The sequence below is a fragment of the Trinickia mobilis genome (genome assembly GCF_017315705.1).
Lineage (GTDB): Bacteria > Pseudomonadota > Gammaproteobacteria > Burkholderiales > Burkholderiaceae > Trinickia_A > Trinickia_A mobilis.
Genome location: NZ_JAFLRF010000009.1, coordinates 226,046 through 273,449, shown reverse-complemented (window position 1 = coordinate 273,449; position 47,404 = coordinate 226,046). Strand labels below are relative to the sequence as shown.

Annotated in this window: 41 protein-coding genes, 1 tRNA gene and 1 pseudogene (1 of these 43 only partly in view); 29 read left to right on the top strand and 14 right to left on the bottom strand. The window is 64.2% G+C overall.

The window, feature by feature from the left end:
• Positions 1 to 194 precede the first annotated feature (194 nt).
• Positions 195 to 1,394, bottom strand: a complete 1,200-nt coding sequence (locus J3489_RS15505; RefSeq protein WP_206999412.1) for a M20 aminoacylase family protein — start codon at positions 1,392 to 1,394, stop codon at positions 195 to 197.
• A gap of 205 nt (positions 1,395 to 1,599) precedes the next feature.
• Here J3489_RS15505 and J3489_RS15500 point away from each other — a divergent pair, with 205 nt between their 5' ends.
• Together J3489_RS15500 and J3489_RS15495 are read left to right on the top strand one after the other, a co-directional pair.
• Positions 1,600 to 3,678 carry a molybdopterin-containing oxidoreductase family protein gene (locus tag J3489_RS15500; RefSeq protein ID WP_206999411.1) on the top strand — a complete coding sequence of 693 codons (2,079 nt, stop codon included), beginning with the start codon at positions 1,600 to 1,602 and terminating at the stop codon, positions 3,676 to 3,678.
• 180 nt (positions 3,679 to 3,858) lie between these two features.
• On the top strand, positions 3,859 to 5,532 hold the full coding sequence (locus tag J3489_RS15495; RefSeq protein ID WP_206999410.1) for a long-chain fatty acid--CoA ligase: 1,674 nt from the start codon (positions 3,859 to 3,861) through the stop codon (positions 5,530 to 5,532).
• A 179-nt stretch (positions 5,533 to 5,711) separates the two neighbouring features.
• Here J3489_RS15495 and J3489_RS15490 read toward each other — a convergent pair.
• A pseudogene (locus tag J3489_RS15490) lies at positions 5,712 to 6,589 on the bottom strand (porin).
• Between the two features lie 310 nt (positions 6,590 to 6,899).
• Between J3489_RS15490 and coq7 the strand changes: the two are divergent.
• From coq7 to lpxC, 18 genes are all read left to right on the top strand, one after another.
• A complete protein-coding gene (gene coq7 / locus J3489_RS15485) occupies positions 6,900 to 7,541 on the top strand; it encodes a 2-polyprenyl-3-methyl-6-methoxy-1,4-benzoquinone monooxygenase (RefSeq protein WP_206999408.1) in 642 nt (213 codons plus the stop codon).
• Positions 7,542 to 7,928: 387 nt separating this feature from the next.
• Positions 7,929 to 8,357, top strand: coding sequence for a division/cell wall cluster transcriptional repressor MraZ (mraZ, locus tag J3489_RS15480; protein WP_137333922.1), 429 nt, complete (start codon positions 7,929 to 7,931; stop codon positions 8,355 to 8,357).
• Positions 8,358 to 8,384: 27 nt separating this feature from the next.
• Positions 8,385 to 9,326, top strand: a complete 942-nt coding sequence (rsmH, locus tag J3489_RS15475; RefSeq protein WP_206999406.1) for a 16S rRNA (cytosine(1402)-N(4))-methyltransferase RsmH — start codon at positions 8,385 to 8,387, stop codon at positions 9,324 to 9,326.
• Entirely contained in the window at positions 9,323 to 9,673 is a 351-nt protein-coding gene (gene ftsL, locus J3489_RS15470; protein ID WP_206999404.1) for a cell division protein FtsL, read from the top strand. Before rsmH ends, ftsL begins: the two co-directional genes overlap by 4 nt.
• On the top strand, positions 9,670 to 11,571 hold the full coding sequence (locus J3489_RS15465; protein ID WP_206999402.1) for a peptidoglycan D,D-transpeptidase FtsI family protein: 1,902 nt from the start codon (positions 9,670 to 9,672) through the stop codon (positions 11,569 to 11,571). Before ftsL ends, J3489_RS15465 begins: the two co-directional genes overlap by 4 nt.
• Complete coding sequence (locus J3489_RS15460) at positions 11,568 to 13,112, top strand: UDP-N-acetylmuramoyl-L-alanyl-D-glutamate--2,6-diaminopimelate ligase (RefSeq protein WP_206999400.1); 1,545 nt, start codon at positions 11,568 to 11,570, stop codon at positions 13,110 to 13,112. The genes J3489_RS15465 and J3489_RS15460 overlap by 4 nt, the downstream gene beginning before the upstream one ends.
• Complete coding sequence (locus tag J3489_RS15455; protein WP_206999397.1) at positions 13,109 to 14,557, top strand: UDP-N-acetylmuramoyl-tripeptide--D-alanyl-D-alanine ligase; 1,449 nt, start codon at positions 13,109 to 13,111, stop codon at positions 14,555 to 14,557. Before J3489_RS15460 ends, J3489_RS15455 begins: the two co-directional genes overlap by 4 nt.
• 17 nt (positions 14,558 to 14,574) lie before the next feature.
• Positions 14,575 to 15,744 carry a phospho-N-acetylmuramoyl-pentapeptide-transferase gene (gene mraY, locus J3489_RS15450; protein ID WP_206999396.1) on the top strand — a complete coding sequence of 390 codons (1,170 nt, stop codon included), beginning with the start codon at positions 14,575 to 14,577 and terminating at the stop codon, positions 15,742 to 15,744.
• Between the two features lie 13 nt (positions 15,745 to 15,757).
• Positions 15,758 to 17,353 carry a UDP-N-acetylmuramoyl-L-alanine--D-glutamate ligase gene (gene murD, locus J3489_RS15445; protein WP_206999394.1) on the top strand — a complete coding sequence of 532 codons (1,596 nt, stop codon included), beginning with the start codon at positions 15,758 to 15,760 and terminating at the stop codon, positions 17,351 to 17,353.
• On the top strand, positions 17,350 to 18,690 hold the full coding sequence (gene ftsW / locus J3489_RS15440) for a putative lipid II flippase FtsW (protein WP_206999392.1): 1,341 nt from the start codon (positions 17,350 to 17,352) through the stop codon (positions 18,688 to 18,690). Before murD ends, ftsW begins: the two co-directional genes overlap by 4 nt.
• Entirely contained in the window at positions 18,687 to 19,793 is a 1,107-nt protein-coding gene (murG, locus tag J3489_RS15435) for an undecaprenyldiphospho-muramoylpentapeptide beta-N-acetylglucosaminyltransferase (RefSeq protein ID WP_206999390.1), read from the top strand. The genes ftsW and murG overlap by 4 nt, the downstream gene beginning before the upstream one ends.
• Positions 19,790 to 21,169, top strand: coding sequence for a UDP-N-acetylmuramate--L-alanine ligase (gene murC, locus J3489_RS15430; protein ID WP_206999388.1), 1,380 nt, complete (start codon positions 19,790 to 19,792; stop codon positions 21,167 to 21,169). The genes murG and murC overlap by 4 nt, the downstream gene beginning before the upstream one ends.
• A gap of 91 nt (positions 21,170 to 21,260) precedes the next feature.
• Complete coding sequence (locus tag J3489_RS15425) at positions 21,261 to 22,205, top strand: D-alanine--D-alanine ligase (RefSeq protein ID WP_206999432.1); 945 nt, start codon at positions 21,261 to 21,263, stop codon at positions 22,203 to 22,205.
• 35 nt (positions 22,206 to 22,240) lie between these two features.
• Positions 22,241 to 22,996 carry a cell division protein FtsQ/DivIB gene (locus J3489_RS15420; protein WP_206999387.1) on the top strand — a complete coding sequence of 252 codons (756 nt, stop codon included), beginning with the start codon at positions 22,241 to 22,243 and terminating at the stop codon, positions 22,994 to 22,996.
• Positions 22,997 to 23,024: 28 nt separating this feature from the next.
• On the top strand, positions 23,025 to 24,257 hold the full coding sequence (gene ftsA / locus J3489_RS15415) for a cell division protein FtsA (protein ID WP_206999386.1): 1,233 nt from the start codon (positions 23,025 to 23,027) through the stop codon (positions 24,255 to 24,257).
• Between the two features lie 111 nt (positions 24,258 to 24,368).
• Positions 24,369 to 25,562 (top strand): cell division protein FtsZ, encoded by a 1,194-nt coding sequence (gene ftsZ, locus J3489_RS15410; RefSeq protein WP_206999385.1) that lies wholly within the window; start codon positions 24,369 to 24,371, stop codon positions 25,560 to 25,562.
• Between the two features lie 289 nt (positions 25,563 to 25,851).
• Complete coding sequence (locus tag J3489_RS15405) at positions 25,852 to 26,361, top strand: peroxiredoxin (RefSeq protein ID WP_206999384.1); 510 nt, start codon at positions 25,852 to 25,854, stop codon at positions 26,359 to 26,361.
• 236 nt (positions 26,362 to 26,597) lie between these two features.
• On the top strand, positions 26,598 to 27,515 hold the full coding sequence (gene lpxC / locus J3489_RS15400; RefSeq protein WP_206999383.1) for a UDP-3-O-acyl-N-acetylglucosamine deacetylase: 918 nt from the start codon (positions 26,598 to 26,600) through the stop codon (positions 27,513 to 27,515).
• 80 nt (positions 27,516 to 27,595) lie between these two features.
• On the opposite strand, the gene J3489_RS15395 is transcribed toward lpxC, so the two are convergent.
• Positions 27,596 to 28,081 carry a DciA family protein gene (locus J3489_RS15395; protein WP_206999382.1) on the bottom strand — a complete coding sequence of 162 codons (486 nt, stop codon included), beginning with the start codon at positions 28,079 to 28,081 and terminating at the stop codon, positions 27,596 to 27,598.
• Positions 28,082 to 28,354: 273 nt separating this feature from the next.
• Between J3489_RS15395 and secA the strand changes: the two genes are divergently transcribed.
• The 4 genes from secA to J3489_RS15375 all read left to right on the top strand — a co-directional run bounded on the left by secA (position 28,355) and on the right by J3489_RS15375 (position 33,972).
• Positions 28,355 to 31,171 (top strand): preprotein translocase subunit SecA, encoded by a 2,817-nt coding sequence (gene secA, locus J3489_RS15390; RefSeq protein WP_206999381.1) that lies wholly within the window; start codon positions 28,355 to 28,357, stop codon positions 31,169 to 31,171.
• Between the two features lie 209 nt (positions 31,172 to 31,380).
• Positions 31,381 to 32,622: a bifunctional glutamate N-acetyltransferase/amino-acid acetyltransferase ArgJ gene (argJ, locus tag J3489_RS15385; RefSeq protein ID WP_206999379.1), complete on the top strand. Its 1,242-nt coding sequence runs from the start codon at positions 31,381 to 31,383 to the stop codon at positions 32,620 to 32,622.
• A gap of 52 nt (positions 32,623 to 32,674) precedes the next feature.
• Positions 32,675 to 33,544, top strand: a complete 870-nt coding sequence (locus J3489_RS15380; protein ID WP_206999377.1) for an ATP-binding protein — start codon at positions 32,675 to 32,677, stop codon at positions 33,542 to 33,544.
• Entirely contained in the window at positions 33,541 to 33,972 is a 432-nt protein-coding gene (locus J3489_RS15375; RefSeq protein WP_206999376.1) for an NUDIX domain-containing protein, read from the top strand. Before J3489_RS15380 ends, J3489_RS15375 begins: the two co-directional genes overlap by 4 nt.
• A gap of 80 nt (positions 33,973 to 34,052) precedes the next feature.
• On the opposite strand, the gene yacG is transcribed toward J3489_RS15375, so the two are convergent.
• The 9 genes from yacG to J3489_RS15330 form a co-directional block, all read right to left on the bottom strand.
• Positions 34,053 to 34,244: a DNA gyrase inhibitor YacG gene (gene yacG / locus J3489_RS15370; protein WP_137333902.1), complete on the bottom strand. Its 192-nt coding sequence runs from the start codon at positions 34,242 to 34,244 to the stop codon at positions 34,053 to 34,055.
• A gap of 22 nt (positions 34,245 to 34,266) precedes the next feature.
• Positions 34,267 to 35,022 carry a cell division protein ZapD gene (gene zapD, locus J3489_RS15365; protein WP_206999374.1) on the bottom strand — a complete coding sequence of 252 codons (756 nt, stop codon included), beginning with the start codon at positions 35,020 to 35,022 and terminating at the stop codon, positions 34,267 to 34,269.
• A 167-nt stretch (positions 35,023 to 35,189) separates the two neighbouring features.
• Positions 35,190 to 35,801, bottom strand: coding sequence for a dephospho-CoA kinase (coaE, locus tag J3489_RS15360; RefSeq protein WP_206999372.1), 612 nt, complete (start codon positions 35,799 to 35,801; stop codon positions 35,190 to 35,192).
• 3 nt (positions 35,802 to 35,804) lie between these two features.
• Positions 35,805 to 36,713 carry a prepilin peptidase gene (locus J3489_RS15355; protein ID WP_206999370.1) on the bottom strand — a complete coding sequence of 303 codons (909 nt, stop codon included), beginning with the start codon at positions 36,711 to 36,713 and terminating at the stop codon, positions 35,805 to 35,807.
• A 44-nt stretch (positions 36,714 to 36,757) separates the two neighbouring features.
• The gene (locus tag J3489_RS15350) at positions 36,758 to 37,975 is read right to left on the bottom strand and encodes a type II secretion system F family protein (RefSeq protein ID WP_206999368.1); all 1,218 of its coding nucleotides are present in this window, start codon (positions 37,973 to 37,975) and stop codon (positions 36,758 to 36,760) included.
• A gap of 106 nt (positions 37,976 to 38,081) precedes the next feature.
• Positions 38,082 to 39,449 carry a GspE/PulE family protein gene (locus tag J3489_RS15345; protein ID WP_206999366.1) on the bottom strand — a complete coding sequence of 456 codons (1,368 nt, stop codon included), beginning with the start codon at positions 39,447 to 39,449 and terminating at the stop codon, positions 38,082 to 38,084.
• Positions 39,450 to 39,532: 83 nt separating this feature from the next.
• Complete coding sequence (locus J3489_RS15340) at positions 39,533 to 40,837, bottom strand: HlyC/CorC family transporter (protein ID WP_206999364.1); 1,305 nt, start codon at positions 40,835 to 40,837, stop codon at positions 39,533 to 39,535.
• Between the two features lie 169 nt (positions 40,838 to 41,006).
• A tRNA-Pro gene (locus J3489_RS15335) sits at positions 41,007 to 41,083 on the bottom strand.
• 30 nt (positions 41,084 to 41,113) lie between these two features.
• Positions 41,114 to 42,106, bottom strand: a complete 993-nt coding sequence (locus tag J3489_RS15330; protein WP_206999363.1) for a polyprenyl synthetase family protein — start codon at positions 42,104 to 42,106, stop codon at positions 41,114 to 41,116.
• A 257-nt stretch (positions 42,107 to 42,363) separates the two neighbouring features.
• On the opposite strand from J3489_RS15330, the gene rplU reads away from it, so the two are divergent.
• From rplU to proB, 4 genes are all read left to right on the top strand, one after another.
• Positions 42,364 to 42,675, top strand: coding sequence for a 50S ribosomal protein L21 (gene rplU, locus J3489_RS15325; RefSeq protein WP_006025184.1), 312 nt, complete (start codon positions 42,364 to 42,366; stop codon positions 42,673 to 42,675).
• A 24-nt stretch (positions 42,676 to 42,699) separates the two neighbouring features.
• Positions 42,700 to 42,963: a 50S ribosomal protein L27 gene (rpmA, locus tag J3489_RS15320; RefSeq protein ID WP_206999360.1), complete on the top strand. Its 264-nt coding sequence runs from the start codon at positions 42,700 to 42,702 to the stop codon at positions 42,961 to 42,963.
• A gap of 167 nt (positions 42,964 to 43,130) precedes the next feature.
• Positions 43,131 to 44,243, top strand: coding sequence for an Obg family GTPase CgtA (cgtA, locus tag J3489_RS15315; protein WP_206999359.1), 1,113 nt, complete (start codon positions 43,131 to 43,133; stop codon positions 44,241 to 44,243).
• Between the two features lie 80 nt (positions 44,244 to 44,323).
• Positions 44,324 to 45,442 (top strand): glutamate 5-kinase, encoded by a 1,119-nt coding sequence (gene proB / locus J3489_RS15310; protein WP_206999357.1) that lies wholly within the window; start codon positions 44,324 to 44,326, stop codon positions 45,440 to 45,442.
• Positions 45,443 to 45,524: 82 nt separating this feature from the next.
• Here proB and J3489_RS15305 read toward each other — a convergent pair whose 3' ends face one another.
• Positions 45,525 to 46,076: a CNP1-like family protein gene (locus tag J3489_RS15305; RefSeq protein WP_206999355.1), complete on the bottom strand. Its 552-nt coding sequence runs from the start codon at positions 46,074 to 46,076 to the stop codon at positions 45,525 to 45,527.
• A gap of 90 nt (positions 46,077 to 46,166) precedes the next feature.
• Complete coding sequence (locus tag J3489_RS15300; protein WP_206999353.1) at positions 46,167 to 46,865, bottom strand: RNA pyrophosphohydrolase; 699 nt, start codon at positions 46,863 to 46,865, stop codon at positions 46,167 to 46,169.
• Positions 46,866 to 47,134: 269 nt separating this feature from the next.
• On the opposite strand from J3489_RS15300, the gene J3489_RS15295 reads away from it, so the two are divergent.
• Positions 47,135 to 47,404, top strand: partial view of a proline--tRNA ligase gene (locus J3489_RS15295; protein ID WP_206999351.1) — the beginning only. The gene runs 1,467 nt beyond the window's last position; only the first 270 of its 1,737 coding nucleotides appear in the window; it begins with the start codon at positions 47,135 to 47,137; the stop codon falls past the right edge of the window.

Genomic DNA, 47,404 nt, shown 5'->3' with positions numbered 1-47,404 from the left:
GACCGGCCAGCCCCTCACCCCCAACCCGCATGCTCGCACGCGCTGTGCGCGCCGCGTTTCGCGTCTTGGCGCAAGCGGACCGACATGGCCAGCCGCCTTACATCGATTCTCCATCGAAGGGTCGACGCACCGATCGGCCGTTGACCACCATCGCTTCTATCGGCGCGGATTGTCGCAACGCCCCTTAGCGCCCGCTACACTCGTTCCGCAGACAAAAAGCGCTGAGCGAGTCTCACCCAATACGTCGAACCAATCGGAAGTAATTCGTCGTTGAAATCGTAGCTCGCGTTGTGCAGCATGCATGGTCCGGCACCGTGACCAATTTCTCGGTGCGTCCCCTCGCCATTGCCGATAAAAGCGTAGCAGCCGGGCTTCGCCAACAACATGAAGGCAAAATCCTCCGCGCCCATCGTTGGTTCAACGGCGCCGTCGACGTGATCGGCGCTCGCAATTTCCCGCATGACTTCAGCGGCGAACTGCGTTTCCTTCGGGCTGTTGATTGTCGGCGGATAGTTCCGGTGGAACGTCACGTCGGCAGAACAATCGTAGGCCGATGCCGTGGCCTCGACGATCTTTCGCATACGCGACTCGATCAAATCGAGCGTCTCGGTCGTGAACGTGCGTACTGTTCCTGCGAGCCAAGCGTCGTCCGGAACGACATTCACCGCATCGCCAGCATGAATTTGCGTGACTGAAAGGACCGCCGTATCGAGCGGTTTCTTGTTCCTCGTGATAATGCTCTGCAGGGCGTTCGCGATCTGCACCGCGGTGAACACCGGGTCGCGGCCGTTGTGCGGCAATGCGGCATGCGCGCCCACGCCCTTGATCTCGATGCGAAACTCGTTGCTCGACGCCATGATCGGGCCTTCGGTCACGCCAAAATAACCGGCAGGCATGCCCGGCCAGTTGTGCATGCCAAATACCGCTTCGATGGGGAATTTCACAAACAGGCCGTCATCGATCATGGCCTTGGCGCCGGCGCCGCCTTCCTCGGCCGGTTGAAAGATGAAGACGATCGTTCCATCAAAATCGCCGTGCTTTGCAAGAAATTGCGCGGCGCCGAGGAGCATCGCCGTGTGTCCGTCGTGGCCGCAGGCGTGCATCCTCCCCGCGTGTTGCGAGCGATGTTCGAAGGTGTTGAGCTCTTGAATCGGCAGCGCATCCATGTCGGCGCGAAGACCGACCGAGCGCGTTCCAGTGCCGCGCTTCAGGACACCGACCACTCCCGTTTTGCCGAAGCCGCGGTGCACTTCGATGCCCCATTCAGTCAGGCGTTGAGCAACCAGGTCGGAGGTCTGAACTTCTTCGTAGCGCAGTTCGGGATGGGAGTGGATCTGTCGTCGAAGCGTTTGGATTTCGCCTCGCGCGGCTTGAATTTCGGGGATGAGTTTCATGATGCGTTCGGCTTTGTTGTGCGTTACGTCCTGAGGACGGAGGGGATGCTTGCCGTTTCATTCTACGCCGAAGTGCTTTTTGGGCGATTCGACGTCAATAACGGCTCGGGGGCGTGGCGCGCCCAGGCGTAATAAAATTGCAACGCCCTGTCGCGATAAAAGTAGCGACTAAATCAATTCGCTACGACCATTACGGACACCGACGATGAACGCCCCCACCGAATTCGCTCGCGCCGTTTGCCCGCACGATTGCCCGGACACTTGCGCGATGAGGGTCACGGTAGAAAACGGCCGGGCGATCAACGTGGTCGGCGACCCCGATCATCCACCGACGCAAGGGGTGCTGTGCACGAAAGTCAGTCGATATCCCGAGCGCGTTCACCATCCGAAGCGTCTGACGACGCCGCTCAAGCGTGTTGGCTGCAAGGGCGAGGGCAAGTTCGAACCGATCAGTTGGGATGAGGCGTTCACTCTCGCGGCTTCCCGGCTGTCCGAAATTACGAAACGCGAGCCGCAAGCGCTTTTGCCCTACAGCTACGCGGGCACGATGGGGCTCGTTCAGGGCGACAGCATCGCCCAGCGCTTTTTTCATAAGCTGGGAGCGTCGCGGCTGGATCGCACGATTTGCGCCGCGGCCGGAGCGGCTGGCCTCAAGTATACGTACGGCGCAAGCATCGGCATGCACAGCGAGTTCTTCGAAGAGAGCGAGCTGATTTTGATTTGGGGTGCCAACCCGATCGCGTCGAACCTGCATTTCTGGACGCGTGCGCAAGAGGCGAAGCGCCGGGGCGCGCGGCTTGTCGCGATCGATCCTTATCGCTCGCTCACCGCCGAGAAGTGCCACCAGCACATCGCGCTGCGCCCGGGCACGGACGGCGCGTTGGCATTGGGGATGATGCACGTGCTGATCGTCGAAGACTTATTGGATCACGCTTATATTGCCGCGCATACGCTGGGATTCGACGAACTCAAGGCGCGTGCGCTCGCGTATCCGCCGTCGCGGGCTGCGCAGATCTGCGGCGTCGAGGAGCACGAAATCGTCGATCTGGCGCGGCTCTATGGCAAGACGCGCAGGTCCGCCATTCGCCTGAACTACGGCATGCAGCGCGTGCGCGGCGGCGGCAATGCAACGCGCGCGATCGCCTGCCTGCCGTCTTTGACCGGCGCGTGGCGCGATCGGGCGGGCGGCCTGCTGATGTCCTCGTCGAGCTGGGCGCCGGTCGACGGGCACGCGCTTCAACGTCCCGATCTGATACCGGGATGGCCGGCCAACCAGCCGCGCATCGTCAACATGAACGTGATCGGAGACGCGCTGCTGCATCCCGGCGACGCCGCGTTCGGGCCGAAAATAGAAGCGATCATCGTCTATAACTCGAACCCGGTCGCGGTCGCGCCGGATTCGGAGCGGGTGGCGGCCGGATTTGCGCGGGAGGATCTATTCACGATCGTCCTCGAGCATTTCCAGACCGATACGGCCGACTACGCCGATCTGCTGCTGCCGGCCACGACTCAATTGGAGCATTTCGATCTTCACAAGTCTTACGGGCACACGTATGTAATGGTGAACGAGCCCGCGATTCCGCCGGTTGGCGATGCATTGCCGAACACGGAGATCTTCCGCGGCATTGCCCGCTCGATGGGCTTGCAGGAGCCGGCGCTGTACGAAACCGACGAGGCGGTCGCACGTACGGCGTTGCGCTGGACCGATCCGACCATCGACGGGACCGATTGGGACTCGCTCAAGAAGACTGGCTGGATCAAGCTGAAGCTGTCCGATGCGCCTTTCGCCAATGGCGGTTTTCGCACGCCGTCGGGGAAATGCGAATTCGTGAGCCCGAGGCTTGCCGCCGAAGGAGTCGATCCGGTGCCCGACTATCTGCCGCCGTACGAATCCGCCGACGGCGCGCCGGAGCTGGCCGCGCGCTATCCGCTCGCGATGATTTCGCCGCCCGCGCGCAATTTCCTGAACAGCAGCTTCGTCAACGTGGAGAGCCTGCGCTCGACGGAAGGCGAGCCGCATCTCGACATCCACCCGGCCGATGCGGCTCCCCGCAACATCGGAGAAAACGACCTCGTGCTCGTCTTTAACGATCGCGGCTCGATGCAAGTGCGGGCTCGGGTGACGGAGCGGGCGCGGCAGGGCGTCGTGGTCGGCTTGTCGATCTGGTGGAAGAAGCTCGCTCCTGACGGACGAAACGCCAATCAAGTCACGAGCCAGGCGCTTACCGACCTAGGCGGATCGGCGACTTTCTACGATTGTCTTGTCGAAGTCGAGCGCGCCTGACAATTCGGAAGCACCTCGCGGAAGCACCTCGCGCAAGCACCGCGGCACAGGCCGCCTGAGACCTCAGTCTAAATTCGAGGAGGTGTTCGAGAACAGTGTCTAACCCGGTTGTTTCCGCGCGGGTGAGCGGCTAGGATTCGTCGTTTAGCACGACCATTCTAAAATCAGAGGAGACGCCCGATGGAAAAAATTTGGCTGAAGTCATATCCGCCTGGCGTCCCCGCCGAGATCGATCCCGCTCAGTACGCTTCCGTCGGCGAACTGCTCGAAGAGAGCTTCGGCCGATACCGCGCAAAGCCCGCGTTCGTGTGCCTGGGCAAATCGATGACCTACGGCGAGCTCGACGAGCAATCGCGCAAGCTCGGCGCGTGGTTTCAGTCGAAAGGGCTCGCCCGCGGCGCGCGTATCGCGATCATGATGCCGAACGTGTTGCAGTATCCGGTGGCGATCGCCGCAATCCTGCGCGCGGGCTACACCGTCGTGAACGTGAACCCGCTCTACACGCCGCGCGAACTTGAACATCAGCTCAAGGACAGCGGCGCCGAAGCGATCATCCTGCTCGAGAATTTCGCGGTGACTCTGCAGGCTGTCGTGCGCAACACGTCGGTCAAGCATGTGATCGTGTCGTCGATGGGCGACTTGCTGGGGGCCAATGGGCTGCTCGTCAATTTCGTCGTGCGGCGCATCAAAAAGATGGTGCCCGCGTGGAGCCTGCCGGGCCACGTCAAATTCAACGACGCCGTCTCGGAAGGCGGCCGTCACCCGTTCAAGGCGGTCCAAGTGGGACCGGGCGACATCGCGTTCCTTCAGTACACCGGCGGGACAACCGGCGTCGCCAAAGGCGCGACGCTCACCCATCGGAACATTGTCGCGAACGTGCTGCAGTCCGCGGCGTGGCACGAGCCGGCGCACGCGTTGCGAACCGATGTCGACCAGGTGATCAACGTCATCGCGCTGCCGCTCTATCACGTATTTGCACTGACGGTCTGCGGGTTTCTCACGCTGCGCACGGGCGGCCTCGGCATCCTGATTCCGAATCCGCGCGATATCGCTGGAATGATCAAGCAGTTGAAAGGCTATGCGATCAACACGCTGCCAGCCGTCAACACGCTCTACAACGCGATGCTCAACCACCCCGATTTTTCGAAGTTGAACGTCTCGAAGCTCATGGTCGCGAACGGTGGGGGGATGGCGGTCCAGGAGGCGGTGGCGAAACGCTGGTATGCGGCCACGCATTCTCCGATTGTCGAAGGCTACGGTCTTTCTGAAACCTCGCCGTGCGTGACATGCAATCCCGTCACCGCGACGGAATACAGCGGCACGATCGGCGTGCCGCTGCCTTCGACGGAAGTCTCGATTCGCGACGACGACGGCAACGCGCTGCCATCGGGCGAAGCAGGCGAGATCTGCATTCGCGGACCGCAGGTGATGGCGGGCTACTGGAATCGTCCGGACGAAACGGCGAAGGTCATGACGGCCGACGGCTTCTTCAAGTCAGGCGACATCGGCGTCATGGACGAGCGCGGCTTCGTGAAGATCGTCGATCGGAAGAAGGACATGATTCTGGTATCGGGCTTCAATGTCTATCCGAACGAGATCGAGGATGTGGTCGCGAAGCACCCGGGCGTCTTCGAAGTCGCGGCGGTCGGCGTGCCGGACCAGCATTCGGGGGAGGCCGTGAAGCTTTTCATCGTCAAGAAGGACCCGGCGCTCACCGATACCGACGTCTTCGCCTTCTGCAAGGAGCAACTGACCGGATACAAGCGTCCGAAGCTCATTGAGTTTCGCAACGAGCTGCCGAAGACGAATGTCGGCAAGATCCTGCGTCGCGAGCTTCGCGACGGGAAAGCTTAGCGAGGCGTGCCGATGCTCTGGGTGCGCCGCGCGAACTGCGGCGTACTTGCAAAACCCGACGGTGTGCCCGAGGGCTTTTTACGTTTGCCGGGCCGCCCGTTTTCGCGGGACGCGGCATTGCGCAAAAGACAAGGCGCCCGAAGGCGCCTTGTCTGTCAAGCCGGTTGCGCTTTCGTCTATTAGAACTTGTGGCGAATTCCGACCGTCGTCACCACCTGGTTTTGCGTGTTCGACGGCGTCACGCCGTTGATCGCCGCCACGGCCTTCGTGTTGGTGGAGTCATAGCCGGAGGCGTGCTGCCATGCGCCGATCAAATAGACGTCGGTGCGCTTCGACAGGAAGTAGTCCGCGCCCACGTTGACCTGGTGACACCTCGCGCCGCTGCCGGCCGGCATCGACGGGCCGTGCGTGTACTGATAGGCGACCCCGGCGAGGAGCATCGGCGTCAACTGATACTTGAAGTTGACTTCGGCGTTGTTGAATGTCGCGGTGCCGGCAAAGCTGTTCGGATTGAGGTTAACAAACGCGGTCTCGTCGAACAACATGACGACGGGCGGGGGCAGGCCGCCGAAATTGGGGCTTGTGTACTTGACCGCGTTGTTCACCCGGTTCCGGTTGTTCATATTGCCCAGATCGCCCGGGTGTGCGCCGGTATAGCCCGCCCATTGGCTGCCGCTCTCCAGGGCACCGACCATGTCGACGACGGAGTCGTATTGGCGGCCCAGCGTGAGCTTGCCGTACGCGTCGCTCGACAGGCCGACGAACGCCTGGCGACCGAACTCGCTGCCGCCTTGGCCGAGCTTGCCGCTCTCGACGACGAAGCCGTTTTCCAGCACGAACAGCGCCTTCCATGCGCCGCTGAGGTCTTCGCTGCCTCTCAGGCCGAAACGGTTGCCTTGCATGCCGCCTCCCGATTGGCGGTACTCCTGGTGCCCACTGCTGTTGTTGTTGAGCATGATGCCTGCGTCGACAACGCCGTATAGCGTCACGCTGTTTTGGGGGTAGGCGGTGGCGGCGAACGCACTCAGGCAGCGAGCGCGAAAAGCGATTTCTTCATCCGATGTATCTCCGTAGATTTGCCTGTCTTTTTTGAGAATTGAGAAATCGATAATTTTGGATTACTAACCATCGAGTGGTTTTGGCTTCGCGAAAAGCCGAATGTAATGTAACAAAGTGAATAGGTATGACAAACAAAAGAAAGCCGTTTGGAAGCTTTCTGTTTCATTTGTGCGACATCGTCTAGACTTAAGGGTTTACCGCCCTTTTAATGTCGAGCGAAGGTGCTCGAGAGGCATCGCGGCACCGAGCGCCGACGATGCGAGTGGGATGCATGCACCGTGTGGACCATGCGAATCAGGGAGAAATGGATGACGCTAGACGAATTGATCACCGAATTTGACCGGGGTTTACGGTCGATGACAGGCGTTAGTCGCATGAGCCGTCCCGTTCCGACGCCTCCCGCTGCGGAAAGCGAACCCGCTGAGCCAGCCCAGTTGACTCCGGCGGAGCGCGCGCATTCGGCCGGGCTGATGCGCGTCAATCATGTCGGCGAGGTTTGTGCGCAGGCGCTTTATCAGGCGCAAAAACTGGCAACTAACTCGCCCGTGCTCAAGGCGGCCTTCGAACATGCGGCAAGCGAGGAGGAAGACCATCTGGCGTGGACCGCAAAGCGGCTCGCTGAACTCGATTCGCGTCCGAGTCTGCTGAATCCGTTCTGGTACACGGGTGCGCTGGCCATCGGATTTGCGGCGGGCAGCCTCGGCGATAAGGCGAGTCTCGGCTTCATGGCGGAGACGGAGCGCCAGGTCGAACGGCATCTGGAGAGCCATCTGAAGAAGCTGCCGGAGGCCGACCGAGAGTCGCGCGCGATCGTCGATCAAATGCGAATCGACGAGATATCGCACGGCAAGACCGCGACGGAATCGGGCGGCGTCGAGCTGCCCTTTCCGGTTCGCGCGCTGATGCGGGCCGCGTCGAAAGTCATGACCCGCACCGCCTACTACGTGTGAAAACGTAAGCACGGGACGATGCACGCCGCATCGTCCACTCTCGCCTTCGAAATTCGCCTAGCCTCCGCCCCTCCCACCCCGCAGAACGCTTTTCGCCCACGCCTTTGTCCCGAGCTTTTCACGTATCACCTTCACAACATGCAGTAGCTCATTCATTTATAACGTTTTTCGGTATTTTCGCGTGACATGAAAGACCGAACGTAAGTCCTTGTTCTAACTAACAAAATTCGTCAAAAAAACGGGTTTCTCCCTTGACCGGCCTTGGGCGCTACTCTAAAGTGGGAGGCAGTGTGAGAAAGTGTATTTTTGTGTGATTTATCGGGCTGTTTCGGCTAGATTTTCTAGATCGCGCGAGGGCAGCACGACGCGCTGAACGGGGAGAGGAAAGTGTTCCAAGGGGCGTCGGCGCTGACGCTCGATGCGAAAGGGCGGATGTCGGTTCCGTCTCGCTATCGGGAAGCGCTGCAAGGACAGGCAGAAGGACGGGTGACGCTGACCAAGCACCCGGACGGCTGCCTGTTGCTGTTTCCGCGCCCGGAGTGGGAGCTCTTCCGTCAAAAGATCGCCGCGCTGCCGATGGACGCGCACTGGTGGCGCCGGATTTTCCTCGGCAACGCGTCGGATATCGATCTCGACAGCGCCGGCAGGATTCTCGTTTCGCCGGAATTGCGTTTGGCCGCCGGGTTGGAGAAAGAAGTCATGTTGTTGGGCATGGGCAGCCATTTCGAGCTGTGGGATGCGCAGACTTACGCCGCCAAGGAGCAGGCGGCGATGGCGCAGGGCATGCCGGATGCGTTGAAGAATTTCACGTTCTGATCGCGGTTTAGATATAGGGCACCTGCGATGGGAAACGAATTGCAGCATCGCACGGTGCTGCTGGAAGAGGCGGTCAATGCGCTCATCACGCGGCCGGACGGCGTCTACGTCGACGGGACGTTCGGGCGCGGCGGGCACAGCCGGGCGGTGTTGGGCCGGTTGAGCGAAGCGGGCCGGCTGATTGCATTCGATAAGGACCCGCAAGCCATCGCCACGGCGCAGGCGATCGAAGACAAGCGCTTTGAGATAGTGCACGAGAGTTTTGCCGCGCTGTCCCGCGAGGTTGCGGCGCGCGGGGTAGGGCGGGTGTCGGGGGTGTTGCTGGATCTGGGCGTGTCGTCGCCGCAAGTCGACGATCCGGCGCGGGGCTTCAGTTTTCGCGCCGATGGCCCGCTCGACATGCGGATGGACCCGACGCGCGGCGAGTCTGCGGCCGACTGGCTCGCGCGGGCAACGCAGCAGGAACTGACGGAGGTGATACGAGATTATGGGGAAGAACGGTTTGCTGTTCAGATTGCAAAGGCGCTTGTTGCTCGCCGGGCAGAGTCCGACCGTCTTGGGCCTCTCGTCACCACGGGGGAGCTTGCCCAAATCGTGGCTCACGCCGTCAAAACACGTGAGAAGGGTAAGGACCCGGCAACCCGCACCTTTCAGGCTATACGGATTCACGTCAATCAAGAGCTTGCGGAGCTGCAAGTCGTACTAGAGGCTGCATTGTCGTTGTTGGAGCAAGGGGGGCGGCTGGTGGTCATCAGCTTTCATTCGCTCGAGGACCGGATCGTCAAGCGATTCATGCAGGCGCACGCGAGTGCGCCTGTGGTCGATCGCCGCCTGCCGATCCGCGCCGTCGATCTGCCCAGCCCGCCGCTCAAGCTGCTCGCCCGCGTGTTCGCGAGCGACGCCGAAGTCGAGGCCAATCCGCGCGCCCGCTCGGCGGTGATGCGCGTCGCGGAGCGCGTCGCGCCATGAGCCGCCTCAACATCTTCCTGCTGATCGTCGTCCTGGGTTGTGCGCTGTCGGTCGTCAATGCGACCAACCAGCAGCGCCAGATCTTCATCGAGTTGCAGCGTGCCCAAGCGCAGGAGCGCCAGCTCCAGCAGGACTACGCGCAGCTTCAATATCAGCAGAGCGCCTTGTCGAAGACGTCGCGCATCGAGCAAGTCGCCACCGATTCCCTCAAGATGCAGACCGTCACGACCGGCCGCACGCAGTATCTGACGCTCCCTTCGGGCGCCGCGACGGCCGAGGATGCCCCCGTGCCGACCTCCGCGCCTGCTGCGGCGCCGGTCGCATCGCGCAGCGGAGGCACGCGATGAAAAAATCTCAGAACCGCAAGAGCGTGTCGTATTCGGCGAGCCCGGTGCTCTCCGTGCGCCTGCCGATGTGGCGCTCGAAGCTGGTCGTGTTTCTGCTGTTCATGGCGTTTGTCGCCCTGGCCGGCCGTGCGTTCTGGATTCAGGGGCCGGGCAACTCGTTCTATTTGAAGCAGGGCGAGAGCCGCTATCAGCGCACGATCGAAATGCCGGCCACGCGCGGCAAGATTCTCGATCGCAACGGGCTCGTGCTCGCGACGAGTCTGCCGGTGCGCGCGATCTGGGCGATTCCCGAATCGGTGCCGGATGACCTCGGCGCCGACAAGCTCGCGCAGCTCTCGAAGCTGCTCGACATGACGCAAACTGAACTGCGCGCGAAGCTCTCCGGCGACAAAACTTTCGTCTACATCAAGCGGCAGGTGCCGGTCGATGTCGCCGACAAGGTCACGGCTCTCGACATCCCGGGCATCTACCAGCGCCCGGAATACAAGCGCTTTTACCCGGAAGGCGATATCACCGCCCACCTGATCGGCTTCACGAACGTCGAGGACGAGGGCCAGGAAGGCGTCGAGCTCGGCGATCAGAAAGTCCTGGAGGGCACGCCGGGCATTCGTCACGTGATCAAGGATCGCATGGGGCGCGTTATCGAGGACGTCGACGAGACCGTCGTGCCGCATAACGGCCAGGACGTCGAATTGTCGATCGACAGCAAGATCCAATACATTGCATACGCGAACCTGAAGGCAGCCGTCGAGAAGTTCAAGGCGAAGGCGGGGGCGGCGATGGTGATCGACGTGCGGACCGGGGAGGTGCTTGCGCTCGTCAACTATCCGACCTACAACCCGAACGACCGCTCGCGCCTGACCGGCGAGCAGCTGCGCAACCGGATGCTGACCGACGTGTTCGAGCCGGGCTCGATCATGAAGCCGTTTACCATCTCGCTCGCGCTCGATTTGCATCGCGTGTCGCCGAATACGCTCGTCGATACCGGCAACGGCCACTTCACGCTCGACGGCGCGACAATCACCGACGACAGCGCATTCGGCGTGCTGACGGTCGGCGGCGTGATTCAGAAGTCGAGCAACATCGGCGCGACGAAGATCGCGATGACGCTCAAGCCGGAAGAGATGTGGAATATGTATACGAGCATCGGCCTCGGCCAGGCGCCGAAGGTCGGTTTCCCTGGCGCGGCGCCCGGGCGCCTGCGTCCGTGGAAGAGCTGGCGGCGCATCGAGCAGGCGACGATGTCGTACGGCTATGGCTTGTCGGCATCGCTGTTCCAGCTCGCGCGCGCGTACACGGCGATTGCGCACGACGGTCAAATCCTGCCGGTCTCGATCTTCCGGACGCCGGGCGATCAGCCGGTCTCCGGCCCGCAGATCTTTGCGCCGACCACCGCCCGCGAGGTTCGCGCGATGCTTGAATCGGTGGTGTCGGCGCAAGGCACGTCGCCGGATGCGGCAGTGCCCGGCTACCGCGTCGGCGGCAAGAGCGGCACCGCATACAAGCACGGTGCGCACGGCTACGACAAGTCGAAGTACCGCGCGTCGTTCGTCGGCATGGCGCCGATGCCCAATCCGCGCATCGTGGTCGCCGTTTCGGTCGACGAGCCGACCGCCGGCAGCCACTTCGGCGGCCAGGTTTCGGGGCCGGTGTTTTCGGCGATCGTCGGCGATACGCTGCGCTCGCTGAACGTGCCGCCCGATATGCCCGTCAAGCAGCTTGTCGTGTCCGACGATCCGGCGCAAGCGGCGCCGGCCGCTGCGGCTTCGGCCGTCGCCGCACAAAAGACGGCTGCGGTTCGCGGCGGCGAGAAGCAAACGACGGCCGCCAACCACGGCGGCGTCAAGAAGCTCGACGTATCCGACAACGCAAAGATTCGCCCAGGAGTCGTCCGATGAGCGCTGCTCGCCGTCAACATCCGGCGCACCAGCAGATCGCCGATGTGCTCGACTGGCTGCGCGCGCACGTCGCGCCCGGTGCGAACCTGCACGCCGACACGCGCACGCTTGCCGCTGGCGACGTGTTTCTCGCCTACGCCGTCGACGGCGCCGACAGCCGGCCGTTCATCGACGGCGCCATCGAGCGCGGCGCCGCCGCCGTGCTGTTCCAGCCCGAAGGCTTCAACGGCAACGTAGACCCGACGCTGACGCTCGCCGTGCCGGCGCTGAACGAGCTGGCCGGGGCCATCGCGAGCGGCTGGTACGGACGCCCGAGCGAGGCGATGCTCGCGGTCGGCGTGACCGGCACGAACGGCAAGACCTCGTGCTCGCAATGGATCGCGGCGGCGCTGACGGCCGCCGGAAAACCGTGCGCGATCATCGGCACGCTGGGTAGCGGCATGCCGGGGCACCTCGTGCACACCGGCTTCACGACGCCCGACGCCCCCCAGTTGCAGCGCAGCCTCGCGCAGCTTCACGCCGCGGGCGCGCGGGCGGTGGCGATGGAAGTGTCGTCGCACGCACTGCATCAGGGGCGCGTGAACGGCACCGCGTTCGATATTGCCGTCTTCACGAATCTTACGCAGGACCATCTCGACTATCACGGCACCTTCGCCGCATACGAGACGGTGAAGGCGCGCTTGTTCGACTGGCCGGAATTGCGCTGCGCCGTCATTAATCGCGACGACGAAGCGGGCCGGCGCCTGATCGCGAAAACGCACGGCCAGGTGCGCACGATCGCCTACGGCATCGATGCGGCGATCGCCGATGCTCCGAAGGCCGACGCGCTGCTGCTCGCTTCGCGCGTTCACGCAACGCCGGTCGGCACCGCATTTCATCTGTCGTCCGACTGGGGCGAGGCCGATGTCGAAGTCGCGACGCTCGGCGCCTTCAACGTCAGCAATCTGCTCGGCGTGCTCGGCGCGCTGCTTGCCGCCGACGTGCCGTTTGCGGCGGCGCTTGCCGAGCTGTCGAAGCTCGAACCGGTGAACGGCCGCATGCAACGGCTCGGCGGCCGGCTGCAGAGCGACGAGCCGCTCGTCGTGATCGACTACGCACATACGCCCGACGCGCTCGAAAAAACGCTCGACGCGCTGCGCCCGATCGCGAGCGCGCGCGGGGGCGAACTCGTCTGCATGTTCGGCTGCGGCGGCGACCGCGATGCGACGAAGCGTCCGCTGATGGGCGCGATCGCGGAGCGGCTCGCGGATGCCGTCGTCGTGACGAGCGACAACCCGCGCAGCGAAGATCCGCAGTCGATCATCGATCAGATCGTCGCCGGCATGACGGATGCAGGCAAAGCGCGTCGCATCGAAGACCGCGCGAGCGCGATCCTGCAGGCCGTGCGCAGCGCGGCGCGCGAGGACGTCGTCGTGCTGGCCGGCAAAGGTCACGAAGCCACGCAGGAAATCATGGGTAAGAAGCGCGCCTTCTCCGATCAGGACCACGCTCGTCTCGCGCTCGCCGCGCGGGCGACGCACACTCGTGGAGGCGGCGAATGACCATGTTTTCGCTGAACGAAGCGGCTCGGGAAATTGCCGGCGCAACGGTGCTGGGCGACGGCGCGACCACGTTCGAGCGCATCGCCACCGACAGCCGCACCGCCGGCCCCGGCGATCTATTCGTCGCGCTGAAAGGCGACCGTTTCGACGCGCACGACTTCCTGCCGGAAGTTGCCGCGCGCGGCGTGAGCGCAGCGCTGGTGTCGCGCAGTCCCGGTGAATGGCGCGTGCCGGCGCTGCGTGTTCCCGACACGCGCGTGGCGCTCGGCGCCCTGGCGCGCGCGTGGCGCCGGCGCTTCGCGATTCCGCTCGTCGCGGTCACGGGCAGCAATGGCAAGACGACGGTCAAGGAAATGATCTCGTCGATTTTCGCGGCGGCGGTGGGCCAAGAAGCGCGGCTCGCGACGGCAGGCAATTTCAACAACGAGATCGGCCTGCCGCTTACGCTGTTTCGTCTGACCGAGGCCCACAAGCTTGCCGTCGTCGAACTCGGAATGAACCATCCCGGCGAAACCGATGTGCTCGGACAGATCGCCGAGCCCACCGTCGCGCTCGTGAACAACGCGCAGCGCGAGCATCAGGAATTCATGGCGACCGTCGAAGCGGTCGCGCTGGAGCATGCGAGCGTGATTCACGCGCTCGGCCCCACGGGTGTCGCGGTGTTCCCCGCCGAGGACGCCTACGCGGCCATCTGGCACATCGCGGCGACCGGCAACCGCATCGTCGATTTCGCGCTGAACGCGGCTGATCGCAAGACGGCTGCGGCGGTGACGGGCGAACTCGATGGCAACTGTTTGCGCGTCGCGACGCCTGCGGGAACGTTCGAAGCCGTGCTGCAAGTGCTCGGCGAGCACAACGCGCGCAACGCGCTGGCGGCGGCGTCGGCGGCGGTCGCGGCCGGCGTGTCGCTCGATGCGATCAAGCGCGGCCTCGAAGCGTTCGAGCCGGTGAAAGGACGCCTGCAAGTGAAGCGCGCCGCGCTCGGCTCGCTCGCGGGCGCGACCGTCATCGACGACACCTACAACGCGAACCCCGATTCGATGCGCGCAGCGATCGACGTGCTGGCCGCCCAGGCGGCGCCGCGCGTACTTGTGATGGGCGACATGGGCGAGGTGGGCGACCACGGCCCGGCGTTTCATCGCGAGGTCGGCGCCTACGCGTGCGAGCGCGGCATCGACGCGCTCTATGCGCTCGGCGACGCGTCGCGCGACGCTTGCAGCGCGTTCAACGCGAGCGGATCGAGCGGCGGGGGCGCGGTTCAAGGCGCACACCATTTCGACGATGTCCCGTCACTGGTCGCACACCTGCTGCAAGCCGGAGTCGGCGCTCACGCGACGTTGCTCGTCAAAGGCTCGCGCTTCATGAAAATGGAGCGCGTGGTGGAAGCGGTGAACGCTTCGCAACTGCAACCTGCCGCACCGGGCACAGCGCCCGGCGCACACTGAAAGAGAAGGACCCCGCAATGCTATTGGTACTGGCGCAATGGCTGCAGAATGACGCAAGCTTCTTGCGCGTGTTCAGTTACCTGACGTTTCGCGCGGTCGCGGCGAGCATCACCGCGCTCGTGATCGGGCTCGTCCTGGGCCCGTGGGTGATTCGCAAGCTGACCGCGATGAAGGTTGGCCAGGCCGTGCGCAAGGACGGCCCGCAGACGCACCTCGTCAAATCCGGCACGCCGACGATGGGCGGCGTGCTGATCCTGATCGGCATCGCCATCTCGACGCTCTTGTGGGCCGATCTCACGAACCGCTTCATCTGGATCGTGATGCTCGTCACGTTCGGTTTCGGCGTGATCGGCTGGGTCGACGATTACCGCAAGGTGGTCTACAAGGACCCGCGCGGGATGCCGTCGCGCGAAAAGTATTTCTGGCAGTCGGTGATCGGATTGTTCGCGGCGGTGTATCTCGCGTTTTCCGTGTCGGAGGCGAGCAACGTGCGCGTCGTCGACCTGTTCATGGATTGGGTGAGAAGCGGCCTCTCGATGGGACTGCCGCCGCACGCCGACCTGACGCTGCCGTTCCTGAAGTCGATCAGCTACCCGCTCGGCGTCTGGGGCTTCATCGCGCTCACCTATTTCGTGATCGTCGGCGCGAGCAACGCGGTCAACCTGACCGACGGTCTCGACGGCCTCGTCATCATGCCGGTCGTGCTCGTGGGCGGGTCGCTCGGCGTGTTCGCCTATGTGATGGGCAGCTCGATTTACTCGAAATACCTGTTGTTCCCGCACATCGCGGGCGCGGGCGAACTGCTGATCTTCTGCTCGGCGATGGGCGGCGCGGGTCTCGCATTCCTCTGGTACAACACGCACCCCGCCCAGGTGTTCATGGGCGACGTCGGCGCGCTGGCACTCGGCGGTGCGCTCGGCACCATCGCGGTGATCGTGCGCCAGGAAATCGTGCTCTTCATCATGGGCGGCATTTTCGTGGTGGAGACGCTGTCGGTGATGCTGCAGGTCACCTGGTTCAAGTACACCAAACGCCGCTATGGCGAAGGGCGCCGCATCTTCAAGATGGCGCCGCTGCATCACCATTTCGAATTGTCGGGTTGGAAGGAGACGCAGGTGGTCGTGCGTTTCTGGATCATCACGTTGATGCTGTGCCTGTTCGGTCTGTCCACCCTCAAGCTGCGGTAAAGGAAAGCAAGCGATGTTTGGCGAGATGTTTGTCGATCGGCAAAGTCCGATGGTGCTCGTGCTGGGGCTCGGTGAATCCGGCCTCGCGATGGCGCGCTGGTGCGCGCGGCACGGGTGCCGGCTGCGCATTGCCGATACGCGCGAGGCGCCGCCGAACCTGTCCGAGCTCGAGGCGCACCGGATCGATGCTCAGTTCATCGGTGGCGCGTTTTCGCCTGCGCTGCTCGACGGCGGTATCGAACTAGTGGCGATCAGCCCGGGGCTTTCGCCGCTGGCTGTTGACTTGCTGCCGCTCATCGCGAGCGCGCGCGAGCGTGGCATTCCGGTGTGGGGCGAGCTCGAATTTTTTGCGCAGGCGCTCAAGAAGCTCGGCGAAAGCGGCTACGCGCCGAAAGTGATCGCGATCACCGGCACGAACGGCAAGACCACCACGACGAGCCTCACCGGCCTCCTGTGCGAACGCGCGGGCAAGAAGGTGGCGGTGGCCGGCAACATCAGCCCGGCCGCGCTCGACAAGCTTACCGAAGCGATCGACAACACGGCGCTGCCCGACGTGTGGGTGCTCGAGCTGTCGAGCTTCCAGCTCGAAACCGCGCATACGTTCGCGCCGGATGCGGCGGTCGTGCTGAACATCACGCAGGATCACCTCGACTGGCACGGCGGGCTCGATGCTTACGCCGCCGCGAAGGGCCGCATCTTCGGTCCGCAGACGGTGCGCGTGCTGAATCGCGACGACGCGCGCGTGATGGCGCTTGCGCCTGCCGCCGCCCCGAAGGAAGTCCCCCGCCCCGAAGGAAGTCCCCTTGGGAGATTGGGGGACGCAGCGAAGCACGCCTCCTCGGGCGATAGCGCCGCGCAGGTGGTCACGTTCGGCCTGAACGAGCCGGTGCACGAAGGCGACTACGGGCTGCTGCGCGAAAACGGCATGAACTGGCTCGTCGAGGCGCACGATCGCGATCCCGCCGACGAGGCGACGCCGACCCGCCGCCGCAAGCATGAGCCCTCCGCGCCGCGCGACCTCGCGTTGAAGCGCCTAATGCCGGCCGACGCGCTGCGCATCCGCGGCCTGCACAACGCCGCGAACGCGCTCGCCGCGTTCGCGCTGGCGCGCGCGATCGGCCTGCCCGCCGCGCCGCTGCTGCACGGCTTGCGCGAATACCGCGGCGAGCCGCATCGCGTGGAGCTGATCGCGTCGATCGACGGCATCGATTATGTCGACGACAGCAAGGGCACGAACGTCGGCGCGACGGTCGCCGCGCTCGACGGCCTCGCGCAGCGCGTGATCCTGATCGCGGGCGGCGACGGCAAAGGCCAGGATTTCGCGCCGCTCGAAGCGCCGGTCGCGCGCTGGTGCCGCGCGGTGATGCTGATCGGCCGCGACGCCCCGCAGATTCGCGACTCGCTCGCCGGCGCCGGCGTGGCGCTCGGCGAGCACGCGACGCTCGAATCCGCGACGCGCGCAGCGGCCGCGCTCGCTCAGCCAGGCGACGCCGTACTGCTGTCGCCGGCCTGCGCGAGCTTCGACATGTTCAAAGGCTACGCACATCGCGCCGCGGTGTTCCGCAGCGCCGTGGAAGACATTGCCGCGGAACGGGGGACGATCCTATGAGCTGGTCCGAACGCTTCGGCTCGCGCTTGTCGGAAAAACGCCGGGCCGCCCGAAGTTTCGCCGACCCCGTCGGGAGGGCTGGCGCGCAGCGGCAGGTCTGGGGGCTCTCGAGACAACGCGGCTCGGTCGGCAAGGCCGAAGACAGCGCATCGGGAAGCGGTCTTGCGAGCGCGGTGAGCGGCATGCGCCCGATGCGCTCGCGCATGCTCGACTACGACCACTCGCTGCTGTGGGTCGCGATCGCACTGCTCGGGCTCGGCGTCGTGATGGTGTACTCGGCGTCGATCGCGATGCCGGATTCGCCGAAATACGCGGCGTACCACGACTACGCGTTCCTCGTGCGCCACATCGCGTCGCTCGGGGTCGCGACCGTCGCGGCCGTGATCGCGTTCAAGGTGCCGATCTCCGTCTGGGACAAGTACGCGCCGAAGCTCTTCCTGATCGCGCTGCTCGGGCTCGTGATCGTGCTGATCCCGCACATCGGCAAGGGCGTGAACGGCGCGCGCCGCTGGATTCCGCTCGGAATCACGAACATGCAGCCGTCGGAAATCATGAAGCTCGCCGTGACGATCTACGCGGCGAACTACACGGTGCGCAAGCAGGAGTACATGCACAGCTTCGCGAAAGGCTTCTTGCCGATGGCGTTCGCGGTCGGCGTGGTCGGCGCGCTCCTGCTGCTCGAGCCGGACATGGGCGCGTTCATGGTGATCGCGGCGATCGCGATGGGCGTGCTGTTCCTCGGCGGCGTGAACGGCAAGCTGTTCGGCGGTCTGGTGGCGACGGCGGTCGGCACGTTCACGATTCTCGTCTGGGCGTCGCCGTGGCGGCGCGAGCGGATCTTCGCTTACCTCGATCCGTGGGATGACCGCTACGCGCAAGGCAAGGCTTATCAATTGACGCACTCGCTGATCGCGTTCGGCCGCGGCGAGTGGTTCGGCGTGGGCCTGGGCGGCAGCGTCGAGAAGCTCAACTATCTGCCGGAAGCGCACACCGACTTCATTCTCGCCGTGATCGGCGAGGAACTCGGTTTCGTAGGCGTGCTGGTCGTGATCCTGCTGTTCTACTGGATCGTGCGCCGCTCGTTCGAAATCGGCCGCCAGGCGCTCGCGCTCGACCGCACGTTCGCCGGTCTCATGGCGAAGGGCATCGGCCTGTGGTTCGGCGCGCAGACCTTCATCAACATGGGCGTGAACCTCGGCCTTCTGCCGACGAAGGGCCTGACGCTGCCGCTCGTGAGCTACGGCGGTTCGGGCATCTTGCTGAACTGCGTCGCGCTGGCGGTGCTGATGCGCGTGGATTACGAAAACCGGGTGCTGATGCGCGGGGGGAAGGTATGAGCACCACCCCGCAGCGCACGCTGATGGTGATGGCCGGCGGCACCGGAGGACACGTGTTCCCCGGGCTCGCGGTCGCGCACCGGATGCGCGCGTGGGGCTGGCGCGTCGTGTGGCTCGGCAGTCCCGCGGGCATGGAAGCGTCGCTCGTGCCGAAGCATGGCATTCCGATGGAATTCGTCCGCTTTGGCGGACTGCGCGGCAAGGGCGTGCGCACGAAGCTCGCATTGCCGCTGAATCTGCTGCGCGCGTGCCTCGAAAGCCGCCGCGCGCTGCAGCGCGTGAAGCCCGACGTCGTGCTGGGCATGGGCGGCTACATCACGTTCCCGGCGGGCGTGATGGCCGCGCTGTCCGGCCGTCCGCTCGTGCTGCACGAACAGAATTCGATTGCGGGTCTCGCGAACAAAGTGCTCGCGAAGCTCGCGCGGCGCGTGCTCGTCGCGTTTCCGAACGCGCTGCCGCACGCCGAATGGACCGGCAATCCGATTCGCGAGGAACTTGCTCGCGCTTTGGCGCCCAAAGAGCGCTACGCAGCCCGCAGCGGTCCGCTCAATGTGCTGGTCGTCGGCGGCAGTCTCGGGGCGGCGGCGTTGAACGAAGTCGTGCCGCGCGCGGTCGCGCTGCTCGCGTCGAACGAGCGTCCGCGCATCGTGCATCAGGCGGGCGCGAAGCATATCGACGCGCTGCGCGCGAATTACGAAGCCGCTGGCTTGCAGCCGGGCGACGACTTGCAGCTCGTGCCGTTCATCGACGACATGGCGAAGGCTTATGAGACCGCCGACCTCGTGATTTGCCGCTCGGGCGCGATGACGGTCGCGGAGATCGCGGCGGTGGGCGTGGCGGCGCTCTTCGTGCCGTTCCCCTACGCGGTCGACGATCACCAGACGACGAACGCTCAATTCCTGTCGGAGCAGGGTGGGGCGGTGCTAGTGCAGCAGCGCGATCTGTCGGCGGAAAAGCTCGCCGACTGGCTGCGCAGCCAGTCGCGCGAAACGCTCGCGGAAATGGCGGAGCGCTCGCGCGCGCTGGCGAAACCGGATGCCACCGATCGTGTCGCGCAGGTCTGCGCGGCTGTGGCGCTTGCGCGCCAGGAAGGAACGAAATGAAACACATCGTCAAACACATCCATTTTGTCGGGATCGGCGGCGCGGGCATGAGCGGCATCGCCGAGGTGCTCGTCAATCTCGGGTACCACGTGAGCGGGTCCGATCTGACGAACAACGGCGTGACCGACCGCCTCGCCACGCTGGGCGCGCGCATCGCGATCGGCCACGACGCCGCGAATATCGAGGGCGCGGACGCGGTCGTCGTGTCTACGGCCGTGCGCAGCGACAACCCAGAAGTGCTCGCCGCGCGCCACCGCCGGATTCCGATCGTGCCGCGCGCCGTGATGCTCGCCGAGCTGATGCGCCTGAAGCAGGGCATCGCGATTGCCGGCACGCACGGCAAGACCACGACGACATCGCTCGTCGCGAGCGTGCTCGCCGCGGGCGGGCTCGACCCGACCTTCGTGATCGGCGGGCGCCTGATCAGCGCGGGCGCGAACGCGCGGCTCGGCACGGGCGACTTCATCGTCGCCGAAGCGGACGAATCGGACGCGTCGTTCCTGAATCTCTTCCCGGTGATCGAAGTCATCACGAACATCGACGCCGATCACATGGACACCTACGGCCACGACTTCGCACGGCTCAAGCAGGCGTTCATCGAGTTCACGCACCGGCTGCCGTTCTACGGCATCGCCGTGCTGTGCGTCGACGATCCGAGCGTGCGCGAGATCCTGCCGTTCGTGTCGAAGCCGATCATCCGCTACGGCTTTGCGTCCGATGCGCAAGTGCGCGCGGTCAACGTGTTCGCGCGCGACGGCCGGATGCATTTCACGGCGATGCGCGAAGACGCGGCGCCGCTCGACATCGTCCTGAACATGCCGGGCACGCACAACGTGCAGAACGCGCTCGCGGCCATTGCAATCGCGACTGAACTTGAAGTCTCAGATGCCGATATCCAGCGAGCGCTTGCTGAATTCAACGGGGTCGGCAGACGTTTTCAGCGCTACGGCGAAGTTGCCGTCGCGGGCGGCGGCAACTACACGCTGATCGACGACTACGGCCATCACCCGGTCGAAATGGCGGCAACGATCGCCGCCGCGCGTGGCGCGTTCCCCGACAAGCGCCTGGTGCTGGCGTTCCAGCCGCACCGCTTCACGCGCACGCGCGACTGCTTCGAGGATTTCGTCAAGGTGCTCTCGACGGTCGACGCGCTCGTGCTGACGGAAGTCTACGCAGCGGGCGAGGCGCCGATCGTCGCCGCCGACGGCCGTGCGCTCGCGCGCGCGATTCGCGTGGCGGGCAAGGTCGAGCCGGTGTTCGTCGAAACGGTGGACGAAGTGCCGGAGGCGCTGTCGACGGTGGTGCGCGACGGCGATGTGGTGATCACGATGGGTGCGGGCTCGATCGGCGGTGTGCCGGGCCGGCTCGCGCAATAGACATAGGTGTGACATGACGCAATCCCAACGCTCAATGCATTCGCTGCCCCCCGAGGGGGCTGTCAGTACGCTTGGGACGGCCGCGCGCGTACTGACGAGCCGTATCGATCCGAAACTCTTTGGCAAGGTGGCAGTGCTGCTCGGCGGGGTCTCCGCCGAGCGCGAGGTGTCGCTCAATTCCGGACGGCTCGTGCTGCAGGGCCTGCGCGACGCGGGCATCGACGCGCATCCGTTCGATCCGGCCGAGCGGCCGCTGTCGGCGTTGAAGGACGAAGGCTTCGTGCGCGCGTTCAACGCGCTGCACGGCGGCTATGGCGAGAACGGCCAGATCCAGGGCGCGCTCGATTTCTACGGCATCAAGTACACGGGCAGCGGCGTGCTCGGCTCGGCGCTCGGTCTCGACAAGTTCCGCACGAAGCTTGTGTGGCAGCAGACGGGCGTGCCGACGCCGCCGTTCGAAACGGTGCTGCGCGGCGACGACTTCGCGGCGCGCGCGGGCGCGATCGTCGCGAAGCTCGGCTTGCCGCTCTTCGTGAAGCCGGCATGCGAAGGCTCGAGCGTCGCGGTGGTCAAGGTGAAGAGCGCCGACGCGCTGCCGGCCGCGCTCGAGGAAGCCGCGAAGTTCGACAAGATCATCGTCGTCGAGAAGAGCATCGAGGGCGGCGGCGAGTACACGGCATGCATCGCGGGCCATCTGGATCTGCCGCTGATCCGCATCGTGCCGGCGGGCGAGTTCTACGACTACCACGCGAAGTACATCGCCAACGACACGCAATACCTGATTCCGTGCGGCGTGTCGCCGGACCAGGAAGCGCGCCTGAAGACGCTGTCGCGCCGCGCGTTCGACGTGCTCGGCTGCACCGACTGGGGCCGCGCCGATTTCATGCTCGACGCCGCCGGCAACCCCTACTTCCTTGAAGTCAACACGGCACCGGGCATGACGGACCACTCGCTGCCGCCGAAGGCGGCGCGCGCGGTCGGCATCAGCTATCAGGAACTGGTCGTCGCCGTTTTGGCGCTGACCTTGAACGACTAACGCAAGAACCGACGCGACCAGGATCGACGCAGCCCATGTGGAATAACGTTCGCCAGCTCAACTTCGCCGCCAACGCGCTGTACGCGTTGCTGGCGCTCGTGCTGCTGGCGGCGGGCGGTTACTGGCTGATCCAGCGCCCGAACTTTGCGCTGCGCGAGATCCAGATCGACGGCGATACCGAGCACATCAATTCGCCGACGGTGCGTGCGAGCGTCGTCGGCCGCCTGAAGGGCAATTTCTTCACCGTCGATCTCGACGCCGCCCGGCAGCAGTTCGAGCAGATGCCGTGGGTGCGCCGCGCGAGCGTGCGCCGGGTCTGGCCGAATGCACTGGCTGTCACGCTCGAGGAGTACAAACCGCTTGGCACATGGGGCGTCGATCAACTGGTGAGCGTCGACGGCGAGCTCTTCACGGCGAACCAGGGCGAGCTCGACGAGGAGCTGCCCGCGTTCGACGGCCCGGACGGCACGGCGAAAGAGGTCGTCGCGCGTTATCAGGACTTCAAGAAGTGGTACGCGCCGCTTGGCGCGACGCCGGAAGAGGTGACGCTGTCGCCGCGTTACGCGTGGACGGTGAAGCTGTCGAACGGCACGGAAATCGAATATGGCCGGGAGCGCAACCAGCAGACGCTCGCTGACCGAACCCAGCGCCTCCTCGAAGCCTGGGCGGCTGTGACGCAGCGCTGGGGGAAGGATATCGAATACGCCGACCTGCGTTATCCGAACGGGTTTGCAATTCGCGCGGCGGGCATGCGTTTCATCAGCGATACCGACAAGGCCAAGAAGCAATGACATCACACGCACACGCAATGAGCACGCTATGAGCAAAGACTATAAAGACCTGCTGGTTGCCCTCGACATCGGGACGGCGAAGGTGGTGGCCATCGTCGCCGAGTTGAAGGGCGAGGGCCATTACGAGGTGATCGGCCTCGGCCAGAGCGAGTCGAAGGGTCTCAAGAAAGGCGTGGTGGTCAACATCGAAGCCACCGTGCAATCGATCCAGCGCGCGCTCGAAGAGGCCGAGCTGATGGCCGACTGCAAGATCACGAACGTGTTCACGGGCATCGCCGGGAGCCACATCCGCAGCTTCAATTCGAGCGGGATGGTCGCGATCAAGGATAAGGAAGTGACGCAGACGGATGTCGCGCGCGTGATCGAAACCGCGAAGGCGATCAACATCCCGACCGATCAGCAAGTGCTGCACATCCTCACGCAGGAATTCATCATCGACGGCCAGGAAGACGTGCGCGAGCCGATCGGCATGAGCGGCATACGGCTTGAGGTGAAGGTGCATATCGTGACGGGTGCCGTTTCTGCGGCGCAGAACATCGTCAAGTGCGTGCGCCGCTGCGGGCTCGAAGTGAACGACCTCATTCTGCAGCCGCTCGCGTCGTCGCTTGCGGTGCTGACCGAGGACGAAAAGGAGCTGGGCGTCGTGCTCGTCGACATCGGCGGCGGTACGACCGATATCGCGATCTTCAGCGAAGGCGCGATCCGCCACACCGCGGTGATTCCGATCGCGGGCGACCAGATCACTAGCGACATCGCGATGGCGCTGCGCACGCCGACGCCGGACGCCGAGGACATCAAGGTGAGCTACGGCATCGCCAAGCAGGCGCTCGCCGATCCGGACGAGATGATCGAAGTGCCCGGCTTGGGCGAACGCGGTCCGCGCACGCTGTCGCGCCAGGCGCTCGCGGCGGTGGTCGAGCCGCGCGTCGAAGAGCTGTTCTCGCTCGTGCATCAGGTGGTGCGCGAGTCGGGCTACGAGGAGCTGCTGAGCTCGGGCGTCGTGCTGACGGGCGGCGCGTCGATGATGCCGGGCATGGTCGAGCTCGGCGAGGACATTTTCTTGAAGCCGGTGCGTATCGGCGTGCCGGAGTACGCGGGCGGTCTCGCGGACGTGGTGCGCAATCCGCGCTATTCGACGGCGATGGGTCTGCTCGTCGAAGGGCGCTCGCAACGGATGCGCGGCCGCAAGGTCGCGGTGCAGTCGGGTTCGATGGGCCAGGTCTTCGTGCGCATGAAGGACTGGTTCCTGGGCAATTTCTAAACGGTTTTCGAAATTCGCGCCGGTGCCGGCGGCTGGCGCGCGACAAGGGGTTGCCCGATCTCTTGTCGAATAACGGCCGAGCAGCAGGTCTTTTTTCTTGACGGAGGCAACATGGAATTCCAGATGCTGGAAACGGAAACCAACGGCACCATCATCAAAGTGGTGGGCGTCGGTGGCGCTGGCGGCAATGCCGTGCAGCACATGATCAATCGCGGCGTGCAAGGCGTCGATTTCATCGTGATGAACACGGACGCCCAGGCGCTGTCGCGCTCGCGCGCAACGAACGTGATTCAGCTCGGCAACACCGGTCTCGGCGCAGGCGCCAAGCCGGAAATGGGCCGCGCGGCAGCGGAAGAAGCGCGTGAACGCATCGCCGACGCCCTGAACGGCGCGCACATGGTGTTCATCACCGCAGGCATGGGCGGCGGCACTGGCACGGGTGCGGCTCCGGTCGTCGCGCAGATCGCGAAGGAGATGGGCATTCTGACCGTCGGCGTCGTCAGCAAGCCGTTCGAGTTCGAAGGCGGCAAGCGCATGCGCGTCGCAGAAGCAGGTTCGCAGCAACTGGAGGATCACGTCGACTCGCTGATCGTCGTTCTGAACGACAAGCTGTTCGAGGTGATGGGCGATGACGCCGAGATGGACAAGTGCTTCCAGTGCGCAGACGACGTCCTCAACAACGCCGTCGCAGGCATCGCCGAAATCATCAATGTCGACGGTCTCGTGAACGTCGACTTCGAAGACGTGAAGACGGTGATGGGCGAGCAAGGCAAGGCGATGATGGGCACGGCGACGGTCGCCGGCGTCGATCGCGCGCGCCTCGCGGCCGAACAGGCCGTGGCGAGCCCGCTGCTCGAAGGCGTCGATCTGTCGGGCGCGCGCGGCGTGCTCGTGAACATCACGTCGAGCCGTTCGCTGCGTCTGTCTGAGACGCGCGAAGTGATGAACACGATCAAGAGCTACGCGGCGGACGACGCCACGGTGATCTTCGGTGCCGTGTACGACGATGCGATGGGCGACGCGCTGCGCGTGACGGTGGTCGCAACGGGCCTTGGCCGCGCGGCGAAGAAGCAGCAGTCGGCACCGATGACGCTCCTGCGCACCGGCACCGACAACCAGCCGATCAGCACGATGCAGCACAGCTACGCGTCGACGCATGCGAACACCGCCGATTACGGTGCGCTCGATACGCCGGCCGTGTGGCGCAACTCGCGCGAAACCGCGGCATCGCACGTGCAGGCGCTGCAGGAAAAGGGCGTCGACACGTACGACATCCCGGCGTTCCTGCGCAAGCAGGCGGACTGACCGCGCAAGGTTCGGGCGTTCGCTGCGGCGCGCGGTGGTGATCCGGCGTGCCTGCGAACGAAGAGCGAGGTGCGGCGAACGGCAACGGCGAATCAGGCCGCGTCCTCTCGGACAGGCGGCCGGGACAGGTGCCCGCAGCGTAAAAGCATGGCGGGCGGCCGGTGTGCCGCCGCTACTTTGACGACGCACCGAGCGCAATGCGGGAAAACGCGCAATAATGCGCGCTTACGAGCGGCAAGTGCGGCAACGAGCAGGTCGATGAGCACAGCATCGATGTGAAGGATCGAGCATGATTCAAGTGGGCGACAAGCTGCCTGGCGCGACGCTCTTCGAGTTTGTCGAAGACGAGCGTGCGGGCTGTACCCTCGGGCCGAACGGCTTCGAGGTGCAGGCACTGACGGCGGGCAAGCGCGTGGTGATCTTCGGGTTGCCGGGCGCGTTCACGCCGACGTGTTCGGCCAAGCACGTGCCGGGTTATGTCGAGCATGCCGAGCGCTTTTTCGCGGCCGGCATCGACGAAATCTGGTGCGTGTCCGTCAACGATGCATTCGTGATGGGCGCTTGGGGACGCGATCAGCACACCGCGGGCAAGGTGCGCATGATGGCGGACGGAAGCGCAGCTTTCACTCGGGCGCTCGGTCTGGAGCAGGATTTGTCGGCGCGCGGCATGGGAATCCGTTCCCAGCGCTACGCGATGGTGGTCGACGACGGCGTGGTCAAGGCGCTCTTCGTCGAAGCACCTGGCAAGTTCGAAGTCAGCGATGCGGCCAGCATGCTTGCCACGCTGAGCCCGTCATGAAGCCGTCTGGCGTTGCTCTTGGGCAACGCTTGGTCTGACCTTTATGACAGGCCGTAATACGGGCCGACACCGGAAATGCCTCCATTCCGGGTGTCGGCCCGCTCCGCATTCTCGCGCGGGTAATTAGAAGAAACAGTTTGAAACGTCCATTCCGCACTGCAGCGGAGCGAATGGAGTATAATCCGATCTATGGCGTTAAAATCCCGATTGGGATTATCAATCGAATAGAAATCACCATGCTGAAGCAACGCACTATCAAATCGATCGTCAAGACGGTCGGCATCGGCCTACACTCCGGCCGCAAGGTCGACTTGACGCTTCGCCCCGCCGCGGAAAACACGGGCATCGTGTTTTCGCGCGTCGATCTGCCTACGCCCGTGGATATCCCGGCGTCGGCCATGTCGATCGGCGATACGCGCCTTGCTTCGGTGTTACAGAAGGACGGCGCGCGGGTCTCGACGGTCGAGCACCTGATGTCGGCTTGCGCGGGTCTCGGCATCGATAACCTCTATGTCGACGTGACGGCCGAGGAAATCCCGATCATGGACGGCAGCGCGGCATCGTTCGTGTTCCTGATCCAGTCGGCAGGCATCGAAGAGCAGAACGCGCTGAAGAAGTTCATCAAAGTCACGAAGCCGATCGAAATCCGCGACGGCGACAAGTTCGCGCGTCTCGATCCGTACTTCGGGTTCAAGCTCAAATTCACGATCGACTTCCGCCATCCTGCCGTCGACAAGACCGGTCAGGCGCTCGAAGTCGACTTCGCGAATACCTCGTATGTCCGCGACATTGCGCGGGCGCGCACGTTCGGCTTCGCTCATGAAGTCGAGATGATGCGCGAGTTGGGCCTCGCGCGCGGCGGCAGCATGGATAACGCGATCGTGCTCGACGAGTACCGTATTTTGAACAACGACGGTCTGCGCTACGACGACGAGTTCGTGAAGCACAAGATGCTGGACGCAATCGGCGATTTGTACGTGGTCGGTCATCCGCTGCTGGCGTCGTACACGGCGTACAAGTCGGGACATGGCCTGAACAACGCGCTGTTGCGCGAGCTGCTCGCGCACGAGGATGCATACGAACTCGTCACGTTCGAAGACGTGAAGCATGCGCCGCGCGGCTTCGGTTACGAAGCACAGACGGCGTTTGCCTGATGGCTCCACGTAGTCGGGCGCGCGAGGTTCGAGCAGCGCCCCTGATGTAGATCAAAAAATGAGCGGTCCTAGCGGGTCGCTCATTTTTTTTCGCCGCGCGGTTTCTGATGGCGCGCGGCCATTTTCGCAAGCGCGGCCTGCAAGGGGGACGGAGCGAGCGTATCGCTCAATTCGCGCAGCGCATCGGCCCCTGCCGGCGTCATGCGCGCTTGCTTGATGGGCGGCGGCTCTTTCGCCGGCAGCGGCCGGACCCGCACCTTCAGCGCATTGACAGCCCAGCCGCGCTGTTGCAGGTCGGCCAGAAGGGACGGCTCGAGATGCCGCAGGCGCGCGGCCAGCGCGTTGTGCGCGGCAAAGAGAGACAGGACGCCGTCCTTGATGAAGCCCGGCTCGACGCTTGTCGCCAGGTAGTCGGGCAGCAATTGCTTGAGATCGCGCTCGAGCGCGGCAATCTGCTCGACGCCCGCGCGCAGGGCGGCGAACGCATCGGTGCGGGTCAGAACCTCGGCGAGCGGTTGCGGCCGCGGCGGGCCAAAAGGCCTTGAAAACGACGAAAAGCGGCTCATTTCACACTCGTGTCACCCAGTCGCGGCGTATGCGTGCGACGATGCGCGCATTGTACCGCGCGCAGGGCGCGCAATCGCTGGCGCCGTGGCGCCCGCAAGGGCGCCGGCGAGGGCCGGCGCGTACCGTGCTGTCTAGCCGCCGACACAGGCGGAAGCAGCCCCGCGTGATAAAATGCCCGATTCGAATTCACTTATGGAATAAGCCGCCGAGGCCCTCCGAACCCGGGCGCACCCGTTGTGCTCCCGCCGAAGCCGCGACGCAAACCCGATCCGATGACCACCGGTTTTCTCCAAAAGATCTTTGGCAGCCGCAATCAGCGCCTCGTCAAGCAGTATCAAAAGACCGTCGCGACGATCAACGCGCTCGAGACGCAGATCGAGCAGCTGACGGACGATCAATTGCGTGCAAAGACGGGTGAGTTCCGCCAGCGCGTCGCAAGCGGCGAATCGCTAGACAAGCTTCTGCCGGAGGCGTTCGCCGTCTGCCGCGAAGCGAGCCGGCGCGTGCTCAAGATGCGCCACTTCGACGTGCAGTTGATCGGCGGCATGGTGCTCCACTACGGGAAGATCGCCGAAATGCGCACGGGCGAAGGCAAGACGCTCGTCGCAACGCTCGCCGCCTACTTGAATGCGCTGTCGGGCCGCGGCGTGCACGTCGTGACGGTCAACGACTACCTCGCCCAGCGCGACGCCGAGTGGATGGGCAAGCTTTACAACTTCCTGGGCCTTTCTGTCGGCATCAACTTGTCGCAGATGGACCATGCGTCGAAGCAGACAGCCTACGCGGCGGACATTACGTACGGCACGAACAACGAGTTCGGCTTCGACTACCTGCGCGACAACATGGTCTACGAGACCGAAGCGCGCGTGCAGCGGCCGCTCAATTTCGCGGTCGTCGACGAAGTGGACTCGATCCTGATCGACGAAGCCCGCACGCCGCTCATCATTTCGGGCCAGGCCGAAGACCACACCGAGCTCTATGTGCGCATGAACGCGCTGCCGCCGCTGCTCGATCTCCAGATCGGCGAAGAGAAGGCCGATGGCACGGGCGTCGAGAAGCCGGGCGACTACACGCTCGACGAAAAGGGCCGTCAGGTGTTCCTGACTGAATCCGGCCACGAAAAGGCGGAGCGCATGCTTTCCGAGTGGGGCCTGATCGGCGAAGGCGAAAGCCTGTACGCACCGCAGAACATCACGCTGATGCACCACGTGTATGCCGCGCTGCGCGCGCACACACTGTTCTTCCGCGACCAGCACTATGTCGTGCAGAACAACGAAGTCACCATCGTCGACGAATTCACGGGCCGTCTGATGGCCGGCCGCCGGTGGTCGGACGGTCTGCACCAGGCGGTCGAGGCGAAGGAGCACGTGAAGATCCAGAGCGAAAACCAGACGCTCGCCTCGATCACGTTCCAGAACTACTTCCGCATGTATTCGAAGCTGTCGGGCATGACCGGCACGGCCGATACCGAAGCGTTCGAATTCAACGAGATCTACGGGCTCGAAACGGTGGTCATCCCGACCAACCGGCCGCCCAAGCGGATCGACAAGCAGGACCAAATCTACAAGACCGCGAAGGAACGCTATGACGCCGTGATTCGCGATATCCGCGAATGCTATGAGCGCGGGCAGCCGGTGCTGGTCGGCACGACGTCGATCGAGAACTCCGAACTGCTGTCGCACCTTCTGACCAAGGCCGGCTTGACGCACGAAGTGCTGAACGCGAAGCAGCACGCGCGCGAAGCGGCGATCGTCGCCGAAGCGGGCCGTCCGCAGCGCGTCACGATCGCGACCAACATGGCCGGCCGCGGTACCGACATCGTGCTCGGCGGCAACGCCGAGAAGCAGGCAGCGTTCATCGAAGCCGACGAGTCGATCCCCGCCGAAGAAAAGGCGAGCCGCATCCAAAAGCTGCACGACGAATGGCAGACGCTGCACGACCAAGTGAAGGCGGCAGGCGGCCTGCACATCATCGGCACCGAGCGTCACGAATCGCGCCGGATCGACAACCAATTGCGCGGCCGTGCCGGCCGTCAGGGCGACCCGGGCTCGTCGCGCTTCTACCTGTCGCTGGAAGATCCGCTCTTGCGCATTTTCGCGGGCGATCGTGTGCGCGCGATCATGGAGCGCCTCAAGATGCCGGAAGGCGAAGCGATCGAAGCGGGCATCGTCACGCGCTCGATCGAATCGGCGCAGCGCAAGGTCGAGGCGCGCAACTTCGATATTCGTAAGCAATTGCTCGAATACGACGACGTGTCGAACGATCAGCGCAAGGTGATCTATCAGCAGCGCAACGAATTGCTCGAAGCGCACGATATCGCGGAAACGATCGGCGCGATGCGTCATGCCGTGGTAGGCGACGTGGTCCACGAGTTCATCCAGGCTGGCAGCATCGAAGAACAGTGGCAGGCGCCGGAGCTGGAAGAAGTGCTGCGCAACGACTGGCAGCTCGATCTTGCGATTCAGGAAATGATCAACGAATCGCAGTCGATCAGCGCGGACGACATTCTCGAATCGGTGGTCGCCGCGGCCGAAGAGAACTACGAAACGAAGGTCGCGCTGGTCGGCCGTGAATCGTTCAGCGCGTTCGAGCGTTCGATCATGCTGCAGACGCTCGACCGCTGCTGGCGCGAGCACCTCGCCGCGCTCGACCACCTGCGCCAGGGCATCCACCTGCGCGGCTATGCGCAGAAGAATCCGAAGCAGGAGTACAAGCGCGAGGCGTTCGAGCTGTTCGAGGCGCTGCTCAATATCGTGAAGACGGAAGTGACGCGGATCGTGATGAACGTGCAGATCCAGTCCCCGGAACAGCTGGAGCAGGCCGCCGAGCAGTATGAAGAACAGGGCAGCCATCTGGAGAACGTCGAGTTCCGTCATGCCGAGTTCGCCGAAGCGGGCGCCGCGGCGGCAGGCGGCGCAGTCGCGGCCGACGCCGCGACCGAGATGATCAGCCAGGCCATGAGCCACGGCGCGCACGCGCCTGCCGGCGCCACGCCGTCCGCCGACGGCATGCCGAAAGTGGGCCGCAACGATCCATGCCCATGCGGCAGCGGCAAGAAGTACAAGCTGTGTCACGGCAAGCTTGCGTAACAGCGAAAACGGCGCGCATAATGCGCGCCGTTTTCGCTTGTGCGCGGCCTTTTGCGCGAGCGATCGATCACGGATCGCGCGCGCAACGAGCGTCCGTGATTCCGTGGCGGTTCGGCTGTTTGACGAGCCGCCAGCCTCGACCAATCGATGCCGGTTCTCTCCGCATTCTCGCCATGAGCCGGCATTTCACCGTCCGATAGGTCCCGACCATGGCTGTCAATTTCCCCTCGATCGCTCCTGAGCAACTGCATCCCGTCGCCGGCGTCACGCTCGGTTGGGCGGAAGCGAATATCCGCAAGCCGAATCGCAAGGACATCCTCGTGATTTCCGTCGATGAAGGCGCGGCGGTGGCAGGCGTATTCACGTCGAACCGCTTCTGCGCGGCGCCGGTGACGGTGTGCCGCGAGCATCTCGAGCGCGTGCGCGCGGGCGGCAAGGGCATTCGCGCGCTCGTCGTGAACACCGGCAACGCGAACGCGGGCACCGGCGAACCGGGCCTCGCGAACGCGCATGAAACTTGCGCGGAGCTCGCGCGGCTCGCCGGTATCGCGCCGGAGCAAGTGCTGCCGTTTTCGACGGGCGTGATTCTCGAACCGCTGCCGATCGACCGCCTCAAGGCGGGCTTGCCCGCCGCGCTCGAAAATCGCAAGGCGGCGCACTGGCACGACGCCGCGCAGGCGATCATGACGACCGACACGCTGCCGAAGGCCGCCTCGCGCCAGGTGACGATCGACGGCCATACGGTCACGCTGACCGGCATCAGCAAGGGCGCCGGCATGATCAAGCCGAACATGGCGACGATGCTGGGCTTCCTCGCGTTCGACGCGGCCGTGTCGCAGCCGGTGCTGGACGCGCTCGTGAAGCACGTCGCCGACCGCTCGTTCAACTGCATCACGATCGACGGCGATACGTCGACGAACGATTCGTTCATCCTGATCGCGTCGGGCAGGTCGAGCCTGCCGGCCGTGACGTCGTCCGATTCCCCCGCGTACGCCGCATTGCGCGACGCCGTGACGGAAGTCGCGCAGACGCTCGCCCAACTGATCGTGCGCGACGGCGAAGGGGCGACGAAATTCATGACGGTGCAGGTCGAAGGCGGCTCGAGCGTACCCGAATGCCGCCAGATCGCGTACGCGATCGGCCACTCGCCGCTCGTGAAGACGGCTTTCTATGCATCCGACCCCAACCTCGGACGCATTCTCGCGGCGATCGGCTACGCGGGCGTCACAGATCTGGACGTCGAGAAAATCGACCTCTATCTCGACGATGTGCTCGTCGCCAAACAAGGCGGCCGCAACCCCGACTACCGCGAAGAAGACGGCCAGCGCGTGATGAAGCAAAGCGAGATCACGATTCGCGTGCTGCTTGGCCGCGGCGATGCGCAGGCGACGATCTGGACCTGCGACCTGTCGCACGATTACGTGAGCATCAACGCCGACTACCGTTCCTGATAGATCGCGGGCGCCGGTCCGCTCGGACCGGGCGCCCCGACCGCATGCCACCATGGATAAACTCGAACATTTCCTGACGCGCGCCGAAGCGCTGCTCGGGCGCCTCGAAGCGATGCTGCCGCCGGGGTCGCCGCAAATCGACTGGTCGGCAGCGGTCGCGTTCCGCTGGCGCAAGCGGCAAGGCCGCGGCTACCTGCAGCCGGTGCCCGCCATTTCGAACATCTCGCTCGACGACCTGCAAAACATCGATCGCCAGAAGGCGCTGATCGAACAAAACACGCGCCAGTTCGTGCACAAGCAGCCGTCGAACAACGTGCTGCTGACGGGCGCGCGCGGCACCGGCAAGTCGTCGCTCATCAAGGCGTGCCTCAACGCCTACGCGGCCGACGGCCTGCGTCTGATCGAAGTCGACAAGGACGACCTGCACGATCTCGGCGACATCGTCGACCTCATTTCGCAGCGTCCCGAACGCTTTATCGTGTTCTGCGACGACCTCTCGTTCGAGGAGGGCGAATCGGGCTACAAGGCGCTGAAAGTGGCGCTGGACGGCTCGGTCGCCGCGCAGTCCGACAACGTTCTGATCTACGCCACGTCGAACCGCCGCCATCTGCTGCCCGAGTACATGAGCGACAACGAGACGTACAAGCACATGCCCGACGGCGAGATTCATCCGGGCGAAGTCGTCGAAGAGAAGATCTCGCTGTCCGAGCGCTTCGGCCTGTGGGTCAGCTTCTACCCGTTCAAGCAGGACGACTATCTGGGTATCGTCGCGCACTGGCTGCGGCATTTCGGCTGCGACGACGCCGAGATCGAAAGTGCGCGCGGCGATGCGCTCGTCTGGGCGCTGGAGCGCGGGTCGCGCTCGGGACGTGTCGCGTGGCAATTCGCGCGCGACTGGTCGGGTCGCAAGGCGCAGGCATGACGGGCGACGTGAAGACTCAGGACGGCGCGGCTGCGCCGTCGCGTCCGGTGACCGAGGTAGCGGTCGGCGTGCTCGTGCAGCCGGACGGCCGCTACTTGCTCGCGCAACGTCCGGCAGGCAAGCCGTACGAGGGCTACTGGGAGTTTCCGGGCGGCAAGCTCGAGCCGGGCGAAACCGTCGAGGCGGCGCTCGAGCGCGAATTGCACGAGGAGTTGGGCATCGTCGTCACCGAGTGCCATCGCTGGCATACGCTCGAGCACGACTATCCGCACGCTTACGTCCGGCTCTATTTCTGCAAGGTGACGGGCTGGAGAGGCGAGCCGCACGGCCGCGAAGGGCAGGCATTCAGTTGGGAGCGGCTGCCTGCCGCCGTCGAACCGCTGCTTCCGGCGACGATCCCGGTTCTGGCGTGGCTGGCCGCCGATTGATGCGGCCGGCCGGTTTCGTTTCCGAAAGCCGTGAAGCTGACAGCGCAACGCCGCCAGCGTGACGAAGAGCGTGTTCTCGTCTAGTTGAGGTCGCCGCGCGAGGTATCGTCGGAAGGCGGTTCCTCGTCGGTGCCGCCGATCTTGTACTTCTCGTTGGCCCAAGCGCCAAGATCGATCTGTTTGCAGCGCTCCGAGCAGAACGGGCGAAAGCGGTTTTCCGGTACCCAGCGGACTGGCTTGCCGCAAGTCGGGCATTTCACGACGGTGGTCATACGTTCAGGCGTTTTCTGGCGATTACAGGCTGCAGAGCGTGAGTTGGAACGGCACGTCGACATCGACCGCACGCGGCCGCAAGTTTCCGTCCTGCACCGTAAAGCGCACCCAAAGCATGTACTTGTTGGCGCTTGCTTCGGGGATCATCCGCATTTCCGGCGAAACACGTACCTGCATCAATTGATAAGTCCGGCCGGACAACATTTGCTGATAGCTGCCTTGCATCGCCATCACTTTCGATGCTTGGCCCGACTCGCGTGCGAGGCGCAGCACGATCGTCGCGGCATCGCGCAGCGGCAGCAGCGGCATGATCCACTTGGCGATATCTTCGCGGCGCTGATCGGGATGCGTCTGCTGCCAGGCGTAGTACGACGGCAGGTCGAATTTGCAGGTGCCGCCGGGAATGATCGCGCGGCTACGGATGCTCGCGAGCCATTCGTTGTCTGCTAAATGCTGACCGGTCTTGCCTTGCATTTGTGCAAGGCTTGCAAGCGTCTGCTCGATTTCTCCGAGCACCGCTTCAAGTGCGTTTTGTTCGATGCCGGGATTGCCTCGGAACGGCGCAAGCGTTTGGCGCTGGCGTTCGAGTTCCTTCATCAGATCCGATTTCAGGTCTGCGCGGCCCGTGACTTCGGCGATTTCGAACAGCGTAGTGAGCGCGACGTGATGTTCCCTCGCGTCGTCTTGGGTCAGGAAGAACGTAAAGCGCTCGAACAAGTCTTCGAGGCGCAGCAGGGTGCGGATTCGTTCGTTGAACGGATACTCGTAAAGGATCAAGCGCGCTCGCCCCTGGCGTTGTCGGTGAAGGAATTGCAGGACATTCTAATGCCGCAGGACTACCCCCGCAATCACGCACTTTTTTGCCATCTTGCCGGCAGATGTCGAATCTGGCGTGACTGTTCAGAACATTTATCGGCGCACGGGGGCGTTGTCTTTAGACGATGCTAGGCAGAGGGCGTGCCCGCAAGCGCGAGATATCGGCGATGCAAGCGTTCGACTTGCGCCGCGAGTTCGTCGAGCGCGGCGCATTCGTTGACTATCAGGTCGTCGGCTGCGGCGAGGCGCGCGTCTCGCGTGGCTTGCTTGTCGATGATTGCGAGCACCTGTTCGCGGGGGAATGCATTGCGGCGCATCACGCGCTCGATTTGCGTATCGACGCTGCAGTCGACAGTCAGCACGCGGTCGACCCGCGACTTCCACGTGCCCGATTCGACGAGCAGCGGCACGACGACGATGAGATACGGGCCCTTTGCCGCGTTGCGCTCGCGTTCGGTTTCGGCGCGAATCAACGGATGGGTGATCGCTTCGAGCCGCGCTTTCGCGGTGTCGTCGCTGAATACCAGTGCGCGCATTTTGGCGCGGTCGAGGGCGCCGTCGGCCGTGACGAACTCAGCGCCGAATTCCTTTGCAATCGGCGGCATCGCGGCGCCGTTCGGCCCGGTGATGCGATGCGCGATGAAATCGGTGTCGACGATCGGTACGCCGCGCGCCGCGAACAGGTCGGCGACCGTCGTCTTGCCGCTGCCGATGCCGCCGGTCAGCCCCACAGCAAACATGGTTCAGCCTCCAAACGCGTGATAGAGCGGGGTGCCGAGAAAGAGCGTCGCGGCGCCGCCGGCAGCAAGGAACGGACCGAACGGCAGCGGCTCCTCGAAGCGCATGCGGCCGCTCAAGGTCGCCGCGATCCCGACGACGGCGCCTGTCACCGCTGCGATCAATACGACTTGCGGCAGCGCAGCCCAGCCCAGCCAGGCGCCGATCGCCGCCAGCAGCTTGAAGTCGCCGTAACCCATGCCCTCGACGCCGCGCACGAGTTTGAACAGCCAATAGACGCACCACAGAAAGAGGTAGCCCGCGATTGCGCCGATGACTGCGGTTCGCAGGCTCGCAAAGGTATCGGCGAAGTTCACGATGAGTCCGGCCCACAAGAGCGGCAGCGTCAGCGAATCGGGCAGCAGGCGCGTGTCGATGTCGATGGCGCTCATCGCGAGCAGTGTGGCGCAGAGGCCGAACGCGGCGAGCGCCGCGAACGACGGTCCAAACGACCACAACGCGAGCGCCGCGAACGCCGCGCTCGCGAGTTCGATCAGCGGATACCGGATGCTGACCGAAGTCTTGCAGTGCGAGCAGCGCCCGCGCAGCAGCAGATAGCTGACGACGGGGATGTTTTCCCACGCACGCAACACGTGGCCGCAATGCGGGCATGCACTGCGCGGCACGCACAGGTTGTAGCGGGCGGGCAGGCCGTCATCGGCGCACGGGACGCCTGTCGTGTCGCTGACTTCTGCGCGCCACGCGCGTTCGAGCATGATCGGCAGACGGTGCGCGACGACGTTCAGAAAGCTGCCGATCACGAGGCCGAGGGCGATGGCGAAGGCGAATTGCACGCCAGCCGGCAATGCGCCGAAGGCGGCGCTCAAGCCGTCCACATGGCGGGCGAGCGGATCGCTGAGGGAGAGATCGTACACAGGCTGGATACCGGTCGAAACTTACGATTGGGTTGGGCTGGATGCTACACCACGTTGCCGAGTTGGATGATGGGGAGGTAGAGCGCGACCACCAGCCCCCCGACCAGCGCGCCGAGCACGATGACGATCAGCGGTTCGCAAAGGCTTGCCAGCAACCCGATTTTTTCGTCTACCTGACGATCGGCGAGCGTGGCGACGTCGAGGAGCATCGCGTCGAGCGCCCCTGATTCCTCCGCGACGGCGATTGGCTGCACGACCTGGAGCGGAAAGCAGTGCGACGCGCGCATGGCCGCCGCGAGCCGCTCGCCGCGGCGCAGCCGCGCTGCGATATCGACGGTTGCCAGGTCGAATACCGTATTGCCGGTGGCGTGCGTGAGCGAATCGAATGCATCGGCAAGCGGTGTGCCGGCTGCGAGCAGCGTGCCGAGCGCCCGGCTCCAGCGGGCGGCAGCCAACGTGGCGAGTAACGGACCGACAATCGGGAGCCGAAGCGTCATGCGATCGAAGGCGGCGCGGCCGGATGCTGAACGACGCAGACCGTTGGCGACCGCGAATGCGATCGCAGCGACGACGGCGAGCACCGGCCCGAACCACTGTGCCGCTGCATCGGAGAGCGCTAGCACCAGTTGCGTCGGCGCGGGTAACTGGGCGCCGAAGCCGTCGAAGATCTGCTTGAACGTCGGCACGACCCAGACCAGGAGCGCGGCGGTGATGGCGAAGGCGAGCAGCAGCACGGCGACTGGATAGGTCAGCGCGGCGCGCACTTTCGCGCGCTGGACGGCGGCGCGCTCGCGGTCGTCAGCGATGCGTGCGAGCACCGGCGCGAGCGCGCCCGAGGTTTCGCCCACCGCGACGAGCTGGCAGTACAGCGCGTCGAACTGCTTGGCGTAGTGGGCGAGCGCCACGGAAAAGCTCGAGCCGGAGACGATTTGCCGGACGAGGCCGCCGACGATGCGTGGCATGCCGCTGCGGCTGGGTGTCTGTGCGATCAAGTCGAGCGCGGGGGCGAGGGGCAGACCCGCCCGAAGCAGGCTCGCCAGTTGCCGGGTGAACGACGTGACTTCGCTGGCTTTTGCTTTCGGCGGGGCGGCCTGGCCGCGTGCTTCGATTTCGAGCACTACGATGTGGTCGCGCTTGAGCGTCGCGCGAGCGCCCGCGGCATCGGGCGCGACGATCGTGCCGCGTTTGCGGATACCGTCGGCTTGGACGCCGCGCCAGGAAAAGCGCAGTTCGGATGCTGCGTTCGGAGCGGGTGCGGTCATGGTGCCTCCCGTCCCCCAAGGGGACTTCCTTCGGGGCGCCGGGCCGCCCCAAGGGAGGCGTCCGCCCCCTTGGGGATTTGCGAACGAATGTGAGCGTGGGGGCGGTTCATGACGCCTCCGTCGCGCTAAACGCTTCGGCGAGGCTCGTCGTGCCGTCGCGGACACGTGCGAGCGCCGCCTCGCGCAGCGTCAGAACACCATCCTGCCGCGCCTGCCGTGCAATCTCGTGCGCGCTCGCCCGAGCGACGATCAAATCGCGCATTGCATCGGTTACTGGCATCACCTGATGCACACCGATTCGGCCGCGATACCCGATGCCGTGACACGCAACGCAGCTTTTCGCGGCGAACGGCGTCCAGCCGCTCAGATCGTCGCCGGCGAAGCCCGCTGCACGCAGCGCTGCCGGCGACTCCGGCGCCGGTATCCGGCAGCGCGCGCACAAGCGCCGCACAAGCCGCTGCGCGGTCACGATCCGCAATGCCGCCGCTAGGTTGTAAGGCGCGATGCCGATATCGATCAGCCGCGTGATCGCGGCCGGCGCGTCGTTCGTGTGGAGCGTCGAGAGCACGAGGTGGCCCGTCTGCGCGGCCTTTAGTGCGACGTCGGCGGTTTCCTCGTCGCGGATCTCCCCGACCATGATGACGTCCGGATCCTGCCGCAAGAACGCCCGCAGTGCGACGGCAAACGTGAGCCCGGCCTTTTCGCGCACGCTGACCTGGTTGATGCCGGCGAGCTGGATTTCGGCGGGATCCTCGACCGAGCATATGTTGCGCGATTCGGCGTTGAGCATTTGCAGGAAGCAGTACAGCGACAAGGTTTTGCCGCTGCCGGTCGGCCCGGTTACGAGCATGAGGCCGTGCGGCGCGCGGATTGCGGCGTCGACGAGTGCAGCTTGTCGCGCATTGAGGCCCAGCGATTCGAGCGAGAGGTCTGGAGGGAGTCCATCGAGACGGCGCAGCACGAGCTTTTCGCCAAACAGCGTCGGCAGCGAGTTGACGCGATAGTCCTCGACCTTGCCGGGCGTGACCGCGAGCCGCAAGCGTCCGTCCTGCGGCACTCTACGCTCGGCGATGTCGAGCCTGGCGAGCACTTTGATGCGCGTGACAAACGCGTCGCGCAAATGGGGCGGCGGCCGCGCGATTTCATGCAGCACGCCGTCGATTCGCAAGCGGATGCGCCAGCCGCTTTCGGCGGACTCGATGTGGAGGTCCGAAGCGTTGCGCCGCGACGCGTCCTGCAGGATGTCTGCCAGGAGCCGAACGGCGGGTGCGCTGTCGGCGTCGCTCAGTCGAGACGACGACTCTCCCGACTCTGCAGACGCGGATGCGACCGGCGGGGCCCTCAGGGCAGAGACGAAATCAGAAGGTCTCTCCGTCGCAGGAGCGGCAGCTGCGCTGGACGTTTGCGACGCCGATTCGCTGACGGCGCTGAATTCTGCCGCACGAGAGCGCGCAGCACCGAGGCTGGATGACATGAGAAGCCGGCAATGCGCCGCCTGTAGAACACGATGAATCCATCATCGCGCGAGCGGTTTGGGCCCGGCAGTCGGCCGAACGGCTAATGGAGCGTCGATTTGGCGGGCTTCGCGGAATTGGGCGCGGTCGGCTTGAAGATTTTGACGGTACGAACTGCTTGATCGTCGCTGCGCAGCACTTCCAGCCGCACGCCGCTGACCTGCAAGCAGACGTCGCCCTCCGGAATCTCCTCGAGCGCTTCGAGAATCAAGCCATTCAGCGTTTTCGGTCCGTCGGTCGGCAGGCTCAGATGCAGCCAGCGGTTCAGTTCGCGCAACGGCATGCTGCCCGCGACGATGCATTCGCCGTCCTCGTTCCAGCCGCTTCTCGAACTGGCGCTGCGCGGAATCGACGTCGTGAACTCGCCGATCAGCTCCTCGATGATGTCCTCGGGCGTGACCAGCCCTTGCAGTTCGCCATATTCGTTGACGACGAGCGCCGTGCGGTGCCGGCTTTCCTGAAAGTACTGAAGCTGCTGGAACACGGGCGTGCCCGACGGCACGAAATATGGCTCGGCAAGCAGCTCGCGCAGCGTTTCCCGTTCGAGTTCCTGGTTGTGCAGCGAGGCCAGCGTCTTGCGCACGTGCAACACGCCGAGCACCCGGTCGATGTCGCCCTGATAGACGATCAGCGTGTTGTGATAGCAAGTTTCGAGCTGATGGAGGATGTCGTCGAACGGCGCGTCGAAATCGATTGCTTCGATCCGGCGGCGCGGAATCATCACGTCGTCGACGGAAATGTTCTCGAGGTCGAACAGGTTCAAGAGGATGCTGCGGTGCTTGGTCGGCATGAAGCTGCCGGACTCGAGGACGATCGTGCGCAACTCCTCGGTCGATAGGCGCTGGTCGCGTCCGCCCTTCGTATTGATGTGCAGCACGCGCAAAATCGCGTTCGCGAACAGGTTGACGAACCACACGAACGGCCGCAGGAGGCGCATCAACGGCGCGATGATCAGGCTTGCCGGCAGCGCGATCTTTTCCGGGTAGGTTGCGCCGACGATCTTCGGCGTAATTTCCGCAAACACGATGATCAGGAACGCGACGATGCCGGTCGCGATCGACAGCACGAGGTTGTCATGGCCGAACGTGTGCAACGCGATCGACGTCGTCAGGACCGGGATGATCGTATTGAACAGGTTGTTGCCGATCAGGATCACGCCGAGCAACTGGTCGGTGCGCGACAGCAGGTTTTGCGTGGTTTTCGCACCAAGCGCACCTTTGGTCGTCAGGTACTTCAGGCGGTGGCGGTTGAGCGCCATCATCGCCGTCTCGGAGATCGAAAAGAAACTTGAGCAGAAAAGCAGCAGGAAGACGGCGCAAACCTGCGCCCATATCGGGAATTGTTCCACGCGGTGTCGAGGAAAGAGGGGATGGCGAGAATATAGCAGAGCAGGGTGGCGAGCCAAATCGGCCGAACGGCCAGCGCGGGCGATGCGCTGCGACGCCGTTGCGGCTAAGGGAGCGCGAGCCCGCTGGGCGAAAAAAAACCGCGCAACGCGTGCGCGGTTTTTCAAAATCTGGTCGGGGTGAGAGGATTCGAACCTCCGGCCTCTACGTCCCGAACGTAGCGCTCTACCAGGCTAAGCTACACCCCGATTTGGACTCCGGCGACCATTCAGTCTCATTTAAGACTGCCTCGTCGTCGAGTAAGAGCATAATTCTAGCAGGCTTTCTTTGTATATGGAATCCGGAAACGACGAAATTGCCGCCGCGGCTGCCTGTGCTTCCTGGCGGGCGCTTTGAAGCGTGTGATCGAGCGCGCCGGAGCGCGTGATCGCTTCAAAAATCGTCTCGAAACGGGCTGTGCCGCCTTGCTCGATCGCTTCGCGCGCCAGCGCCGACTGCTCGGGCGTGCCGCGTTCGATCAAGTAAATGAGCGGCAGCGTGGGCTTGCCTTCGCGCAGATCGTCGCCGGCATTCTTGCCCATCGACTCCGGCGTGCCGGTGTAGTCGAGCCAGTCGTCCATGATCTGGAACGCCGTGCCGATCCGGCGGCCGAATTCCGCGGCTGCCGCTTCGATCGTGGCGTCGGCGCCCGAGAGCACGGCGCCAAGCTGGGCTGCGGCCTCGAAGAGCTTGGCGGTCTTGTAGCGGATGACCTGCATATAGCGCGATTCGTCGACGTCGGCATCGTGCATGTTGAGCAACTGCAGCACTTCGCCTTCGGAAATGATGTTGGTCGCTTCCGAGAGGATTTCCATCACGCGCATCTTGCCGACGCCCACCATCATCTGGAACGAGCGCGAATACAGGAAATCGCCGACCAGCACGCTTGCTGCGTTGCCGAACAGCGCGTTGGCCGTCTTGCGGCCGCGCCGCAAGTCCGATTCATCGACGACATCGTCATGCAGAAGCGTCGCGGTGTGGATGAATTCGACGACGGCAGCGAGTTCATGCCGGTGGCCGGTCGCGTCGCCGAGCGCGCGGGCGACCAAAAGTAGCAGCGCAGGGCGCAGCCGCTTGCCGCCGGCGCCGATGATGTATTCCGAGATCTGGTTGATCAGCATCACCTCGGAGGCCAAACGGTGCCGGATCACCCGGTTCACCTGCTCCATGTCCTGGGCGATCGGAGCAAGCAGGGTGGCGGCGCTGGGGGGAGAGGTGGCGGTCGACGACATGATGAAAAATATGGGTAGTGCCGCGGATTATAAGGCGAATCGCCCGCGCGCCGTGAGTCGGCCGGTGGGGCGAGAGCGCATCCTCGGCCGATCGGCCGGCTTGGCGCGCCTGCCGCTGCGTCGCGCCGTCGCGCCGCGCCGCAGCGTCGATCAACGGCGAGTTTTGACCGCGAAGCTAACTCTATGTATAATCACAGGTTTCCGCGCGCGCTATGCACGTGGGAAATCGGAAAAATGAACACAGAGTGAGGTTCTCAATGTACGCGGTCATAAAAACCGGCGGCAAGCAGTACAAGGTTGCCGTTGGCGAAAAACTTAAAGTAGAACAGATACCGGCAGACATTGACGCTGAAATCACGCTCGACCAGGTTCTCGCAGTAGGCGAAGGCGAATCGATTAAGTTCGGTACGCCGCTGGTGAGTGGGGCTTCCGTCAAGGCTACCGTCGTCTCCCACGGTCGTCATGCCAAAGTGACCATCTTCAAGATGCGTCGCCGGAAGCACTACCAAAAGCACGGCGGCCACCGCCAGAACTACACCGAACTGCGCATCGACGCGATCAACGCGTAAGCGCACCGGTCAAGGAGCAATCAGATGGCACACAAAAAAGCAGGCGGGTCTTCCCGCAACGGCCGCGATTCCGAGTCGAAGCGCCTCGGCGTCAAGGTCTATGGCGGCCAAGCGATCAACGCGGGCGGCATCATCGTGCGTCAACGCGGTACGCGTATGCACCCGGGCGATAACGTCGGCATCGGCAAGGATCACACCTTGTTCGCGCTGACGGACGGCCACGTCAAGTTCACGACGAAAGGCGCCGGCAAGAAGCATCTGGTCAACGTGATTCCGGCTGCGGTCTGAGCTTACTCAGACACGGCGGAACCGACCGGAACAAAGGCCCCGCGATGTTTGCGGGGCCTTTTTTATTGGCGTAACTGCGCGTATTGGCGGTTCGGCCGATTGGTCAACGCTCGCAGGGCGCGGCAAAATAGCGAATACACAGCAATAAGCACGGGACGGAGCAACGCATGAAGTTCATTGACGAAGCGAGGATTGAAGTCATCGCCGGCGACGGAGGCGATGGCAGCGCGTCGATGCGCCGCGAGAAATTCGTCCCGTTCGGCGGTCCGGACGGCGGCGACGGCGGCCGCGGCGGCAGCGTCTATGCGGTCGCAGACCGCAACATCAACACGCTGATCGATTACCGGTACGCTAAGAAACACCAGGCGCGCAACGGTGAAAATGGGCGCGGCTCGGATTGTTACGGCAAGGGCGGCGACGATATCACGTTGCGCATGCCCGTTGGTACGGTCATCACCGATATGGACACAGGCGAACTCATCGCCGATCTGACCGAGCACGATCAACAGGTGCAAGTCGCCAAGGGCGGCGCAGGCGGCCTCGGCAACTTGCATTTCAAGTCGAGCACGAACCGGGCGCCGCGTCAGAAGACCGAAGGCAAGCCGGGCGAGCGGCGGATGCTGCGCCTCGAATTGAAGGTGCTGGCCGACGTGGGTCTCCTCGGCATGCCGAACGCGGGCAAGTCGACGTTCATTTCGTCGGTGTCGAACGCGAAGCCGAAGATCGCCGACTACCCCTTCACGACGCTCGCGCCGAATCTCGGCGTCGTGCGCGTCGGGCCGAGCAAGAGCTTCGTCGTCGCGGACATTCCCGGGCTGATCGAGGGCGCCGCGGAAGGGGCGGGCCTTGGCCACCAGTTCTTGCGTCATCTGCAGCGCACCGGCGTGCTGCTGCATCTGGTCGACCTCGCACCGTTCGATGAGAATGTCGATCCGGTGGCGGAAGCGAAGGCGATCATCGCGGAACTGCGCAAGTACGATGACGCACTGTTCGAAAAACCGCGCTGGCTCGTATTGAACAAGCTCGACATGGTGCCCGAAGACGAGCGCGAAGCGCGCGTTGCCGATTTCCTCAAGCGTTTCGAGTGGGACGGCCCAGTGTTCGAGATCTCGGCGCTGACCGGCCAAGGCTGCGAGAACCTGTGCTACGCGGTGTACGACTACCTCGCCGAGCACTCGGACGCGCATCGCGCGGCACACGAGGAAGACATTGCCGCCGATGTTCGCTTTCGCGATGAGGCGCAGCCGGGCGCCGCGAGCGACGCCGCCCCCCAGGATTAAGCTCGACTCATCCTTCATTCGCATGCCGCGTCGAACGGCGGGCTATCGCGCCATCGATGCATTACTGGAGACCGCGCACGATGCGTTCTGTCATCGCCGATTCGAAACGTTTGGTAGTGAAAGTAGGGTCCAGTCTCGTGACGAACGACGGGCGCGGTCTCGATCACGCGGCCATCGGCCGCTGGGCTGCGCAAATCGCGCAATTGCGCGCGCAAGGCAAGGAAGTGGTGCTCGTCAGTTCGGGCGCGATTGCCGAAGGGATGCAGCGCCTCGGCTGGACCAAGCGCCCGCGTGAAATCGACGAGTTGCAGGCCGCCGCCGCTGTCGGCCAGATGGGGCTCGCGCAGGTGTACGAGAGCCGCTTCGCCGAGCATTCGATCCGCACGGCGCAAATTCTGCTGACCCACGCGGATCTGGCCGACCGCGAACGCTATCTGAACGCGCGCTCGACGCTGTTGACGCTGCTGCGCCTCGGCGTCGTACCGATCATCAACGAGAACGACACCGTCGTCACCGACGAAATCAAGTTCGGCGATAACGACACGCTCGGCGCGCTCGTGGCGAACCTGATCGAAGGCGACGCACTGGTCATTCTCACCGATCAGCGAGGCCTTTACACGGCCGATCCGCGCAAGGACCCGAACGCAACGCTGGTCGAGCAGGCCGACGCGGGCTCACCGGAACTGGAGGCGATGGCTGGCGGCGCGGGGTCGAGCATCGGCCGGGGCGGGATGCTGACGAAGATCCTCGCCGCGAAGCGCGCAGCGCACAGCGGCGCCGACACCGTGATCGCGAGCGGGCGCGAAACCGAGGTGCTGGCCCGGCTGGCCGCTGGCGAGGCGATCGGCACGCAATTGATCGCGCGAACGGCGCGCATGGCCGCCCGCAAGCAATGGATGGCCGACCATCTGCAAGTGCGCGGGCACGTCGTGATCGACGACGGCGCGGTCGAGAAGCTCACCGTGGGCGGCAAGAGCTTGCTGCCGATCGGCGTTGTCGACGTGCAGGGCGCGTTTGCGCGCGGCGAAGTGATCGCCTGCTTGAACGCCGCAGGCCGCGAAGTCGCGCGCGGGCTCACGAACTACAGCAGCGCCGAAGCGAAGCTGATCCTTCGCAAGCCGAGCACCGAGATCGAGTCGATCCTCGGCTATATGCTCGAGCCCGAGTTGATTCACCGAGACAATCTCGTGCTCGTTTGAGTCGAGCGCCTAAGTCGGACGCGCGAAAAAAGCCGCTGATCGACAGCGGGCTCTTTTGTGGTCGCGCTGGGGCGCTCGCGCGTCAGCGGACGCCGTCCGAGGCGATGCGCCTCATGCGGATGTTGTTGACGATCGTCTTCGCCGAACCGGTCGGCAACTTGTTCTCGCAGAAGTAGTCCTGATAGAGCGACGCCTGGTACGCATTCAGGTTGCCGTTCTCGATGCGTTGCCACGAGTTCGCCACTGAGCGGTCCCAGTCGTCGTGGTCCGCGTTCAGTCCTGCGTAGAGGCGCCACTCGTACGTATCGCAACGAATTCCTTCGTAGTTGACGTTGCGCGCGCCTGCCGGACTCGTCACCACGACCGTATAGCGCACGACCCCGTCCGAACCCACCGTCAGCGACTTCGAATCGATGGAGAATTTCAGCGGCGTGTTTTGCGACACGTCGAACGACAGCAGGTCGCCCGCTTGCGGCAGCGGCGGCAAGGTGTCGACCTTGTTTTCGACCCAGTTCCCCTTGCGGTCGAGCAGATAGGTGAAGGCGCTGTCGTCCTTGTTGCTGGGCGTATTCGAGCAGCCCGCCAGTAGGGCGCCGGCGGCAGCGCAGGCCGCGGCGAGAGCAATCGCTTTCAATATGACATCCTCGAAAAAACGGGCGCGATGCCGTGTGAACGGCTCAGCGCCCGCGGTTGCGGCATAGGCGGTAAAGCCGCCGCGTGTCGATTACCCGCGCAGAATGCGCGTTTGCTCGTCGGAAGCTTCGGGTGACAGGCAATCTGCGCCGTCCTCCGAGCCTATCGAGTTGACCGTGCCGGCAGAACCCATGGTCTCGATCGTCGCTTCGATCGTCACCTGCGCGACGGTTCCCATCGCCGACGCCGTCACCGAGGCCGCAATGCGCGGATACCGTTGGCCATGGTGCCCGCGCGGCCTCTCCGCTCGCGGTGCCGGCCGGCGCAGGAACCGCGACAACTCCGTCAACGCCAACTGATACACATCTCTCTTGAACTCGATCACCGCGTCGAGCGGTACCCAGTACTCGTTCCAGCGCCAAGCGTCGAACTCCGGGTGATCGGTTGCGCGCAAGCAAATATCGCAATCGCGTCCGATCATCCGCAGCAGAAACCAGATCTGCTTCTGCCCGCGGTAATGACCGCGTACTTCACGCTTGATGAACTTGTCCGGCACCTCATAACGCAGCCAGTCGCGCGTGCGACCGATGATCTTGACGTGCTCCGGAAGCAAGCCGGTTTCCTCGTGTAACTCCCGATACATCGCTTGCATGGGGGTCTCACCGTACTTGATGCCCCCTTGCGGAAATTGCCAGGAATGTTCACGCAGCCGCTTACCCCAAAACACCTCGTTGTGCGCGTTCAAGAGGATGATGCCGACGTTCGGGCGAAAGCCTTCACGATCCAGCATACAACCACCTTCGAATCCTTTAAAATTGCTTTGATTATAAACAGATAACGGGTCTTACGCACCGCCATGCACCAGGACGGGCCGATTTGCAGCAAGGTGCGTGCCGAGAGCAGACTCAAGATTTGTCTGGCAATCCGGCATACACGGTGCCGCTGCTGCACCTTGCCTCATGTGGCCCCGTAAAGCCGCTGCGACCCTATCACCTATACTCATACGTTCTACTTCTTTCGGGCGGCTCGCCCAGGGCCGCCGTTTTTGGAAAATTTTGAATGAAAGCCTCCCGTTTCTTTATCGGCACCTTGAAGGAAGCTCCGGCCGACGCAGAGATCGTCAGCCACCAACTGATGGTGCGCGCGGGGATGATCCGCCGCGTCGCCGGCGGCATCTACAACTATCTGCCGATCGGCCTGCGTTCGATTCGCAAGGTGGAAGCGATCGTGCGCGAGGAAATGAACCGGGCGGGCGCGCTCGAACTTCTGATGCCGGCCGTGCAGCCGGCCGAGCTGTGGCAGGAGTCGGGGCGCTGGGAGAAGTACGGT

What these genes read in the sequence shown, in the direction of transcription:
- J3489_RS15300 (WP_206999353.1), bottom strand. Translation starts at nt 46,865, where the DNA reads ATGCTGGATCGTGAAGGCTTTCGCCCGAACGTCGGCATCATCCTCTTG.
- rpmA (WP_206999360.1), top strand. Translation starts at nt 42,700, where the DNA reads ATGGCACACAAAAAAGCAGGCGGGTCTTCCCGCAACGGCCGCGATTCC.
- ftsW (WP_206999392.1), top strand. Translation starts at nt 17,350, where the DNA reads ATGAGCTGGTCCGAACGCTTCGGCTCGCGCTTGTCGGAAAAACGCCGG.
- proB (WP_206999357.1), top strand. Translation starts at nt 44,324, where the DNA reads ATGCGTTCTGTCATCGCCGATTCGAAACGTTTGGTAGTGAAAGTAGGG.
- J3489_RS15420 (WP_206999387.1), top strand. Translation starts at nt 22,241, where the DNA reads ATGTGGAATAACGTTCGCCAGCTCAACTTCGCCGCCAACGCGCTGTAC.
- argJ (WP_206999379.1), top strand. Translation starts at nt 31,381, where the DNA reads ATGGCTGTCAATTTCCCCTCGATCGCTCCTGAGCAACTGCATCCCGTC.
- coq7 (WP_206999408.1), top strand. Translation starts at nt 6,900, where the DNA reads ATGACGCTAGACGAATTGATCACCGAATTTGACCGGGGTTTACGGTCG.
- J3489_RS15330 (WP_206999363.1), bottom strand. Translation starts at nt 42,106, where the DNA reads ATGTCGTCGACCGCCACCTCTCCCCCCAGCGCCGCCACCCTGCTTGCT.
- lpxC (WP_206999383.1), top strand. Translation starts at nt 26,598, where the DNA reads ATGCTGAAGCAACGCACTATCAAATCGATCGTCAAGACGGTCGGCATC.
- ftsA (WP_206999386.1), top strand. Translation starts at nt 23,025, where the DNA reads ATGAGCAAAGACTATAAAGACCTGCTGGTTGCCCTCGACATCGGGACG.
- J3489_RS15350 (WP_206999368.1), bottom strand. Translation starts at nt 37,975, where the DNA reads ATGACCGCACCCGCTCCGAACGCAGCATCCGAACTGCGCTTTTCCTGG.
- J3489_RS15375 (WP_206999376.1), top strand. Translation starts at nt 33,541, where the DNA reads ATGACGGGCGACGTGAAGACTCAGGACGGCGCGGCTGCGCCGTCGCGT.
- J3489_RS15500 (WP_206999411.1), top strand. Translation starts at nt 1,600, where the DNA reads ATGAACGCCCCCACCGAATTCGCTCGCGCCGTTTGCCCGCACGATTGC.
- J3489_RS15395 (WP_206999382.1), bottom strand. Translation starts at nt 28,081, where the DNA reads ATGAGCCGCTTTTCGTCGTTTTCAAGGCCTTTTGGCCCGCCGCGGCCG.
- rsmH (WP_206999406.1), top strand. Translation starts at nt 8,385, where the DNA reads ATGGGAAACGAATTGCAGCATCGCACGGTGCTGCTGGAAGAGGCGGTC.
- murC (WP_206999388.1), top strand. Translation starts at nt 19,790, where the DNA reads ATGAAACACATCGTCAAACACATCCATTTTGTCGGGATCGGCGGCGCG.
- yacG (WP_137333902.1), bottom strand. Translation starts at nt 34,244, where the DNA reads ATGACCACCGTCGTGAAATGCCCGACTTGCGGCAAGCCAGTCCGCTGG.
- cgtA (WP_206999359.1), top strand. Translation starts at nt 43,131, where the DNA reads ATGAAGTTCATTGACGAAGCGAGGATTGAAGTCATCGCCGGCGACGGA.
- J3489_RS15505 (WP_206999412.1), bottom strand. Translation starts at nt 1,394, where the DNA reads ATGAAACTCATCCCCGAAATTCAAGCCGCGCGAGGCGAAATCCAAACG.
- J3489_RS15345 (WP_206999366.1), bottom strand. Translation starts at nt 39,449, where the DNA reads ATGTCATCCAGCCTCGGTGCTGCGCGCTCTCGTGCGGCAGAATTCAGC.
- J3489_RS15405 (WP_206999384.1), top strand. Translation starts at nt 25,852, where the DNA reads ATGATTCAAGTGGGCGACAAGCTGCCTGGCGCGACGCTCTTCGAGTTT.
- murG (WP_206999390.1), top strand. Translation starts at nt 18,687, where the DNA reads ATGAGCACCACCCCGCAGCGCACGCTGATGGTGATGGCCGGCGGCACC.
- coaE (WP_206999372.1), bottom strand. Translation starts at nt 35,801, where the DNA reads ATGTTTGCTGTGGGGCTGACCGGCGGCATCGGCAGCGGCAAGACGACG.
- ftsL (WP_206999404.1), top strand. Translation starts at nt 9,323, where the DNA reads ATGAGCCGCCTCAACATCTTCCTGCTGATCGTCGTCCTGGGTTGTGCG.
- J3489_RS15465 (WP_206999402.1), top strand. Translation starts at nt 9,670, where the DNA reads ATGAAAAAATCTCAGAACCGCAAGAGCGTGTCGTATTCGGCGAGCCCG.
- J3489_RS15380 (WP_206999377.1), top strand. Translation starts at nt 32,675, where the DNA reads ATGGATAAACTCGAACATTTCCTGACGCGCGCCGAAGCGCTGCTCGGG.
- secA (WP_206999381.1), top strand. Translation starts at nt 28,355, where the DNA reads ATGACCACCGGTTTTCTCCAAAAGATCTTTGGCAGCCGCAATCAGCGC.
- mraY (WP_206999396.1), top strand. Translation starts at nt 14,575, where the DNA reads ATGCTATTGGTACTGGCGCAATGGCTGCAGAATGACGCAAGCTTCTTG.
- murD (WP_206999394.1), top strand. Translation starts at nt 15,758, where the DNA reads ATGTTTGGCGAGATGTTTGTCGATCGGCAAAGTCCGATGGTGCTCGTG.
- J3489_RS15495 (WP_206999410.1), top strand. Translation starts at nt 3,859, where the DNA reads ATGGAAAAAATTTGGCTGAAGTCATATCCGCCTGGCGTCCCCGCCGAG.
- J3489_RS15460 (WP_206999400.1), top strand. Translation starts at nt 11,568, where the DNA reads ATGAGCGCTGCTCGCCGTCAACATCCGGCGCACCAGCAGATCGCCGAT.
- ftsZ (WP_206999385.1), top strand. Translation starts at nt 24,369, where the DNA reads ATGGAATTCCAGATGCTGGAAACGGAAACCAACGGCACCATCATCAAA.
- rplU (WP_006025184.1), top strand. Translation starts at nt 42,364, where the DNA reads ATGTACGCGGTCATAAAAACCGGCGGCAAGCAGTACAAGGTTGCCGTT.
- J3489_RS15455 (WP_206999397.1), top strand. Translation starts at nt 13,109, where the DNA reads ATGACCATGTTTTCGCTGAACGAAGCGGCTCGGGAAATTGCCGGCGCA.